Origin of the sequence: Selenomonas sp. oral taxon 136 (genome assembly GCF_001554015.1) — a bacterium.
GTDB lineage: Bacteria > Bacillota > Negativicutes > Selenomonadales > Selenomonadaceae > Centipeda > Centipeda felix.
On record NZ_CP014239.1, the window covers coordinates 1,351,794 to 1,409,112 of the forward strand.

53 protein-coding genes, 2 tRNA genes and 1 pseudogene (2 of these 56 only partly in view) are annotated in these 57,319 nt (G+C 56.9%); 34 read left to right on the top strand and 22 right to left on the bottom strand.

Going from position 1 to position 57,319, the window contains the following annotated elements:
- The 5 genes from AXE86_RS13295 to AXE86_RS06550 all read left to right on the top strand — a co-directional run.
- Window positions 1-122, top strand: partial view of a hypothetical protein gene (locus AXE86_RS13295; protein WP_232294855.1) — the 3' portion only. Its footprint begins 535 nt before the window's first position; the window shows 122 of its 657 coding nt (coding positions 536-657); its start codon lies off the left edge, out of view; its stop codon occupies window positions 120-122.
- A complete protein-coding gene (locus AXE86_RS06535) occupies window positions 40-1,170 on the top strand; it encodes an ATP-binding protein (protein ID WP_232294856.1) in 1,131 nt (376 codons plus the stop codon). Before AXE86_RS13295 ends, AXE86_RS06535 begins: the two co-directional genes overlap by 83 nt.
- 5 nt (window positions 1,171-1,175) lie before the next feature.
- Window positions 1,176-2,759 carry an ATP-binding protein gene (locus tag AXE86_RS06540; protein ID WP_061945741.1) on the top strand — a complete coding sequence of 528 codons (1,584 nt, stop codon included), beginning with the start codon at window positions 1,176-1,178 and terminating at the stop codon, window positions 2,757-2,759.
- On the top strand, window positions 2,756-4,558 hold the full coding sequence (locus AXE86_RS06545) for a hypothetical protein (RefSeq protein WP_061945743.1): 1,803 nt from the start codon (window positions 2,756-2,758) through the stop codon (window positions 4,556-4,558). Before AXE86_RS06540 ends, AXE86_RS06545 begins: the two co-directional genes overlap by 4 nt.
- Before the next feature lie 442 nt (window positions 4,559-5,000).
- Window positions 5,001-5,201, top strand: coding sequence for a hypothetical protein (locus tag AXE86_RS06550; RefSeq protein WP_061945745.1), 201 nt, complete (start codon window positions 5,001-5,003; stop codon window positions 5,199-5,201).
- A 668-nt stretch (window positions 5,202-5,869) separates the two neighbouring features.
- Here the strand turns inward: AXE86_RS06550 and AXE86_RS06560 are convergent.
- From AXE86_RS06560 to AXE86_RS06575, 4 genes are all read right to left on the bottom strand, one after another.
- The gene (locus AXE86_RS06560) at window positions 5,870-6,262 is read right to left on the bottom strand and encodes a hypothetical protein (RefSeq protein WP_061945750.1); all 393 of its coding nucleotides are present in this window, start codon (window positions 6,260-6,262) and stop codon (window positions 5,870-5,872) included.
- Between the two features lie 75 nt (window positions 6,263-6,337).
- Window positions 6,338-7,261 (bottom strand): DUF3829 domain-containing protein, encoded by a 924-nt coding sequence (locus AXE86_RS06565; protein ID WP_061945752.1) that lies wholly within the window; start codon window positions 7,259-7,261, stop codon window positions 6,338-6,340.
- A 189-nt stretch (window positions 7,262-7,450) separates the two neighbouring features.
- Window positions 7,451-8,374 carry a DUF3829 domain-containing protein gene (locus tag AXE86_RS06570; protein ID WP_061945753.1) on the bottom strand — a complete coding sequence of 308 codons (924 nt, stop codon included), beginning with the start codon at window positions 8,372-8,374 and terminating at the stop codon, window positions 7,451-7,453.
- 84 nt (window positions 8,375-8,458) lie between these two features.
- Complete coding sequence (locus AXE86_RS06575) at window positions 8,459-9,478, bottom strand: hypothetical protein (RefSeq protein ID WP_061945755.1); 1,020 nt, start codon at window positions 9,476-9,478, stop codon at window positions 8,459-8,461.
- Between the two features lie 198 nt (window positions 9,479-9,676).
- On the opposite strand from AXE86_RS06575, the gene AXE86_RS06580 reads away from it, so the two are divergent.
- Both AXE86_RS06580 and AXE86_RS06585 read left to right on the top strand, forming a co-directional pair.
- Window positions 9,677-9,752 (top strand) — tRNA-Thr (locus AXE86_RS06580).
- 144 nt (window positions 9,753-9,896) lie between these two features.
- Window positions 9,897-10,769 (top strand): DMT family transporter, encoded by an 873-nt coding sequence (locus AXE86_RS06585; protein ID WP_061945757.1) that lies wholly within the window; start codon window positions 9,897-9,899, stop codon window positions 10,767-10,769.
- Here AXE86_RS06585 and AXE86_RS06590 read toward each other — a convergent pair.
- The 7 genes from AXE86_RS06590 to AXE86_RS06620 all read right to left on the bottom strand — a co-directional run bounded on the left by AXE86_RS06590 (window position 10,729) and on the right by AXE86_RS06620 (window position 18,208).
- Window positions 10,729-11,454, bottom strand: a complete 726-nt coding sequence (locus AXE86_RS06590; RefSeq protein WP_083501169.1) for a hypothetical protein — start codon at window positions 11,452-11,454, stop codon at window positions 10,729-10,731. The two genes, AXE86_RS06585 and AXE86_RS06590, sit on opposite strands and share 41 nt — an antisense overlap.
- Window positions 11,455-11,499: 45 nt before the next feature.
- Entirely contained in the window at window positions 11,500-12,234 is a 735-nt protein-coding gene (locus AXE86_RS06595; RefSeq protein WP_061945759.1) for an NAD-dependent protein deacylase, read from the bottom strand.
- A 364-nt stretch (window positions 12,235-12,598) separates the two neighbouring features.
- Window positions 12,599-14,518, bottom strand: coding sequence for a TonB-dependent receptor plug domain-containing protein (locus tag AXE86_RS06600; protein WP_061945761.1), 1,920 nt, complete (start codon window positions 14,516-14,518; stop codon window positions 12,599-12,601).
- A gap of 4 nt (window positions 14,519-14,522) precedes the next feature.
- Window positions 14,523-15,563, bottom strand: coding sequence for an ABC transporter substrate-binding protein (locus AXE86_RS06605; protein WP_061945763.1), 1,041 nt, complete (start codon window positions 15,561-15,563; stop codon window positions 14,523-14,525).
- On the bottom strand, window positions 15,560-16,333 hold the full coding sequence (locus AXE86_RS06610; protein ID WP_061945765.1) for an ABC transporter ATP-binding protein: 774 nt from the start codon (window positions 16,331-16,333) through the stop codon (window positions 15,560-15,562). The genes AXE86_RS06605 and AXE86_RS06610 overlap by 4 nt, the downstream gene beginning before the upstream one ends.
- Window positions 16,330-17,361 carry a FecCD family ABC transporter permease gene (locus AXE86_RS06615; RefSeq protein ID WP_442983609.1) on the bottom strand — a complete coding sequence of 344 codons (1,032 nt, stop codon included), beginning with the start codon at window positions 17,359-17,361 and terminating at the stop codon, window positions 16,330-16,332. The genes AXE86_RS06610 and AXE86_RS06615 overlap by 4 nt, the downstream gene beginning before the upstream one ends.
- Window positions 17,362-17,575: 214 nt before the next feature.
- On the bottom strand, window positions 17,576-18,208 hold the full coding sequence (locus AXE86_RS06620) for a PdaC/SigV domain-containing protein (protein WP_061945767.1): 633 nt from the start codon (window positions 18,206-18,208) through the stop codon (window positions 17,576-17,578).
- Window positions 18,209-18,472: 264 nt separating this feature from the next.
- Between AXE86_RS06620 and AXE86_RS06625 the strand changes: the two genes are divergently transcribed.
- On the top strand, window positions 18,473-19,900 hold the full coding sequence (locus tag AXE86_RS06625; RefSeq protein ID WP_061945769.1) for an aldehyde dehydrogenase family protein: 1,428 nt from the start codon (window positions 18,473-18,475) through the stop codon (window positions 19,898-19,900).
- Between the two features lie 53 nt (window positions 19,901-19,953).
- Here AXE86_RS06625 and AXE86_RS06630 read toward each other — a convergent pair whose 3' ends face one another.
- The 4 genes from AXE86_RS06630 to AXE86_RS06645 form a co-directional block, all read right to left on the bottom strand.
- A complete protein-coding gene (locus AXE86_RS06630) occupies window positions 19,954-20,442 on the bottom strand; it encodes a pyridoxamine 5'-phosphate oxidase family protein (protein WP_061945771.1) in 489 nt (162 codons plus the stop codon).
- Window positions 20,443-20,500: 58 nt separating this feature from the next.
- Window positions 20,501-20,576, bottom strand: a tRNA-Ala gene (locus tag AXE86_RS06635).
- A 372-nt stretch (window positions 20,577-20,948) separates the two neighbouring features.
- Entirely contained in the window at window positions 20,949-22,709 is a 1,761-nt protein-coding gene (locus tag AXE86_RS06640) for a 1-deoxy-D-xylulose-5-phosphate synthase (RefSeq protein WP_061945773.1), read from the bottom strand.
- Between the two features lie 210 nt (window positions 22,710-22,919).
- Window positions 22,920-23,807, bottom strand: a complete 888-nt coding sequence (locus AXE86_RS06645) for a fructose bisphosphate aldolase (RefSeq protein WP_061945775.1) — start codon at window positions 23,805-23,807, stop codon at window positions 22,920-22,922.
- 255 nt (window positions 23,808-24,062) lie between these two features.
- Here AXE86_RS06645 and AXE86_RS06650 point away from each other — a divergent pair, with 255 nt between their 5' ends.
- From AXE86_RS06650 to AXE86_RS06710, 13 genes are all read left to right on the top strand, one after another.
- Window positions 24,063-24,419, top strand: coding sequence for a type II toxin-antitoxin system RelB/DinJ family antitoxin (locus AXE86_RS06650; protein ID WP_061945776.1), 357 nt, complete (start codon window positions 24,063-24,065; stop codon window positions 24,417-24,419).
- A gap of 120 nt (window positions 24,420-24,539) precedes the next feature.
- Window positions 24,540-25,589, top strand: a complete 1,050-nt coding sequence (locus AXE86_RS06655; protein WP_198145244.1) for an efflux RND transporter periplasmic adaptor subunit — start codon at window positions 24,540-24,542, stop codon at window positions 25,587-25,589.
- On the top strand, window positions 25,586-28,615 hold the full coding sequence (locus tag AXE86_RS06660; protein ID WP_061945779.1) for an efflux RND transporter permease subunit: 3,030 nt from the start codon (window positions 25,586-25,588) through the stop codon (window positions 28,613-28,615). The genes AXE86_RS06655 and AXE86_RS06660 overlap by 4 nt, the downstream gene beginning before the upstream one ends.
- Before the next feature lie 262 nt (window positions 28,616-28,877).
- Window positions 28,878-29,321 (top strand): gamma-glutamylcyclotransferase, encoded by a 444-nt coding sequence (locus AXE86_RS06665; RefSeq protein WP_061945781.1) that lies wholly within the window; start codon window positions 28,878-28,880, stop codon window positions 29,319-29,321.
- 109 nt (window positions 29,322-29,430) lie between these two features.
- Window positions 29,431-30,114: a DUF969 domain-containing protein gene (locus AXE86_RS06670; RefSeq protein ID WP_061945783.1), complete on the top strand. Its 684-nt coding sequence runs from the start codon at window positions 29,431-29,433 to the stop codon at window positions 30,112-30,114.
- Window positions 30,115-30,128: 14 nt separating this feature from the next.
- Window positions 30,129-31,046: a DUF979 domain-containing protein gene (locus tag AXE86_RS06675; RefSeq protein ID WP_061945785.1), complete on the top strand. Its 918-nt coding sequence runs from the start codon at window positions 30,129-30,131 to the stop codon at window positions 31,044-31,046.
- 45 nt (window positions 31,047-31,091) lie between these two features.
- The gene (pcp, locus tag AXE86_RS06680; protein WP_061945787.1) at window positions 31,092-31,712 is read left to right on the top strand and encodes a pyroglutamyl-peptidase I; all 621 of its coding nucleotides are present in this window, start codon (window positions 31,092-31,094) and stop codon (window positions 31,710-31,712) included.
- A gap of 221 nt (window positions 31,713-31,933) precedes the next feature.
- Entirely contained in the window at window positions 31,934-33,322 is a 1,389-nt protein-coding gene (locus tag AXE86_RS06685) for an aspartate ammonia-lyase (protein ID WP_061945789.1), read from the top strand.
- Window positions 33,323-33,446: 124 nt separating this feature from the next.
- Window positions 33,447-34,727 carry a C4-dicarboxylate transporter DcuC gene (gene dcuC, locus AXE86_RS06690; protein ID WP_061945790.1) on the top strand — a complete coding sequence of 427 codons (1,281 nt, stop codon included), beginning with the start codon at window positions 33,447-33,449 and terminating at the stop codon, window positions 34,725-34,727.
- Between the two features lie 7 nt (window positions 34,728-34,734).
- Window positions 34,735-35,859, top strand: coding sequence for a M20/M25/M40 family metallo-hydrolase (locus tag AXE86_RS06695; protein WP_061945792.1), 1,125 nt, complete (start codon window positions 34,735-34,737; stop codon window positions 35,857-35,859).
- Between the two features lie 112 nt (window positions 35,860-35,971).
- Entirely contained in the window at window positions 35,972-36,790 is an 819-nt protein-coding gene (locus tag AXE86_RS06700) for a DUF6630 family protein (RefSeq protein ID WP_061945794.1), read from the top strand.
- Window positions 36,791-37,103: 313 nt separating this feature from the next.
- Window positions 37,104-37,418, top strand: a complete 315-nt coding sequence (locus tag AXE86_RS06705) for a type II toxin-antitoxin system RelB/DinJ family antitoxin (RefSeq protein ID WP_009753631.1) — start codon at window positions 37,104-37,106, stop codon at window positions 37,416-37,418.
- Window positions 37,402-37,719 (top strand): type II toxin-antitoxin system RelE/ParE family toxin, encoded by a 318-nt coding sequence (locus AXE86_RS06710; RefSeq protein WP_009753632.1) that lies wholly within the window; start codon window positions 37,402-37,404, stop codon window positions 37,717-37,719. The genes AXE86_RS06705 and AXE86_RS06710 overlap by 17 nt, the downstream gene beginning before the upstream one ends.
- Before the next feature lie 58 nt (window positions 37,720-37,777).
- Here the strand turns inward: AXE86_RS06710 and AXE86_RS06715 are convergent.
- Window positions 37,778-38,272, bottom strand: a pseudogene (locus tag AXE86_RS06715) (succinate--CoA ligase subunit alpha); the annotation flags it as partial.
- On the opposite strand from AXE86_RS06715, the gene AXE86_RS06720 reads away from it, so the two are divergent.
- Both AXE86_RS06720 and AXE86_RS06725 read left to right on the top strand, forming a co-directional pair.
- Window positions 38,253-41,243: a beta strand repeat-containing protein gene (locus AXE86_RS06720; RefSeq protein WP_198145245.1), complete on the top strand. Its 2,991-nt coding sequence runs from the start codon at window positions 38,253-38,255 to the stop codon at window positions 41,241-41,243. The pseudogene AXE86_RS06715 and the gene AXE86_RS06720 sit on opposite strands and share 20 nt — an antisense overlap.
- A 126-nt stretch (window positions 41,244-41,369) precedes the next feature.
- The gene (locus AXE86_RS06725; RefSeq protein WP_061945797.1) at window positions 41,370-41,924 is read left to right on the top strand and encodes an autotransporter outer membrane beta-barrel domain-containing protein; all 555 of its coding nucleotides are present in this window, start codon (window positions 41,370-41,372) and stop codon (window positions 41,922-41,924) included.
- Window positions 41,925-42,026: 102 nt separating this feature from the next.
- Here AXE86_RS06725 and AXE86_RS13585 read toward each other — a convergent pair whose 3' ends face one another.
- On the bottom strand, window positions 42,027-42,170 hold the full coding sequence (locus tag AXE86_RS13585; protein WP_157064427.1) for an IS3 family transposase: 144 nt from the start codon (window positions 42,168-42,170) through the stop codon (window positions 42,027-42,029).
- A gap of 520 nt (window positions 42,171-42,690) precedes the next feature.
- On the opposite strand from AXE86_RS13585, the gene AXE86_RS06730 reads away from it, so the two are divergent.
- The 10 genes from AXE86_RS06730 to rbsK all read left to right on the top strand — a co-directional run bounded on the left by AXE86_RS06730 (window position 42,691) and on the right by rbsK (window position 51,644).
- On the top strand, window positions 42,691-43,272 hold the full coding sequence (locus AXE86_RS06730; protein WP_061945798.1) for a hypothetical protein: 582 nt from the start codon (window positions 42,691-42,693) through the stop codon (window positions 43,270-43,272).
- 112 nt (window positions 43,273-43,384) lie between these two features.
- On the top strand, window positions 43,385-43,966 hold the full coding sequence (locus AXE86_RS06735; protein ID WP_009441481.1) for a hypothetical protein: 582 nt from the start codon (window positions 43,385-43,387) through the stop codon (window positions 43,964-43,966).
- 57 nt (window positions 43,967-44,023) lie between these two features.
- A complete protein-coding gene (locus AXE86_RS06740) occupies window positions 44,024-44,839 on the top strand; it encodes an energy-coupling factor transporter transmembrane component T (RefSeq protein WP_232294857.1) in 816 nt (271 codons plus the stop codon).
- Window positions 44,827-45,675: an energy-coupling factor ABC transporter ATP-binding protein gene (locus tag AXE86_RS06745; protein WP_061945799.1), complete on the top strand. Its 849-nt coding sequence runs from the start codon at window positions 44,827-44,829 to the stop codon at window positions 45,673-45,675. The genes AXE86_RS06740 and AXE86_RS06745 overlap by 13 nt, the downstream gene beginning before the upstream one ends.
- Window positions 45,675-46,496: an energy-coupling factor ABC transporter ATP-binding protein gene (locus AXE86_RS06750; RefSeq protein ID WP_009441478.1), complete on the top strand. Its 822-nt coding sequence runs from the start codon at window positions 45,675-45,677 to the stop codon at window positions 46,494-46,496. The genes AXE86_RS06745 and AXE86_RS06750 overlap by 1 nt, the downstream gene beginning before the upstream one ends.
- Window positions 46,489-47,751: a M20 family metallopeptidase gene (locus tag AXE86_RS06755; protein WP_061945801.1), complete on the top strand. Its 1,263-nt coding sequence runs from the start codon at window positions 46,489-46,491 to the stop codon at window positions 47,749-47,751. Before AXE86_RS06750 ends, AXE86_RS06755 begins: the two co-directional genes overlap by 8 nt.
- A 12-nt stretch (window positions 47,752-47,763) precedes the next feature.
- Entirely contained in the window at window positions 47,764-48,510 is a 747-nt protein-coding gene (locus AXE86_RS06760; protein ID WP_061945803.1) for a glutamine amidotransferase, read from the top strand.
- Between the two features lie 14 nt (window positions 48,511-48,524).
- Window positions 48,525-49,670: a M20 family metallopeptidase gene (locus tag AXE86_RS06765; RefSeq protein ID WP_061945805.1), complete on the top strand. Its 1,146-nt coding sequence runs from the start codon at window positions 48,525-48,527 to the stop codon at window positions 49,668-49,670.
- Window positions 49,671-49,680: 10 nt separating this feature from the next.
- A complete protein-coding gene (locus AXE86_RS06770) occupies window positions 49,681-50,715 on the top strand; it encodes a LacI family DNA-binding transcriptional regulator (RefSeq protein WP_061945807.1) in 1,035 nt (344 codons plus the stop codon).
- Window positions 50,712-51,644 (top strand): ribokinase, encoded by a 933-nt coding sequence (gene rbsK, locus AXE86_RS06775; protein WP_061945808.1) that lies wholly within the window; start codon window positions 50,712-50,714, stop codon window positions 51,642-51,644. Before AXE86_RS06770 ends, rbsK begins: the two co-directional genes overlap by 4 nt.
- 132 nt (window positions 51,645-51,776) lie before the next feature.
- Here the strand turns inward: rbsK and AXE86_RS06780 are convergent, their stop codons facing one another.
- Entirely contained in the window at window positions 51,777-52,664 is an 888-nt protein-coding gene (locus AXE86_RS06780) for a fructose bisphosphate aldolase (protein ID WP_061945810.1), read from the bottom strand.
- Between the two features lie 151 nt (window positions 52,665-52,815).
- Here AXE86_RS06780 and AXE86_RS06785 point away from each other — a divergent pair, with 151 nt between their 5' ends.
- Complete coding sequence (locus AXE86_RS06785; RefSeq protein ID WP_071884706.1) at window positions 52,816-53,631, top strand: DUF6630 family protein; 816 nt, start codon at window positions 52,816-52,818, stop codon at window positions 53,629-53,631.
- Between the two features lie 193 nt (window positions 53,632-53,824).
- Here the strand turns inward: AXE86_RS06785 and sucD are convergent, their stop codons facing one another.
- The 4 genes from sucD to AXE86_RS06805 all read right to left on the bottom strand — a co-directional run.
- Window positions 53,825-54,730 (bottom strand): succinate--CoA ligase subunit alpha, encoded by a 906-nt coding sequence (gene sucD, locus AXE86_RS06790; RefSeq protein WP_061945812.1) that lies wholly within the window; start codon window positions 54,728-54,730, stop codon window positions 53,825-53,827.
- Window positions 54,731-54,748: 18 nt separating this feature from the next.
- A complete protein-coding gene (gene sucC, locus AXE86_RS06795; protein WP_061945814.1) occupies window positions 54,749-55,939 on the bottom strand; it encodes an ADP-forming succinate--CoA ligase subunit beta in 1,191 nt (396 codons plus the stop codon).
- 196 nt (window positions 55,940-56,135) lie between these two features.
- The gene (locus tag AXE86_RS06800; protein ID WP_061945816.1) at window positions 56,136-57,209 is read right to left on the bottom strand and encodes an aldose epimerase family protein; all 1,074 of its coding nucleotides are present in this window, start codon (window positions 57,207-57,209) and stop codon (window positions 56,136-56,138) included.
- A gap of 46 nt (window positions 57,210-57,255) precedes the next feature.
- A protein-coding gene (locus AXE86_RS06805; RefSeq protein ID WP_061945818.1) for a ferredoxin crosses the window boundary here: on the bottom strand, window positions 57,256-57,319 show its final stretch. The gene runs 143 nt beyond the window's last position; only the last 64 of its 207 coding nucleotides appear in the window; the start codon falls outside the window, past its right edge; its stop codon occupies window positions 57,256-57,258.

Consider the following 57,319-nt stretch of genomic DNA (forward strand, 5'->3'; position numbering starts at 1 on the left):
TACGCCATGTTCCTTATGAAAGCGGCGCAGGAGCGGTATATGAAAGAAGAGGAGGAATCCGTCGCTTACGTTATCTTCAATGTGAAGGGGAAGGATCTGCTTGCCATTCACGAGGAAAATGATTTCAGTGAGGAGAATGACCCCGCGGCAGAGCGTGCTCGTGTGATGGCAGAGTATCGTGCGATGGGGCTTACAGGAAAGCCGTTTGAGCAGGTCAGATACTATATTCCCTATGCGCAGCAGGGCAAGTCGCGGCAGAGTACCTATCTCGGGAAAACGGAGCAGACGGAATACGAACGCGAAGGCATTCTCAAGAAGTTCAAATACACGTATGCGGACGACAAGGAGAGCGTTGAAATGCTCTTTTCCGATATTGACGACCCACAGCAGACGATGGATGCCATCATTAACAAGATCATCGATGCGACGGATGCGGACTTTTCGGGACTGTCTACATGGGATGCCTTTCGGGAGAAGGTCGATGAACTGTCGCAGAAAAACACAAAGGACGACAAGAAGAAATCAAATGAAATCTCCGTCCTGAGCTGGCGCAAGTTCAAGCGCATCATCAACAAGGCAATTCGTAATGACGATATGTTTGCAAACCGTGCCGTTGCTGAACACGGCGAATGTCGACTGACGGATGAGATTCGCCGTATACAGAAGAATGATGTTTATGTGATCGATATTGCGAAGTTGTCTGAAGATAAGCAGGCGTTTGTATTTGGCGATGCAATTCGCGCCATCTATAACTTGAAGTTGGGTGAGTATGACGATGAGCTTGACGGGCATAAGCCGCCCACGCGCATTGTGGTTTTTATCGATGAGCTGAACAAATACGCATCGAAGGATACGCCAAAATCCTCGGCAATCCTGCGCGAAATCCTCGATGTTACGGAGCGCGGGCGTTCGCTCGGCGTCGTCCTCTTTGGTGCGGAGCAGTTCCGTTCGAATATTCATCCGCGCGTGACGGGCAACTGCTCGACGCACGCATACGGGCGGACGAATACGATCGAGACGGAGACGAAGGATTACAAGAGCCTCCCGCCCGTCTACAAGAATATGCTCACGCGTCTTGCGCAGGGGGACTACCTCATCCAGAACCCGATGTTCCGCTCTCTGCTGAAGATCCAATTCCCAAAGCCGGTTTACAAGCAATTTAAGGGGTGAGGACGATGGCACAGCCGGGGGCTGTCTTTGGCGCGAGTATACTCGAAACGCTGACGACGGGGATGTATAAAGATCCCATCATTATCTATCGCGAATACATTCAGAATGCGTGTGATGCCATCGATCAGGCAGTGCGTGAAGGTCTGTATGAGGAGCAGAGGCAGGGCAGTGTGCATTTGTTTGTTGACTGCGACAGACGTTATGTAGCCATTGAGGACAACGGTGCAGGCGTCCCTGCGGCGAAGTTTCGCCGTACAGTTGGAGATATTGCCAACTCGTCTAAGGAAGCGAACAAGGACAAGGGCTTTCGAGGCATTGGCCGCCTCGCAGGGCTTGCCTTTACGACACGGGCGGCGGGGGAATCGGTTGTCTCCCGTCTGGAATGTGATGCGGTCCGCTTCTGTGCGATGGTGAATGAAAAGGGACACACCGCCGCCGAAGTGCTTGACGCGGCGTTTTCCTTCTCTGCGGAGGATGCGAAAAAGAAGGATGCTGCGCATTTCTTTCGCGTGGAACTTTACAATGTGAAGCATGAGGCGGATGCCCTGCTCGACAAGGATCGGATTCGGAGCTATCTCTCCTTTGTCGCACCGGCAGCATATGAGAACAGCTTTTATCAGAGTGGTTTGATTACAGGGTATGCCGCAAAGAATGGTTTTCCGCTGGATGAATACCGTATTGTATTAAATTCGCAGCCAATTTTCAAGGCGTATCGGACGAATTATCACTACAAAGAAGGCAAGCAGGACGCTATACAGGATCTCACGTTCAAGGAGCTGAAAGGTGCAGATGGTACGGTTCTTGCATGGCTCTGGTACGCACGTACGGGATTCTACGGTGCTCTTGCGGGAAAAGATCGCGCACTTGCCGGCATTCGTGTACGTGTCGGAAATATCCAGATTGGCGATGAAGATACCCTGCGTCCGTTTTATCCCGAAGCTCGCTTTGCCGGCTATGTGCTGGGCGAGCTGCACGTCCTGCCGTCGGCGGGACTGCGCCCGAATGCACGCAGGGACTACTTTAATGCCGACCCACAACTCACGCAGCTCGAGGCGACTTTTCGTGAGGTCGCGAAAGAGATTGGAAAGCTCTGTCGCTCAGGTTCTGAAATGAACACCTATCTGAGTGACATCCGCAAGCACGAAAAGGAAAAAGATGAGTTCGAGAAAAAGTCCGAGGAAAATCACTTCTTAGATGCAGAGGCACGGCAAAAAGCGGAGGATAGTCTCAAAACCTTGGAAAAAGCCGCGAAGAGTGCGGAACAAAAATTGAAGCTCCTCGCAGAGATGGGGACGCAGGAAGGTGCTTCGGATTTTGACGCAGGGCTTGCACGTATCGCAACCGCTCGACTGAATGCGCACAAAGAGGAGCGGAAACAACAGCCGAAGCTGTCTGCACCGAAGGAGAAGGCTCAGTGTCCGAAGAAGACACAAGACGACAATGTGCGTCGTACGGACAATCTCTCAAAACTAAGCAAAAAGGAAAAGAAAATGGTCGATAAAATATATCGTATTGTTACAAAAACGCTCGTGGACGACCCCGCTGCCGCCGAGCGTGTGATTACAGCAATCGAGGACGCCCTGCGGTGAGCCGCAAGGTTCTCCTCCTCGAGCCGGATTATAAGAACAAATACCCGCCGATGCCCCTTATGAAGCTGGCGACCTATTTCCGCAGACGCGGTGATGATGTGCGTTTCTTCAAGGGAGATCTGCGGGATTTTGCTGCGCAGTTGCTCGCCGAAGAACTCTATCACGAACTGAATAATCCAGATCTCGCTCGACACTTTGATGCCCTCAAACGCTATGTGCGGCGTGGAACAATATCAATTTTGGAGGATGTGCGGGAGCTGTCGGACGATCTCGCGGCACAGGAACTGGCACATGCCTACTACCTGCGGCATAAGCGGCGGGACTATCCTCAGTTCGACCTTGTGGCAGTGACGACGCTCTTTACGTTCTACTGGGCAAAGACCATTGATACGATCAACGATGCCAAGAGCTTCCTAACGGACGATGGACGACTGCTTGTCGGAGGAATTGCAGCGACCATTCTGCCTGAGCACATTGAAGCGGAGACAGGGATCAAACCGATCACAGGACTTCTGGATCGTCCCCATATGATTGATACGGACGATGCCGCCATCATCGATGCAATGCCGCTCGATTACTCTATCTTAGAGGAGATTGACTACACTTACCCCGCACATGATGCCTACTTTGGATACATGACGCGCGGCTGTATTCGTAACTGTCCGTTTTGTGCAGTTAAGACACTCGAACCGCACTATAAGGAATATCTCAGCATCGGCGGGCAGCTTCGCACAATCGAAGAGCAGTTCGGTGCGCAGCGGGATCTCTTGCTTATGGACAACAACGTCTTTGCATCCTCACGTTTTTTTGACATCATCGAGGAGATTAAGGCGCAGGGGTTTCAAAAGGGGGCGACCTATGTGCCGTCCAGTCCGTACGAGGTCGCGATTTCCAACCTGCAGCGCGGGCATAATGTGCGTGGGTATCTCAAAAAGTTGCTTGCTCTTTATGAGGTGATCGCGGGGCGGCTGAACGAGGCAGAAGCGGGTGCTTTTTACCTCGCACGCGAGCGTGCAGGACTGCTCTATCTCCCTTCGGCAGAGCGGGAGAATGCGCTCACATTTGATGCTGTTGCACGTCCGCTCTATGAAAAATATTTCAAACAGGGAAAGCGCAAGCGTGCGTTGGATTTTAACCAGGGGCTTGATGCGCGGCTCGTGACACCCGAGAAAATGGAAAAACTCGCGGAGACGGCGATCAGTCCTCTTCGCATTGCCTTTGACCACTACGATGCAAAGGATGTCTATGTCCGTGCGATTCGGATGGCGGCGGCGGGCATCGACCACCTATCGAACTATTTGCTCTACAACTACGAGGATCATCCCGAGGAGCTATATCTGCGTGTGAAGATCAACGTGGATCTTTGTGACGAACTGGGTGTAGCAATCTATTCGTTTCCGATGAAGTATCACCCGATTCGTGACCCGAAGTATTTCCGCAATCGGGACTTTATTGGGGTACATTGGAACCGCAAGTTCATCCGTGCGGTGCAGGCAGTTCTGAACGCGACGAAGGGAAAGATCGGACGAGGCAAGTCGTTTTTTTCAGAGGCGTTCGGACAGGATATCGACGGATTCTTTGATATACTCTGGATGCCGGAGACGTTCATCATCGAGCGGATGAAGTTCAAAGAGAATTTGACGAAGGAGTGGCGTGCGGCATTTCTTGCGCTGGACGGGGCACTGCGGGAAGAAGCCCGTGCGCTCATTGCGGCAAACAATTTTTCGGAGGATATTATCTCTCGGGTGCACAGCGCAGAGGTGCGTGAGTTGTTGCGTTATTATCAGATACGGAAATAGATCGTATCGGTCGTTGTTAGAGATTTTTGAACGTCGCACAAAAAAACTGAGGTTTGGTCCCTCGGTGGGTTGAATGGATAAGAAGCTCTCCAAAGGAAGGTTTTGCTGCGTCTTTTTCATCTATGGGCTAGGGAAGTACGGATAAATTCAGCAATACCATCTTGGCGCATCTTTTTTGCCCATACTTCGTCGGAAAATCCTCCACAGAGCTTTGGCTATGCGTCTGGTTTACATCCTCAATCGGACGAAAAAATCTACGCCAATCTGACGGCCTTCATTCTATCAGCGATTCCCTAGACTTCTTATTTGTTCACAAGGGCAGAGTTCGGACGTGCTGATGTGTTCCTGATAACAGATGCAAAGTTGATTCGTGCTTGCCGAAATACGGTGCTCCGTATGCGTGTGATGAATCCTGTATCCTACTTGGCAGAGGTGATTGAAGATGATGGATATTAATGTGAACAACCCCGGAGATGTGAGGGCAGCGGGGCTGCAGGTGCTGGCTGCTGCACTGGGACCAGTTGGGTTCACGAGATTCCTCCAGCAGTTCGAGAACGGGTGGGGGAACTATACACTGGAAAAGTATGAGCAGCCTGCGCTGACCTTTGACATGATGGATGAGATGCTTCGCGCCTACTCTTAGACAAACATGGATGATAAGAAAATGCCGATGAAATAAGGGGAACCGAGATGGCAGAGAGTTTTATTCATGCCTGCACATCGGTACAATATGTGAAAGGCTGAATTAGAACAAGAAACCTTGGGCAGCGAGTTGATGGATCGTATATAAAATGTGAAACCACCTCTGTACAATAATGTGCAGAGGTGGTCTTTGGGCTCGGCGTATAGGTGCAGGAATCAGCGAGAAGATGGATGGCGTGAATGCCCCATCGAGGCAGTTGATTGTGCAATTCGACGTGGGAAAGATCGCCCGCATCCGTCTATGCTGGGAGAGGAATGCTGTTGCTCGGATGTGTGAATTATGTTATTCTGAGCATGTCAAAGAATGGATGAGCAAGGGTCAGCTCCACTTTCCCTACTCGTTTTTGCAGTGATGCATAATGGCTGTGCCGCCAACAATAGTGGAGCCTCTCGCGAGTTGTGCGGACGGCCGTTTTCTTTGATGCGCTCGTGCGCGTGATGGGAGGCATTCATTGTGGAGGTCTTGTATGTCTGCGTATGCGTGCCCTTGTCCCCGTCCTGAAATGAGGGGACAGGGCGACCCATCACAAAACTGAATGTCGGCACCTACTGTTATGGTAGGTGCTTTTTTACTGGTTCGTATTTGCTGTGTCGTATATCGTGTTTATCTCATGACGATCTTCCCTCTTGCCCCTTTGTGTGCGGCGCGTTGCACTCATCCGGCGGGATGCGTGCGCTGTCATGTCCGTTCGGGCGGGCGCGGTCCTTTGGCAGCCAGAAGCCCCACACGTTGTTGGAGAATTCACCGGCGGCGAAGCGGTGAACGCTGCCGTCCACGGTGATTTCGTATACGTTCATGGTGTAGGGCTGCCCGTAGAGCGGATCATGGACACGGATGCATTTGCGTGTGTCCGTCCATTCGTGGGCAAATACGTCCACGCCGAAGAGGAAGCATTCCTCGCCGATGGCGGTGGTTGCGTACTCAAAGTCCGATGATTTCTCCACGCGGTATTTCTTGCCGATGGCGGTTGTTATATACTCCTGGTCTGCTGCTTTGGTCATGGTGTCACGTCTCGTTCCTGTTGAAAATCCCCCGCAGAGCATCTGTGCGGGATCCGTGTTTCGGAAGTATTTCCTTTACTTCTTCTTTCCGTCGAGTTCGTTGATGTCGACGTTGCTGCTGGTGGAGGAGAGGCGGTTAAACTCCTCGATGACGTTGTTGAACTTCTTCGGGTCGGGGCTTCCGGAGGTGTACTCACGCACCTGACCAATGAAGCTGTTGACTTTGCTCTTGTAGGAGGCGAGGAAGCCGGTGCCGGATGGGAGCTTTTCGAGGAGGGCGCTGATTTCGCCGATCTTCGCCTCGGCGGCGTTCTTGTCGACCTGCTCGCCGCTGATCATCTCGACGAGTTCTCGTGTCTTGCCGTTCAGCTCGAGGAAGGAGGCTGCGTTCTCCTTGCCCTCGCTGCGCAGAGCATCGATCTGGGCGAGGCGGAGTTCCTTGTAGCGGTCAGTGACGACGGCGTCGAATTTGTCGTAGGCGGCGTCGAATTTGTCATAGAGCGGGAAGAACTGTGCGACCATCTCGTCTGACTGCGCGTAGTTGTCGGTCATGTAGGTCTTGGCGGAGTAGTAGCCCTTCAGCTTTGTGGCGAGCGGCTCGAGATCCTTCAGGATGGCGAGCAGGTCATCTGCCGCTGCATCGATGTCGGGGTAGACACCTGCGACTTTCGGGTCGGAACGTGCCGCCTCAAGGGCGGTTTTCAGATTTTCAAAATTCGGCAGGGAGATGTGTTCCTTGTGCTCTCCCTTGCGGAGGCTGTCGAGGGACGGGGCGATGGAAAAGTCAAAGGTGACGATGTTGTGGTTGTAGTCGTTCGTTGCCTCGAGGTAGGGATTGAGCGCCGCCTCGCGCGACGGTGCGTTGCTTGCCGTGGTCTGCTGTGATGCGGCACTGTCGCTATTGCTGCTGCCGCAGCCAGTGAGGAGTGCGGCAGGGGCGGCGAGCAGACTGCACGCGGTGAGGATGGAGAGGGCACGCCGAATCGATGGATGGGTCATGGAAATCCTCCTTGCTGAAAGCATCTGAATATGAATATAAGATGAGTATTGCAATGAGTATAACGCGGGTGAGAATTTCTGTCAAACTTTATGCGACGTGATGCACCTTGTTTGACCGTGTATGGGAGGTGCGGCGCAGCGCAAAAAAGTCCCTCCTGCGATGAAGCAGGAGGGCGGGGGTGATCAGTGCTATTTTTTCGCGTCGAGCGCGTTGACGTCGACGTTGTTGCCCGTGGCGGCGAGGCGATTGAACTCCTCGACGACGTTGCCGAGTTTGTTCGGGTCGGGAGGTCCCGCATTATACGCGCGGACTGCCGCGACGAGGCTGTTGATGCCGTTCTTGTAGGTCACGAGGTAGCCGGTGCCGGCGGGGAGTTTCTCGATGAGGGTGTTGATCTCGCGGATTTTCGCCTCGGTGGCTTCCGGATCGTGTCCACCGCTGCGCAGCATGCGGACGAGCTCGCGTGCCTTCGTGCGCAGCTCGAGGAAGGTGGCGGCGTTCTCTCTGCCGTCGCTGTGCATCGCGTCGATCTGGGCGAGCCGCATCTCCTTGTAGTGGTCGGTGACGACGGCATCCAGCCGGTCGTAGGCTGAGATGAATCGGTCATAGAGCGGGAGAAACTCTGCCGTCATTTCGTCTGCCTGCGCGCAGCCGTCCGTCGTGTACGCTCCGGCGGCGTAGTAGTTCTCCATTTGGTCGGCGAGCGGGGCGAGCTCCTCCAGCGTGCTGCGCAGTTCCTCTGTCGCCGCATCGACGTCGGGATAGACGCCCGTGCCGCCGGGCGCAGCGTGCGCCGCGTCGAGCTCACGGCGGAGCTTTGAGAGCGGCGGGAGGATGATGCTCGTCAGGTGTTTTCCCTGCCGCAGGTCGCTGACGGTGGTGGAGACGGCGAGGCTCAGGGAAAGCATCGTGCTGTTGTAGGCGGTCGTTGCCTCCATATACGAGCCGAGTGCCGCGCTGCGCTCCTCTATGCTGCGTGCAGGCGTCTGCTGCGTCGGGAGGGGGGATTCCGCGCTGCGTCCACCGCAGCCCGTGAGCAGTACGGCCGGCGCGGTGAGCACGATGCAGAGGGCGAGGGCAGCGCATACGCGTCGCAAAAATGGGTGCAGCATGGGAATCCCCCTTTACATAAAACCTTCATTATAAAAAGTATATGATAGATGAAAGTCTCTGTCAAGAAAGATTACGGTGCACTGTTACTCTGTTGTACGTTCCTGCTGCATTGCGCCGCGGATGACCTCGGTGATGACGCGCGTCCAGTCGACGCCGCCCCGCGCGCCGCCGTCACCGCGCTCGGCGTGGCGTGCCTCCTGCTCCGCCTTGTGCTCGGCACGGCGCAGTTTCATCCAGAGCTCGTCGTCTGTCTTGTCGGAGGCGTCCCACGCCGTGCGCAGTTCATCTGCCGCATCGTCGTAGCGTCCCATGTCAAAGTAGATCTGTCCGCGGTAGCGGTGCAGCTGCCAGATGGGGTAGGGCGTGTTCGTGTGCGGTGTGCGGTCGGCCGCGTCGAAGTCATTGAGTGCGAGACGGTCGCTGCGGAGCTCGTAGTAGGCGCGCCCGCGCAGGTAGAACGCATACGCACGCGCATTCCCTGTGACGGCGGGATCCTCGATGAGGAGGGAGAGGTCGGCGATGGCGTGCTGCTCGTCACCGCGCTGGATCATGGATGCCGTGTCGTCAAAGATGCGGCCAAGCTTGTAGCTCTCCTCGAGCTGTGCGCCGATCTCCGCCTTCTCTGTGCCGCGTGCCTGCTCGTAGCGTGCGAGGAGCTCGTCGTTCTGCCGCTTCAGCTCGTCGCGTTCCTTCTGGAGGCGTGCCAGCTCCGCCTTGTTCTGGGCGAGGGCGGCGAGATCGACCTTGGACGTGTCGACCTCGCAGACGAGATGCACGCGGTAACGCCACACGTCGCCGACGAGCTCGGGCGTTACGTCTTCATGCAGGACGCGCAGCACCGTGCCCGCGACCATGCGCACCTCGTCCTTGGTGAGGGTGAGGTTCTGCGTCTCCGTGTAGCTCTCAACGTAGACGCCCGCCTGCTCCGTCGCGGAGCGCATCGCCTCCTGCCGTGCGGCGTCGCGGGCGATCTTTGGCGAGTCGTTGTCACCGACGGTGTAGACGCCCTCCGCCTCGATGGTCTGCGGGGCGGCGAGTGCCGTACTCGCTACGGTGAGGAGAAACAGCGCGCAGCAGAGGGCGCGCAGAATATGTCCGATCATGCAGTTCACTCCTTGATGGGCATGAGATGCCCCGAGATGCTGTCCATAAACTACCTCGTATTGTTCCAAATAATCCTTAAAGTGAAGTGAAACGGGGATTAGCCGCAGATGATTCCCACTGTGAAAAAAATATTTGCTGCGGGGTTGACAGGAGCGTGCGGCTCGGGTATAATTCCACTATCGCCTGTGAGGCGGTATGCTGATTTAGCTCAGTTGGTAGAGCAGCTCATTCGTAATGAGCAGGTCGTAGGTTCAAGTCCTATAATCAGCTCCATTTGAAATGCAGAGGCTTCCGAGAGATCGGAAGCTTTTTTTCTTGTCTGTGAGAAGTTCACATATTTTGTCATAATAGAAGAAGGGATGAAAGGAGCAGAGGGAGAAGTAGGAAAGCACAGATTACGTACATAAAGGAGCAGTGATGATGCAGGGGCGTGTCTATTTCTATGCCGTCAGCGCAGTCCTCATGTGGTCGACGACGGCGGCACTGGTGAAGAGCCTCCTCACGGCGATCCCGACGTATGAGGCACTCTTTGTGAGCAGTCTCGCGGGCTGTCTCTTTCTCATCGTCATGCAGCTCGTGCGTGACGGCGGACGCGTGTTCCGCGCCTATGATGTGCGCGGCTATGCGGCGATGGCGGGGCTGGGCTTTCTCGGGATCTTCCTCTACTCGGGGCTCTACTACTACGGGCTTTCGCAGCTCACCTCGCAGGAGGCGTGCATCCTCAATTTCCTCTGGCCGATGATGATCGTCCTCTTTGCGGCGTTTCTCCTCGGGGAGCGGATCACCGTCCGCACCGCCGCCGCCCTCCTCCTCTCGTTCTCGGGGGTCGTGGTGCTCACGCTCGGCGGGGAAGGCAGCGTCGAGGGAAATGGAATGCTCGGCGCCGCCGCCTGCATACTTGGGGCACTTTGTTACGGCCTGTTCTGCGTGCTGAACAAGCGGCGAAACATCGATCAGACCGTGATGATGGTCGTGGCGTGGGGCGTGACGGCACTGTGCTCGCTGCCCGTGACGCTCATCATGGAGGAGTGGGTCACGCTCTCGTGGACGCAGTGGGGCGGGCTTCTCTGGCTCGGGATTTTCATCGATGCCGTGGGCTATCTCTGGTGGGCGATGGCGCTCCAGCAGGCAACGAACTCTGCCGCCGTCGCGAATCTCGCCTACGCCGTGCCGTTGCTCTCGCTCGTCGTCTCCGCCATTACCCTCGGCGAGCGCATGACGGGGGCGGTACTCCTCGCCCTCGTGCTCATCATGGGTGGGATATTGCTCCAGAATGTGCGGCGGAGGTAGGGGGCTCTTTTATATCGGTGCTGATTTTTGCAGAGGCTAGGAGGTCATCTGCGTGATCGGCAATCGTATTGTCGTGCGCGTCATAGACCAACTGGACGAGCCAGATATTGTCTTTATCCGAGAGAAAAAGTCCGTCTGCGATTACGTCTCGTCCGTTTTTCCGCATATACATGCTGAACCGATGTGCCGGATTGCCGCTTTGTATCAGCGATTCGTCACGGCGCACCTCCCAGACACGCGCCTTTTCCGGAGCTGTCACACTGTCCCTAAAGCCTGCAATTGTTGCGTTAAATCGCTGTTCGATGGTGGCTTCCCGTTCTGCAGAAGATGGCAGGAAATGGGAGACCATTACAACGAGCAGCAGGAGAGCACCGTCATTTTGAAAGGAAGGGTTGATAAAAGTAGTGGGTCCTGTGTAGCTGGGATGGTAGGAGAATGGCTGCGTGTATTGCGGAAGATTCATCGTTAGGACAGCGTCGTTGTGGTGAAATTTTGTTTCTTTTACACGGAGCAGAGAACGTAACGCAGCACCATCTTCTGCTGATGTTGCTAATAATATGGAGTCCGTATCCTGCTCTATCCGTAATTCTGCTGTATCCATATCAGGCTTCATTTCTGCCGAGACGGTCGGCATGAACAGGAGTACGGCGCAGATGGTCAGCGCATAGATTGTTTTGATGGACATGGGTGCACCTCGCTTCGTGTCTCTATTGCTGTGTGCAGGGGCGGATCAGCGCGGTTCGGGCAGCGCCGCATGCAGCACATCACCGATCGGTGCGCGGATGACGAGCTCGGCACGGCGGTCGGCACGCGTCTCGCTCTTATTGATGAGCACGAGATGTTCGCCGCGGAAGTAGTCGATCAGTCCCGCTGCGGGATAGACAATGAGCGACGTGCCGCCGATGATGAGCGTGTCCGCCGCGCGGATCGCTGCGACAGCCCCTTCGATCGTTGCGGGATCGAGACTTTCCTCATAGAGCACGACGTCGGGGCGGACGATGCCGCCGCAGCTGCAGTGCGGGATGGGGCGATGGTGGAGGATGTAGTCGAGCGTGTAGTGTGCGCCGCAGTCCATGCAGTGTGCGCGTCGGATCGAGCCGTGCAGCTCGTAGACCGTCCGCGAGCCTGCCGCCTGATGGAGCCCGTCGATGTTCTGCGTTACGATCGCCGCGAGATGTCCGCGCCGCTCGAGCTCTGCGAGCGCGGTGTGACCCGCGTTCGGCGCAGCATCGAGATAGACGAAGCGCCGCCGATAGAAGTCGAAGAACTCAGCGGAATGTGCCATGAGAAAGCTGTGCGATGCCATCTGCTCGGGACTGAACTCCTGATGCAGCGTCTCACTGTATATCCCGCCCGCACTGCGAAAGTCGGGGATCCCCGACTCCGTGGACATGCCCGCCCCGCCGAAGAAGACCGCACGACGGCTGGCACTGAGGATCGCTCTGAGCGTTTCGATCTCCGTCATCGTGAACCTCCTTGCTTGACAATTTTTTGGTGAATCGATATAATGAGAATACAAAAGGGCGACTGGTGATTGGATCCGCCGGTCTCTCCGCAGAATTTTAAGTTCTTGAAAGAGGAGCCGACGTGAACCGCACGTACGGTTCTTTTTTCTGCTGCTTAGTAATCAGAAATATGATGTTGACTACGAGCGTTGTCGCCGCAATCAGAAGCGACAGCTTTTCAAAAAGCGTCACGCACATCACCCCCACAAAGGGAGTAAACCGACATTCACCAGTCGCTGGATTCATTATAGCACATAGATTCGTTATAGGGAAGCAAAAACGGAGCAGACGATTGCCTGCTCCGTTTTTGTGTGTGATCCCAAATCAGAAGTTGTACGTTCCGCCGAGGATGAAGTGGCGGCTCGGCATGGCGTAAGCACCCATAGGTGTCCATATGGACGGCGTTACGCCGATGGATTCATAGCTCTCGTCCGTGAGGTTCATGCCCTTCAGATAGACCTTGAAATCCTTCGTGACGTGATAGTTCACGCCGAGGTCGAGGGTCAGATAGCGCGCATCTGTAAAGCGCTCCGTGCTGCGACCCGTCACATAGTTGAGGTCAAGATCCGCATCCCACTTGCCCTGCGTGTAGGAGATGCCAAGATTGTAGCCGTTTGGGCGCGTGTTCGTGGAGAGATAGCCCTTTGCGGCATCCGTGGAGTCAATATGAGCGTAACTGTATGCCGCGCGGATTGTCCAGCGGTCGTCGGCGCGATAGCGCGTAGAGAGCTCGAGACCGCGGCGATCTTCTGTGTCGACGTTTTGATAGTAGCCACGTGGGCTTGCCAAAACCCAGTTGAGCGCATTCTTTACCTTGCTCCAGTATAGACTGCCCGATACGTTCCATTTGCGCGTGACCTGGCTGTCTGCGCCGATGGTGAAGGTGTGCGAGCGCTCCTGCTTGAGGTCGGGATTCCCAATCCAGAAGGGCGTGTTTGCATAGCGCATTTTGAGCGTCGGATTGTTGACGGCCTGCCCGAAGGAGATATAGGCATGAGTTTTTCGATCAAACTTCTTGTTGAGGCTGATGTGCGATGTGACATCCGTACCAAAGTCGCTGTGGTGTTCGAGACGTGAGCCAAGCTTGAGGGAAAATCCTCGCCCGAGCTGCCAGTCGTCCTCAAGGAAGAGTGCCTTTGTCACGGCAGAGGCATCCATCGGGACATAGCCGCTCATTTCGTGGATCTTTTCCTGCGACCAGAGGAAGCCGCCGATCAGCATGTTCTTGTTGCCGAGCATCCATAGCTTCTGCCCCTCGAAGGCGTTGCGGCGCAGGTTGTGGTCGTACTGTGAATTAAAGCCGCCGTCTGTTGTGGATTCGTTCCGATAGAAGCGCAGGAACGTACCCTCGCCCTCCTTCTCTGAGCCGAACATATACGTTGCGCCGTAGCTTGTATCGGCGCTGTTCGTGCGCCCCTGATACTGAGAGGCGCCTGTTCTCGGATTGCTGAGGTGAACCCCATAGCCGTCATCCGCCTCATGGCGGCTGAATTCGAGGCGCAGACGGTCGTTGCCGAGGATGCGGTCAAAGCCGACGTTGTACTCCGTGTGGCGGATGTCGCTGTTCTCGAAGGTGCGCTTTTCGCCATAGGCGTTCTTGTACTGGAAATCGCCGCGACGCTCATGCGACACGCCGACCTTGATGCTGTTCTTCCCATCGCCGCCGCTGGCATTGACGCTCGCGCGCTTCTCGCCCCATGAGCCGAGCTGCATGTTGACGGATCCGGAGGGCTTTCCTGCCGTCGGGCGTTTCGTGATGATGTTGATGACGCCCGAGACGGCGCGCTCACCGTAGAGCGAGGAGTTTGGCCCACGCACGATCTCGATGCGCTCCACATCACCGATTGCCACCTGATCGACGTTGACGGCATTCGTGTCCCCACTGACGACGAGGTGATCCCAGTTGACCTTCTTGCCGTCGACCATGACGAGGACGCGCGAGTCGCCGTTGATGACGGGGTAGGCGGCAAAGCCCTTCTGTACGACGTTGATGTTCGCGCCCTTCAGTGCGTCGGAGACGCTTTTATAGTTGCCGCGCTCGATCTGCTCCCCCGAGATTAGCGTGACATCCGCCGGCACATCGCTGATCGCGGTATCGCTGCGGCTTGCCGTGACCACGATCGCCTCGGTCTCATAGGTCTGCGTGCTGTCGTCTGCTGCCTCTGCGGCGCTCACAGGGAGAGCATAGCCCGTTCCGACGGTCAGTGCAGTCGCGACGAGTCCGCTCAAAATCCTTTTCTTCATCCCATTACCCTTTCTTTTCATCCATGAGGGCATCCAGTCCCTCAGCTATATCCTCAAGCGCCGTGATACAGCGCCCGTTTCCATTGTTCACGTCGGAGAAATTCACGATGATGATGCGATTTTCCCGTACGGCTTTCATATTTTGGAGGTTTGAATCGCCTCGCAGTTCCGCGCGTGCCTCCTCCTCCGTGCGATCCTTCGGATTCACATAGATGATGACCTCGGGGGCAAAGCCAAGCACACGCTCGGGACCAACGGCGCGCATCTGCCGTGTGACGATGTTGTCCGCGCCTGCTTTGCGCGCGATGTCGTCGATGATGTAGGCGGGACCGTACATACTGTAAAGGCTGTTTCCATGTGACTGCAGGATCATCGCGGAGATGCGTCTGCCGCGCGCAGCGGTGCGGTCTTCGACGGCGGCGGCGCGTGTTTTTAACGCATCGATATAGTCCGCAGCACGTTCCTCTGTGCCGAAGATATGCCCCATGTCGCTGATAAACGGGTAGACTGTCTCTTCGAGCGTCGGCGCTCCTCTGCGTATGGTGGCAGGTACAATGTATGCGCCGACGCCGCGATCAAAGTACGAATACACATCGCCGAGAGCCTCGGGCGTGAAGTGGTGCGACCAGCCGATGATGAGATCGGGACGGAGCCTGATGACCTCCTCGCGGCTTGGCACATAGGGTGCAGCGAGAATCGGCAGGGACGCATAGGTGTCCGCATATGCGGGCGGCTCCGCGCCATAGGGCGCGATCGTACCGATGATACGATCCGAGAGACCGAGGTCGATCAGGAGCTCGGTTGCGCCAGGATAGGAGATGAGCACACGTGCGGGCGTATGGGAAAGAGTGAACGCCGCAGGGCGCCCCTCACTGTCCGCTGTCGTATAGGAAATTCCGTCGGCAGGTGTTGCCATCGCCTGCGTTCCGCGCCCGTCGGTGAGAGAAAGCCAGAGAACCAGCGCCGCGACCACAAGGAGGGGGAGGAGGCCCAGCATGTTGGTGATACGGCGGAGCATCCTGCCGCTTGCCTGTGCGAGCCTCATGGCAGCTGCTCCGTGCGGTAGTCGACGAGCGGCAGTCCCGCTGCGTCGTACGCAACGTTTGCGCGTACACCGTAGACGCTCTCGAGCATGTTCTCCGTGATGATTTCCTGCGGCGTACCGATGTGCTCGATGCGCCCATTCTTCATGACGACGAGGAGGTCGGCGTACATCGCCGCAAGGTTGAGATCGTGCAGCGCCGCGATTACGCCGATGCCAAGCCCCTTGACCAGCGCCAGGATATGCAGCTGGTACTTGATGTCGAGATGATTCGTCGGCTCGTCGAGGATGAGGAGCCGCGGCTCCTGCACGAGGCAGCGTGCGAGCATGACGCGCTGCTGCTCACCACCCGAGAGCTCGTTGAAACTGCGCTTGGCAGCGTCCGCCATACCGACGCGTTCGAGTGCGGCGCGGACGAGCGCACGGTCTGCCGCCGTGTCGTCCTCAAAGCTCTCCTTATAGGGGGCACGTCCCATGAGGGCGATCTCTTCGACCGTGAAGTCGAAATCAACACTGTGGAACTGCCCCATGACACCGATCTCCTGTGCCGCCGCACGCAGCGGAATCTCAGCGATGGGCGTGCCGTCCATCAGGATCTGTCCTTCCTGCACCCGGTGGACGCGGTAGAGATGTTTCAGCAGAGTGGACTTGCCGCAGCCGTTCGGACCGAGCAGCGCGACGAAGCGGTCGGCGGGGAGGTCCGCGGTGATGCCGTGGAGGATTTCTTTTGCACCAATGCGGAAATGCAGGTTCTCAATACGGATCTCCTTCATCGCGAACCTCCGAAATTCCCGCTGCTGCCGAAGAGCAGCTTCATGAAGAGCGGCGCGCCGATGAGCGCCGTGATGATGCCGATCGGCAGATCGCCCGCGGGCAGCAGCGTGCGGGCAAGGAGATCGGCGATGACGAGAAAGATCGCCCCGACGAGGAGCGCCGCCGGCAGCAGACGACGATGTGAGGCGCCCGTAAACGAGCGCACGAGATGCGGCACAACGAGCCCAACGAAGCCGATGATGCCGCAGGTCGCGACGAGGACGCCTGTCAGCAGCGCGAGGAGTCCCATGTAGAGGCGGCGCTTCGCGCTCGCGTCGATGCCGAGCGTGATCGCGAGATCTTCGCCGAGCAGCAGCACGTCGAGCGTGCGCATCTGTGAGAGGAAGTAGACGGCGAGTGCAGTGACGACGAGGACGGGGAGGAAGAGGCTGTGCCATTTCGCATCCGCAAGAGAGCCCATCGTCCAGAATGCAGCCGACTGCATACCCTCCGCGTCCGCCGCCATGTAGACGATGAAGTTCGTTGCCGCAGTGCACAGTGCGCTGATCGCCGCGCCTGCGAGTACGAGCTTCACCGTTGAGACGCGTTGGTGAATCCCCGCGAGCAGGAGCACGGCGAGTGTCGCGAGGATCGCGCCGACAAAGGCGCAGCCCGGCACACCGAACGGGATCGCCGCCGAGCCGATAAGGATCGCGAGCGTTGCGCCGACGGATGCGCCAGAGGCGATGCCGAGGATGAACGGCTCTGCGAGCGGGTTCTGTACGCTCGCCTGCATGACGACACCTGCGAGCGCAAGTCCCGCCCCTGCGGTCATCGCGAGCAGGACGCGCGGCACGCGCAGCGACCAGATGATGTCCGTGACAGCGGGATCGACGGCGGGGACATTGCCCGTCAGTTTCGCCGTGATGATGGCAAGCGTATCGCCCGCAGGGACTGAGACGCTGCCCGCCGATACCGCACAGACAGCGATGAGGGCGAGCAGTGCGGCGAGTACGGGCGGTGATGTGAACAGTTGTCGGATCGGCAAGACGTTTCCCCTTCTGTGAGTACACTGTGCAGCACTTTGAAGCGAATGATATTCATGTTCATAGAATAAGTGATTTCATAATCGCTGTCAACGAAAATATGTCGCAGTGCATAGAATAGATATGTTCTTGCAGATTAAAGGCATTCCGGCGCACAAAAAAACGCCTGCACCGCGTGGGTGCAGACGGGAAGGGGAGGCTGGGGCAATGTTGATGTTATGCGTCGAGATCGATGTCGAGGATGCCCGCTGCGTAGGAAGCCGCCTCATAGCGCTGAATGAGTACATGGATGTGTCCGTTGGCATCCATATAGATGTCCTTGGGCGCGGTTTCGAGCTTTTTGAAGTCCTTGGCCGCGCCGTTTTTCAGCTCAGCGAGGCGCTTGTTCAGTGACTCCAGCGTGTAGCGTTCGGCCTGTTTCTTTCGATCCGGCAGCTGCTGCACGTCGGCGAGGGTGAGTGCCTTGCCGTCGGACAGACGGAAGATATAGCCGTGAGCATAGGACATCGGATGTGCCGCTCCCTCCTCGGATATGAGTTGGTTCGTCTTCAGGCTGAGCAGTTCATCGCTGCTCTTTGTGATCTCGTAGCTCATCTTTGCCGCAGGCGGCTTGCCCGCAACGCGTGCGGCGTCAATCTCCTGCATGAATGCCTTCACATCGTCCTCGATCACCGTATTGATGCGCTGCTGTGCCTCAGGCGCATCGGCCTTTACGACGGGATAGGTGAGCGTCGCACCGTCGCTGGTCTCCTGTCCGTCCGTGACGGTTGCCATCGCAAATGCCGCGCCGGAAAGCATCGTCGTCATCGCCGCGGTAAGCGCCGCAGCGCGCAGAGTTTTCTTCATCATGGTTCCTCCATTTGTTCTTCTGTTGATTGCTGACGGATGATAGTGTAGCAAAAGTAATGGGGAACGGCATAAGGAGGGGATTATATGTTGGTAAAAATCTGCGGATGCATGATTTCTTGATTTTTGGAAGAGGCGTGTCTATAATGAAAAACAGCTGACATGAGCCGCGCGGGGGTCTATCGAAAGCGCGGATGATGAACCTTCTGGACGATTTTCTGCGGGGCGGCGCGGTTCCTGTGCCGTCTGCGGAGGGAGGACGATGAAATGAAGACGGTCGAGATGCTCATTGACGGTGTACGTGTCGCAGGCGAGGGGGCGCTCCCCGTCTATCACAAGGCGACCGGCGAGGTGATTGCGGAGATCTGCACGGCAGGGGAAAAGGAGGTGCGCGCGGCGGTGGATGCGGCGGAGCGCGCCTTCCACACGGTGGAGCTCAGCCCGTACGAACGCTACGAGATCATCATGCGCGCGGCAAATCTCATGCGCGAACGGCGTGAGGAGTTCGCAGAGGCACTCTCGGCCGAGGCGGGCAAGCCCATCCGCGACGCACGCGGTGAGATCGACCGCTCCTATCAGACCCTTATCCTCTCTGCCGAGGAGGCAAAGCGTCTGCGCGGGCAGACGGTGCCGCTCGCGGGGGCGCCCGGCTGCGGCAATCGGATGGCGTTCACCATTCGCCGTCCGCTCGGCGTGGTCTGTGCCATCACGCCGTTCAACTTCCCTGTCAATCTCGCCGCGCACAAGATCGGTCCGGCACTCGCGGCGGGCAATACGGTTGTCTGCAAGCCTGCCTCGGCAACGCCCCTCACGGCGTCGCTCCTCTGTGACGTATTTGTCAAGGCGGGACTGCCTGCGGGCTGCCTCAACCTCGTCTACGGCGCGGGCAGTGCGGTCGGACGGCTGCTCACGGCGGACGAGCGTATCCGCATGTTTTCCTTTACAGGGAGCGTCCCCGTCGGCAAGGTGCTCCACGAGGCGGTCGGGTTTCGCCGCATCTCGCTCGAACTCGGCTCGAACTCGGCGAACATCGTCCACGAGGATGTTGACGATGTGGCATGGGTTGCGGAGCACTGCGCGCGGCATGCGTTCGTCAACGCGGGGCAGGTCTGTATCTCCTGCCAGCGCGTCTATGTCGCACGCAGCATCTATGAGGCGTTCTGCCGCGCGGCGGTCACGGCGGCGGAGGATTTCCGCAGCGGCGACCTCATGGACGTGCACACGCAGATCGGCCCGATGATCTCTGTGCGCGAGGCGGAGCGCATCGAGGCATGGGTGCGCGAGGCGGAGGCGGCAGGTGCACGCGTCCTCACGGGCGGCACACGGCGCGGTGCGTTCTATGCGCCAACCGTGCTCACGGATGTCACCCCAGGGATGAAGGTCGTCTCCGAGGAGACATTTGCCCCTGTGTTCAGCATCATCCCCTACGACACGATCGAGGAGGCCGTACGCATGGCGAACGACACGCGCTACGGCCTGCAGGCGGGTGTCTTTACGCGCTCGCTCGCCGTCGCGAACTACTGCGCCGAGAACCTCGAGGTCGGCGGCGTCATCATCGGCGACGGTGCGACCTTCCGCATGGACAACATGCCCTACGGCGGCGTCAAGGACAGCGGCGTCGGCCGCGAGGGTCCCGCCTATGCCATCCGCGAGCTGACGGAGGAAAAGCTCATCGTGCTGAACGTCGAGGGATAAAGTTTCTCATAGAAAAAGAGCAGCCGTTGTGCGGCTGCTCTTTTTGCTGTCCGTTATTCTTTTCCGACGAGCTCCTTGCCCTGTTTGCCCGTGATATGGACGATGGTCATTTCGAGCATGTGGAATCGTTTCCATGCGCCGTCGATTTCGCGCGTATGCTGCTCCTCCGTGTTGTGCGGAGCATATTTGAGGGCGAGCTTGCGCGCGGTCGCCCGCTTTTCCGCATCATCCTCGACGATGCGGATGCGTCCAAACACGACAACACTGCGGTATGCCGTGGTGTATTTTTCGGGGATGATCTCATCGCGGTCGATGACGGCGAAGGAGACATTTGGGTTCTGCTGGAGGGCATCGACCTTGTGTCCCGTTACCGCCGTGTGAAAGTAGATGTGCGTGCCGTCGTAGACGTAGCTGATGGGGACGGCGTACGGGAACTCCTCATCACCCGCGAGGGCGAGAATGCCCGCTGTATTGCGGTGCAGGATTTCCTCGGTCATTTCCTTTGTGAGCTCTTGGCGTTTGCGGCGCATCGGTCGGAACATATTTTTACTCCTTGTACAAAAAGGAGGTATCCATGTGGATACCTCTTTGTCATCGAGATGGTGGAGACGAAGAGGATTGAACTCTCGACCCCCAGATTGCGAACCTGGTGCTCTCCCAGCTGAGCTACGTCCCCATGACTGACAAGGGCTATTATAACCCGCGCGGGAGGAAAATGCAAGCGAATTTTTTGCACTAGGATAGGATAGACACTATGTTCGCCACCGTGCTATACTGAATACGTTGCCGCCTCCAATACCGGCACCGAAAGGAGGTGTGCTGATGGAGCAGTGTACGTCATTTTACTTTCCGTTATGGCGGGCATAGTCACCCACTATGTCTGCAAATGGCTGGACGGAGAGTAACGGCAATCAGCCTGAGGTTTCTTGAACTCTTTCCTCGTGTCAAATAAGAGAGCCCCCGCAACGGCAATTGCGGGGGCTTTTTCTGTGCAGATGGATGTACGTCATTTCTGCGTACCCTTATTATACCACAAACAGCGGCAGAATCAAGATCTTAGCCTCACGCGCACGTCCGCCGTGATCTGCGGGCCGGTGAGATGATGCGCGCGTGCGAGAGCGGCTGGGTCGTAGCGGTTGAAGAAGGCCTTCGGCAGGCCGTAGCTCTTCACCTCGACGTCCCTGTCCACCCCATAGAACGCCGCGACCTTTTCCCCAAAACCGCCGTCCAGGATGCCGTCCTCGACGGTGACGATGAGACGGTGCTTTTCCTTGAGACGTGTGAGGAGCGCCTCGTCCAGTCCCGAGAGGTAGAGCGGGTTCACGACGGTGGCGTGGATGCCGTCGCGCGCGAGTTCCTCTGCCGCCGCCGTAGCGAGCGCGGCAAAGTTCCCCACGCCGATGAGTGCGACCTCCGCGCCCTCCGTGACGACGATGGAGCGATGGAGCGCGCTGTAGTCCGCGCGGACGGGATAGGGGCTCTCCGCATAGCCGCCGAGCGGCGTGCGGATCATGACGGGATGCTCCGTCTGCGCGATGGCCCAGCGCAGGACAGCGAGGTGCTCTTCGATGCTCGTCGGTGCGAGAAAGACGAGGTTCGGAACATGGGAGAAAATCGAGATGTCATAGAACCCGAGATGCGTCACATCGGTCGAGCGATAGAGCGACGCCCCCGTCACGAGAAAGACCGCAGGGCTGCGGTTGATGCAGACGTCCTGCGCCATCTGGTCATAGACACGCTGATAGAACGTGCTGTATGTGCCGAAGACGGGACGCGCCCCGCCGCGCGCGAGGCCTGCCGCCATTGCGACGGCATGCTCCTCGGCGATGCCCACATCGACGTACTGCGCACCGAGTTCCGCACGCTCGGCAGGTGTGAGCCCGATGCCGCCGACGATGCCCGCCGAGAGATAGACAAAGTTCGGATTCCGCTTTGCCTCGGCTAGGACGAAATCGACCGTTGCAGCAAGACACGGATCGGGAGCAGACGGATGTTTGACCGCGCCGCTCTCCGTATGGAACGGTGCATGACGATGCCAGCCCTCGGGATCGTCCTCGGCAAAGGAGAGCCCCTTGCCCTTCTGCGTGTGGATGTGGATGACGACGGGCTTTTGGCTGTCCTTTACCGCAGCGAATGCCGCGATCAGTGCCTCGGTATCGTTTCCATCCGCGACGTAGCGGTAGGCGAGGCCCATCGCGCGGAAGAGATTGTCCGCTGCCGTGCCATTTGTCTCGCGCAGACGGCGGAGCATAGCGTACATGCCGCCGTGGTTCTCGGAGATCGACCAGTCGTTGTCGTTGAGGACGATGATGAGGTTTGATCGCATCTCGCCTGCGACGTTCAGCCCCTCAAGTGCCTCGCCGCCCGAGAGTGCACCGTCACCGATGAAGGCGACGACATTCTCCCTGCGCCCCGCGAGATCGCGTGCCTTCGCGAGCCCCGTCGCGAGGCTGATCGAGGTCGATGTGTGCCCAATGTTAAAGTGGTCGTGCGGGCTCTCCTCCGTATTCGTAAAGCCCGACACCTCGCCGTAGTGCGCGGGATCGAGGTAGGCGGCGGCACGCCCCGTCAGCATCTTGTGCGGATAGCACTGATGCGACACATCGTAGATGATCTTGTCCGTCGGCGCATCAAACACCGTGTGCAGGGCGATGGTCGCCTCAATCACGCCGAGGTTTGGCCCGATATGCCCACCGACACTGCTGGCTCGCGTGATGAGCGCCGCGCGCATCTCCGCTGCGAGCGCACGCCGCTGCGCGGGGGTATAGCCCTTGATGTCCGATGGGCTGTGGATCTGTTCAAGATACAAGGGGAAAGCCCTCCTAGAGAACGTGCGGCGACATCCGCACGCCTGATCATGAAATACACTCCTATCATTATATCATATATTCTAATAACTTGTTGGAAAAAATATTGCTTACGGGAAATACGATGAAAAAACAGGACACACGGGATCCATTGGCCGGAAAAGCCCATGGATGCCGTATGTCCCGCTTATTTTGTCGTGGATCGTACGCTATCAGGCAATCGACGCGGCGTAAATTCCGTCGACTGCCTTTTCCAGTACGGCGTTGAACTCCGCGTCGCTCTGGCTCACGCGCAGATCCTGCGCGAGTGCACGCGAGAAGCTGGCGATGAGGCCGTGATTGCGTGCGAGCTTCTCATTCGCCTCGCTCTGGGAGTAGCCGCCGCTGAGCGCGACGATGCGGACGACGTGCGGATCCTTCATGATCTCTGAGTAGAGATTGTCGACGCTCGGGATGGTGAACTTGAACATGAGCTTTGCACCAGAGGAGAGCTTGGTGAGATTCTCCTTGATGATGCCGAGCATGATATCCTCTGCCATTGCCTTATCGGGGCAGTGGATATCGACCTCAGGCTCGAGGATGGGGACGAGCCCCTTTGCGATGATATCCTCACCGAACGCAAACTGTTGGTCGATGATGGAGCGGATGCCGCCGGGATTTGCCTCCTTGATGACGGAGCGCATCTTCGTCCCGAATATGTGACGTTCATTTGCACGGTCGAGGAGTGCGCCGAGCCCCGGGATGGGCTTCATGAGCTGAACGCCGTCCGCCTCAGGCGCGAGCCCCTTGTCGACCTTCAGGATGGGGATGATGCCCTTCTTCTCCCAGAGATAGTCGGCCGTGTAGAGTCCGTCGATCTTGCGGTCCATCGTGTTCTCAAAGAGAATGGCGGCAAGGATCTTGCTCTTGTCGAATGCGGGACTCTTGATGATGCGCGTGCGCATCTCGTGAACTCGCGTAAACATCTCCTCGTCGCCGTGGTAGGCGCTCTCGTCGATGCCGTATGCCTTCAGAGCCTTTGGCGTCGAGCCGCCGCTCTGATCGAGTGCGGCGATAAAGCCCTTATCGTGCTCCATGCGGGTGAGCTGTTGCTGATTCATCGTGGATTCCTCCTTGTCGTATCCGTGGGGCAGACAGCCCGCACACAGATCCATTCGGCTCCATGTTCTTCCGGACTGCACCCCGATCGAAATCCTTACGCGTCCTATTATACCGCAATGAGATAAAAAAGGCAATGAATATGAAAGTACCTATCAGAGACACTGCACTTTCAAGCTTGCACATATCTTAAAATCATGTTGCAATTTTATATTATCGATGGTGATCCATGCTTCCTGAAAAAAGGAGGGGAGTTCATGGCAGAGACGAAATCAATGCAGATTCGCGTTGACGCCGCCGTCCGGGCGGAGGTCGATGAGATCTGCCATGCACTTGGGCTCTCGACGAACGAGGCGATCAATCTGTTCTTTCACCAGATCCTCCTGCACGACAGCATCCCATTTCCCATGCAGAAACCGCGCCCCGACGGAGGCGTGTTCGCCGCGCTGGACGACGCCGACGCGGTCGCGTGCGGTGTCCTGCATACAAAGTCTTGCGCGAACGCCTCCCAGGCACGCGGACGGAGTTTCATGCTGACGATCAAACAGATGTCAGAGGATAAAAAGGGGAACGATACCCCACGGCTCTCCTGCGTCGTTGACGTGCACGCATAGAACTGCCTCACGGGCGCAAAGCCCGCGCGGCAGTTCTTTTCCTGCGCATATTTCTTTCTTTACTCTCTGCCCCTAAAATGGTAAAATTTGAGCAGAATGGGATTCGAAAGGGAGATCGTCATGCAGAAGCAATATACCGCCCTCGTGTTCGCGGCATCACTTATGCTGCTCACCGGCTGCGGCAGCGATACAGCCAAAGAGCCGCCGCCCCCCGTCGTGCGCACGATGGCGCTCAGCGCAGCAGGTGCATTGGAGGCAGACTACAGCGGGATCGTCCGCGCACGCTATGAGACGAAGCTCGCCTTTCAGGTCGGCGGGCAGATCCTCTCGCGCAATGTGAGCTTGGGTGCGCACGTCCATGCAGGTGAGGTGCTCATGGTCATCAACGCACGCGACATACAGCAGCAGGCGAATGCGGCAGGTGCAGGCGTCGCCTCCGCGCGCGCACAGCTCGACCTCGCCCGCGCCAACCGCGCGCGCTACGAGGAGCTCTACGCCGCGCAGGCAGTCTCCGCCGCCATGCTCGACCAGTACCGTACGAACGAGAACGCCGCCGAGGCCGCCTACCGTCAGGCACTCGCGCAGAACGCGCAGAGCAGCAACGCGCTCGGCTATACGAACCTCATCGCGGGCGCGGACGGCGTGATCTCGGGCATCGCCGCCGAGGAGGGACAGGTCGTCGCTGCAGGGCAGACCGTCATGACTCTCACACAGGATGGAGAACGTGAAATTGAGATCGCCGTCCCCGAGAGCCGCCTCGCCGAGGTCTCCATCGGCATGCCCGCCGCCGTCTCCCTCTGGGCAAACCACGCGGCACTCACGGGCACGGTACGTGAGATCGCGCCCGTCGCTGATGCCGCAGGCGGTACATACGCTGTACGCATTGCCCTCGCGGATGCCCCCGCCGACCTCCCGCTCGGCATGACGGCACACGTGCGTCTCGGTGCATCGGACGAGGCCGGTGTTGTCCTCCCGCTCTCCGCCATCTATCAGACGGGTGACACGGCAGAGGTTTTTGTCGTGGAGGACGGCATCGTACACCTGCGCCCTGTCACCGTGACTGCATTCCGCGACAACGACGTCGTCGTCGCAGGGCTTCCGCAGGATGCCGTCGTTGTGACGGCAGGCATTCACCGTCTCCATGACGGAGAGGCGGTGCGCACGAAATGAGGAACCTCACCGAACTCTCCCTGCGCCACCGCGCCCTTGTCTGGTACTTTATCATCGTCTTTGCCGTCGGCGGCATCTTTGCCTATACGTCCCTCGGCCGCATGGAGGACCCTGCCTTTACCATCCGCCAGATGGTCGTCTCCGCCGCATGGCCGGGCGCGACGGCAGAGGAGATGCAGGATCAGGTCACGGATAAACTTGAGCGGCGTTTTCAGGACACGCCGGGACTCAAGGAGATCACAAGCGAGACGCGCGCAGGTCAGACCATCATCTACGTCAGACTGCGCGACGACGTAGATACGGACCTCATCCGCCCGACATGGCGCGACGTCCGCAACTTCGGCGAGGACGTCAAGGGAGACCTGCCGAACGGCGTTCTCGGTCCGTTCTACAACGATCGCTTTGACGACGTATTCGGCTCGATCTATGCCGTTACAGGCGAGGATTACTCCTATGAGGAGCTGCGTGCCATCGCGGAGGACGTGCGCCGCCGTATCCTCACCGTGCCAAGCGTGCAAAAAGTCGAGCTGATCGGCGTCCAGCGCGAACGCGTCTACGTCGAGGTCAGCCGCGACCGCCTCGCCTCCCTCGGCATCGCCCCGACGGCGATCACGGACGCCCTGCGCACGCAGGACACCGTCCTCCCGGGTGGCTCGATTGAGACCGTGGATGGCAGTGTGAACCTGCGCGTCTCGGGTGTCTTTGACAGCCTCGACGACATCCGCGCCCTCCCCATCGCGGCGGACGGACGCGTATTCCGCCTCGGCGACATCGCGGACATCACGCGCCGCCCGATCGACCCGGCCGACCCCAAAATGATGTATAACGGCGCACCTGCCATCGGCATCGCCGTCTCCATGGAGAATGGCGGCAACATCCTCGCCCTCGGCAAAGATCTCGATGCGCTCACCGCGCAGATTCGGCAGGATCTCCCGCTCGGCACGGAACTGAGCGAGGTGTCGAACCAGCCTGCCGTCGTTCAGCACTCCATCCATGACTTTGTGGAGACGCTCGCCATCGCCATCGTCATTGTCCTCGCGGTCAGCTTCCTCTCGCTCGGTCTGCGCACCGGACTTGTTGTCGCATGCTGCATCCCGCTCGTCCTCGCGGGCACATTCGTCTGTATGTACGCCCTTGGCATCGACCTGCACAAGGTCTCTCTCGGCGCACTCATCATTGCACTCGGGCTTCTCGTCGACGATGCCATCATCGCCGTCGAGATGATGAGCGTCCAGCTTGAGCGCGGCAAGGATCGCTTCGACGCCGCGTGCTACGCTTTTACCCAGACGGCAAAGCCCATGCTCACGGGCACGCTCATCACCTGCGCGGGCTTTATTCCTGTTGCCTTCTCCAAAGGCATGGCGAGCGAGTTCTGCGCCGCCCTCTTCCCCGTGATCGGCATTGCCCTCCTCCTCAGCTGGATCGTCTCTGTCATGGTCGCACCGCTCTTCGGCTGCCATCTGATCCGCGTCAAGCAGAGGGCGGGCGGCACACACGATCCGTACGCAACGCCCTTCTACCGTCTCTTTCGCCGCGTGCTCACCCTCTTCCTTGCGCACCGCGCCATCGTCCTCATCGGCACCGTACTCCTTTTCGCCATGAGCCTTGTCGCCTTCCCGCACATCAAGCAAACCTTCTTTCCGCCCTCCCTGCGCCCTGAGCTGCTCGTCCGTCTCACCCTGCCGCAGGGGGCATCCTTGAAGGCGACGCAGACAGAGGCGGATCGTCTCACGGCCATCCTTGACGCGAACAGCGAGAAGGTGTCCAACTATGCCGCCTATATCGGGCGGTCCACGCCGCGCTTCGTCCTCACCGTTGAGCCGAAGGCGGACGCCGCGAACGAAGCACAGTTCGTCATCACGGCAAAGGATACAGAGCAGCGCGAGGCACTCGCCGCCATCATCCGCAGCGCCGCCAACGATGAGCTATCGGGCGTGCGCGTCACGACGCAGTACATTCAGACGGGGCCGCCTGCGAGCCACCCCGTCATGCTGCGCGTCTCTGCACCGACAACCGATGCCGTGCGCCGCGTCGCCGAGCAGGTCGCCGCCATCGCCGCCGCCGACCCTGTGACCGACAACGTCCATCTCGACTGGACAGAAAAGGCAAAAGGCATCCGCATCGACCTCGACAAGGACAAACTGAAACGTTATGGACTCAGTGCCAAGGATGTCAAGCAGATGCTCTACACCGAAATCTCAGGCGCACAGGCGGCGGAGTTCTACACGGGCGACCGCACCCTCGGCATCGTCCTGCGTCTCACGGAAGAGGACCGCACGAACCTCGGGCAGCTCGGCGCCCTCCCCATCCCTACGCGCGGCGGCACGATCCCGCTGGATCAGATTGCCCGTCTCTCCTACGAGGCGGAGGACGGCCTGATCAAGCGGCATAACCTCCTCCCATCCATCATGGTCGAGGCGGATATCAAGGACGGGGAGGGCAACGATGCCGCTCTGCGCATCTACGACGCGACGAAGGAGCTGCGTGAAAACCTCCCCGCCGGCACCACCATTGTCCCGTCGGGCGCACTTGAGAACGCGGACGACTCCATGAACTACCTCGTAAAGCCCGTCCCCGCAATGATCTTCATCATCATGACGCTGCTCATGTTCCAGGTCGGCACCATGGGCAAGATGGCGCTCACCATCCTCGTCGCACCGCTCGGGCTCATCGGCGTCGTCCTCGCCATGCTCCTCACGGACTCTGCCATGGGCTTCGTCGCCTACCTCGGCGTACTCGCCCTCTTCGGCATGATCATCCGCAACTCCGTCATCCTCATCGACCAGATCAAGAAACATGAGGAGGCAGGCGAGAAGCCCATGGACGCTATCATCGACTCTGCCGTTCTGCGTTTTCGCCCCATCATGCTCACCGCGGCTGCTGCCATCCTCGGCATGCTCCCCCTCATGCGCAGCATCTTCTGGGGGCCCATGGCCGTCGCCATCGCAGGCGGCCTCATCGTCGCCACCGTCCTGACCCTCCTTGTCCTCCCCGTCATGTACGCCGCGGCGTATCGGATCAAGTAAAGGAATCACTGATAAAATGAGGTATGCCAATTCGGTATACCTCATTTTATCAGTGGCTCCCTAGGCTATGAAACTCCTCAGAACCGTTTCGATGCCGCCTTAGAAACTCTTCGCTCATCGGTTTTGATTCTGTTGCGTGTTGCCGTTCGATTTGATATTGCAATTTAGGGGGAAAATTTCCACAGAACCTTGTAAAAATTATATTTTACGCCCTTAGTTTGTGATATACTGTATACAATTAATCAAAATCCAGGAGGCTAATATGAAACGACTCTATGCCGCCTATGGCAGCAATCTGAACATCAAAGCCATGCAAAAGCGTTGCCCGAACGCCACAATCGTCGGTACGGCACAGCTTGACGATACAGATCTAGTGTATCGCGGCAAACCGCCGCGTGTCTATCTCACACTTGTAACGAAAAAAGGCGTATCCACACCGCTCGGGATTTGGTCGGTAACAGAGAGCGATGAGGCGGCTCTCGACAACTACGAGATTTTCCCGACACTCTACCACAAGGAAGTACGCCGCGTGCAGATACGGGAGCGGGATACAGGGCACACGAGGGACGCGGATGTCTTTCTCTATACGATGGTAGACGGGATGCCGCTCGGCACGCCGGATGCCGACTATGTTGATGCTTGCCGCACAGGATTTGCGGATTTCGGCTTTGATACGGAACGCCTCGATCACGCACGGCAAGGATAAATGAAGCGCTAATAAATTCAGCGGCGCATCCTATATTCATTCCCACACAGGAAACAACACCTCAGCGTCTGCGGGGTGTTTTCCGAGACTCTTTGAGGAGGTCTTATCTATGCTTGTTCTATCGGGTATCTTGGTCATGGTGCTGGGGCTCGCACTGCGTTTCAATGCGCTGCTCGTTGTCATCGTCGCCGGCTTTGTCACAGGACTCGCCGCAGGGATGTCACTGCAGGAAATTGTCACAGTCATTGGTGAAGCATTCATCAAGAACCGCTATATGTCGCTCTTCATCCTCGTCCTTCCCGTCATCGGCCTGTCGGAGCGGTTTGGTCTTCGTGAACGTGCGGAATTCCTTATCTCGAAAATCTCTGCAGCGACGGCAGGGCGTATCTTTATGCTCTATATGCTCGTACGCCAGATCATGGAGGCACTCGGAGTTAAAGTCAGTGGTCACCCGACGTTCATTCGCCCGCTGATTGCCCCGATGGGCGAGGCTGCGGCGCTCAAAGGGCGCAAGGCATCACCCGCGATCCTCGACAAGATCCGTGGGTATGCGGCGACAGCCGAAAATGCCGGCAATTTCTTTGCGCAGAATGTCTTTATCGCAGCAGGCGGACTGCTCCTCATCAAGGGCGTGCTGGAGGAACACGGCTACGAAGCGGATCTCGTCACGATGGCAGTCTACTGTATCCCTACCGCCGTGGTTGCGTTTCTCTTCACAGCGGTTCGCTTCCATCTCTTTGACCGGCGAATTGAGCGGGAGATTCAGGCATTCAATGAAGTGAAGAAAGACTGAAGAGGGAGGTATCTATGTTGACACTCGACCATGTCTATCTCCTGTGCGGGATCTATCTTGTCCTCTTTGGGCTGCTCTCATTCGGCGACAGCAAGAATCTCAAACGATTCGGCACGGGGCTGTTCTGGCTCATCTATGGTATCACATTCCTCGGCGGATCGGCGCTCGGCAGCGAGAATGCGGGCTGGATGGTGATCCTGATGGCGATCATCGTTGCCGCAAAACAGATGGGACACGGAGACTACCACGAAACCTCAAAGGAGGAAAAGACCGCATCTGCACAGCAGCTCGGCAATAAGCTGCTCATCCCGGTTCTTGCGGTGGGCATCATTACACTTATTCTTGCGGCGGCGACCAAACTCGGAGCACTCGTCTCCTTCGGCATTGCCTCTGTCATTGCTCTTGTGATTGCACTCGCCATTACACGGGGCACACCGCTCCAAACCTTCCACGAAGGCCGCCGTTTGATCGATGCCATCGGTTGGGCAGCGATTCTTTCGCAGCTTCTCGCAGCGCTAGGCTCACTTTTTGCGAAGGCTGGCATTGGCAATATTGTCTCGGACATTGTGTCAAGCGCTATTCCGACGGACAGTGCACTTGCGGTTGTCATTGCCTACTGCCTTGGCATGGCGGTCTTTACCATCATCATGGGCAATGCGTTTGCTGCATTTGCGGTCATCACAAGCGGCATTGGCATCCCGCTTGTGATCGTTGGACATGGTGCGAACCCGCTCGTTGTCGCACCGATCGCCATGCTTGCGGGGTACTGTGGTACTCTCATGACGCCGATGGCAGCGAACTTCAACATTGTTCCTGCTGCATTGCTTGAAATGAAGAGCAAATACGGTGTTATTCGCGCACAGATTCCGCTGGCAGTTTCCCTCCTTGCGGCAAACATTCTGCTCATGTATTTTCTTGGCTTCCGTCAGTGATAAATGAAAGGAGGAAGCGGCGGTGCCTCCGCCGCACAACATTCTATGAAAAAGCTATTGATTACGGGATTTCAGCCCTTTGACGGTGAGACGGTCAACCCTGCACTTGAACTGGTCAAGCAGCTCGACGGCAAGGTGGTCAACAACTACGAGATTGCCGCACGCGAAATCCCCGTCGTACGTTATGAATCGCTTGACGCCGTACAGCGTGCTGTCGATGAGGTCTGCCCTGACGCAATCATCATCGTCGGACAGGCAGGCGGTCGTTACGATATCACCGTCGAACGCATCGGCATCAACGTCGATGACTTCCGCATCCCGGACAACAAGGGCAATCAGCCCATCGACGCCCCCATCGCCAAGGATGGCCCCATTGCCTATTGGGCAACGCTTCCGATCAAGAAGATGGTCAGCAATATAAAGGCAGCAGGTATTCCTGCGAGTATTTCCAACTCAGCGGGCACGTTCGTCTGCAACCATCTTCTCTACGGAGTCCTCCACCTGCTTGCCAAAGAGGGAAAGTCCCATATTCCTGCGGGATTCGTCCACATTCCCTATCTGCCGGAACAGATGTCCGTACGTGTAGGACTCGACAGTCAGCATCCGACAATGTCCGTAGACACTCTCGTCAAAGGCTTTACAGCTATGATCAAAGCATTGGGATGACGTCAGAAGCATGATGCAAGGATGGATCCATGGAAGCTCCGTGTATCCGTCCTTTTTCGTATATCCATCCCCGCGCCCTCCGAAGATGCTCAGAATGATGCAGTCACAGATCAAGGAATAAACAACATTTATTTTTTCCAAAGTATTCCCTATGGTACATTTTATATGGTATACTGTATACAATTGTTGATAAAACGTGTAGGGGCAAAGGAGAGATCACGATGCGAAAAGAACACGATTTTCTTGGTGATTTAGAGGTGCCGGATGAGGTTTACTACGGTGTACAGACGATGCGCGCAGTGGAGAACTTCAACATCACGGGGCAGAAGCTCGACCCCGATTTCATCATTGCTCTTGCGAAGGTGAAAAAGGCGGCGGCTCTCGCGAATATGGATACGGGACGTCTGCCGCACGAGATCGGCGATGTGCTCGTGCAGGCGGCAGATGAGATCATCGCAGGCGGACTGATCGACCAGTTCCCCGTTGACCCGATTCAGGGCGGCGCGGGCACATCGATCAATATGAATATGAACGAGGTGCTCTGCAACCGCGCGCTGGAGCTGCGCGGTGAGGCGAAGGGACGCTACGACATCATCTCGCCGAACAACCATGCGAACATGGCGCAGTCGACAAACGATTCCTTCCCTACAGGCATCAAGGTTTGTCTCTCAAAGAAGGGGGATGATTTCCTCGCCGCGCTCGAGCGGCTCGCGACGGAGCTCGAGAAAAAGGCGACGGCCTACCGCGGCATTCTCAAGATGGGGCGCACGCATCTGCAGGACGCTGTCCCCATCACGCTCGGTCAGGAGATGGGCGCATACGCCTCCGCCGTGCGCCGCTGCATGAAGCGCACGCGCATTGTCCAGCGCGCGATCCATACGATCAACATGGGCGGCACCGCCGTCGGCACGGGGCTGAACGCGGAACCCGCGTACATCAAGGCGGTCGCCAAGCGCCTCTCGGAGATCACGGGGGAGACATATCGTACGTCGCAGAACATCATCGACGCGACGAACAACACGGATGCGTTCGCCGATTTCTCCTCAGCACTCAAGAACGCCGCGCTCGTCCTCATCAAGATGGCGAACGACTTCCGTCTCATGGCATCGGGACCACGCTGCGGGCTGAACGAGCTGCATCTGCCGATGCGCCAGCCCGGCTCCTCGATCATGCCCGGCAAGGTCAACCCCGTCATTGCCGAGGTTCTCGATCAGGCGTGCTATCAGGTCATCGCAGGCGATCTCGCCGTAACGTTCGGTGTAGAGAACGGCCAGTTCGAGCTGAACGTGATGGAGCCGGTCATGGCGTTCAATATGTTTAACTCGCTGAACTACATTACACGCGCCGTCGATACGTTTGTCGACAAGCTCCTTATCGGTCTCGAGCCGAACATCGAGCAGTGCCAGAAATGGCTCGACAACAGCGTCGGCATCGTCACCGCACTCCTGCCGCACATCGGCTATGAGAAATCTGCCGAGCTCGCGAAGGAGGCGTATACGACAGGCAAGCCCATCCGTGAGATCATCCTCGATCGCGGCATTCTCACGAAGAAGGAGCTCTCGCACATCCTCTCACCGCGCCAAATGACACGGCCGGGCATCGCGGAATAGCGATTCCTTAACTTTGATTTAATTAGGGAAAGCAGAGGTTTTTCTATTATTTCGGCGAAATTACTATAGATAGTAATTTTTTTTATGGTAGTTTTTTGCTGTCTTATCGAAGGAGGTTTTCTTATTGGCTATTGCCGGAGGGATTATCGTTATTCTCGCGTTTGCCGCCATTATCAAAAAGTACGAGACGCGCATGGTGCTGCTTGCCGCAGGCTTTCTTATGTGCTTTATCGGCGGCGTTATGGGAAATGCCGTGACGACGTTCAGCAAGACGATGGTGCACGGCTCGCTCGTCCCCGTCATCTGTACGGTGATGGGGTTCTCGTTCGTCATGAAGATCACGACCTGTGACCGACATCTCGTCGAGTCCATCTCGGGGGTCATCACGCGGAGCAAGTTGATCCTGATCCCGCTCGCGACCCTGCTCACGTGGTGGATCAATATCGCCATCCCGAGCGCGGCGGGCTGCTCGGCGGCGGTCGGCAGCATCCTCATCCCAACGCTCATGGCGGCGGGGGTCCACCCCGCGATGGCGGCGGCCGCAGTTCTCGCAGGGACGTGGGGCAGTGCAATCAGCCCGGGGCAGGCGCACAATATCTTCGTCGCCGATCTCGCACAGACCGACCTCATGACGGTCATCATGGCGCAGGTGCCGGCGGCGATCATCGCCTCCATCGTCGCCGTCGTGACCCTGACGGCGATTGCGGTTCTGCGCGGGGAAGGCCCCGACGACGCGCGCCGCGGAGCATACCATCTCCGCCTCGAGCGGGAGGAGGGTGGCAAGAATTTTAAGGTCAATCCGATCTACGCACTCGTGCCGCTCGTACCGCTCGTCCTGCTCGTGCTCGGCAGCAAGCAGATCGCCGTCCTGCCGCTCACTGATGTGCCGACGGCCATGATCGTCGGCACGGTGCTCGCCCTCGTCGTCACGCGTGCCAATCCGCAGGAGATCACGCGGAAGTTCTTCGACGGCATGGGGGAGGCGTATGGCGGTGTGATCGGTCTCATCGTCTCCGCCGCCGTCTTTACCGCCGGCATGACCGCCATGGGGCTGACGGACGCCCTGATCGAGGCGATGAAGGGCTCTGAGTCCGTCGCAAAGATCGCGGGGGCGTCCGGTCCCTTCATCATTGCGGTGATCTCCGGCTCGGGCGACGCGGCGGCACTTGCGTTCAACGGTGCAATTACCCCGCATGCGGAGACGTTCGGCATGACGATCATCGATCTCGGCTCGCTCACCCAGATGGCCGGCTCGATCGGACGCTCCATGTCGCCGGTGGCAGGCGCGGCACTCGTCTGCGCAGGCCTTGCAAAGGTCAGCCCGATGGAGCTGTCAAAGCGCAACGCGCTCCCGATGCTGCTCGCGACCATCACCTTTATGATTGTGCTCTTCCTCGGAAAGTAGGCATCTCATGATCGATCAACAAAGAGTCTTGGACGATTTCCTGCATCTCGTCTCCATCCGCTGCTCGACGCTCGATGAGCGCGAGATTGGCGATCTCCTAACGGCGCGCCTGCGTGAGCTCGGCGCGGCGGAGATTCACGAGGATGCTGCGGGGAAGTTCCTTGGCGGCAGCTGCGGCAATATCGTCGCGAATTTTAAGGGAACGGTGACGGATGCGCCGACCGTGATGCTCACGGCGCACATGGACTGTGTGGAGCCGTGTGCCAATATAAAGCCGATCGTCGAGGACGGCGTGATCCGCTCCGACGGCACGACCATTCTCGGTGCGGACGACAAGGCAGGCGTCGCTGCCATTCTCGAGACACTGCGCTGTCTCAAGGAGCAGAATCTCCCGCACGGCGACCTGCAGATCGTCTTTACCGTCGCCGAGGAGGGCGGGGTCAACGGGTCGCGCTGTCTCGATACGGCGTTGCTCCACGCGGATTTTGGCTATACGCTCGATACCCACGGGCACGCGGGGACGGCGGCGTTTAAGGCACCGGGCAAGAACCAGCTGGCGGTGCGCATCATCGGCAAGGCGGCGCACGCCGGGATCGACCCCGAGGCGGGAGAGAACGCGATCACGGCGGCGGGACGTGTGCTCACGGCCGTCCCACAGGGGCGCATCGATGCGGAGACGACCTGCAACGTTGGCAAGATCGCGGGCGGTACGGCGACGAATGTCGTCGCAGAGTTCTGCACGCTGGATTTCGAGACGCGCAGCCGCGACAAGGGGAAGCTCGACGCCCTCACACAGCGCATGGTGGACGCCATCCACGGCGCGCTTGAGGGGACAGGCTGCCGCGCCGAGATCGAGATCAAGAAGGACTATGATCCGTACGAGCTGCCCGCCGATGCACTGCCCATCCGCTACCTGCGGCGCGCGGCGGAGAAGTGCAATTTTCCCGTCGTGCTCGAGGAGGAGGGCGGCGGCTCGGATGCGAACCACTTCAACGCCTACGGCGTGCCGACCACCGTCCTTGGCGTCGGCATGACGGACTGCCACACGAAGGCGGAGAGTATCCTCGTACAGGATCTCTATGATGCGGCAGAGCTCACTCTCGCGATCGTACAGGAGATCGCGCGGGGCTGATATGAGAATACACGAAAAGACACGGATGCGTTATCTGTGTCTTTTCGTGCATTTGTGCACTTACGATTGGGGCACCGAGGAACATCCATTATGGTGCAACAGGAGATATGCCATGGGACTTTATCAGTGGATGCAGGAAAAAATCTTTCATACTTACGAGACGTGGCGGCTGAAGAGCAGTATATACAACAGATCCGGATTCCATATTGTTGCCATCGAAAATCATCTCGCGGCGATGCGGGACGGTGTCAATATGTACGTGGAGTTATACCCGCCGCAGGCGATTGAGGGATGTACACGCATGAAGGCGACGCGCGGGCGTGTGCACGGTACGGTGAATCTCTCTCTCTCGATCGACGGAAAAACCTACGGGATCCCTGATCTGCGTGACGAGGAAGCCGCCGCGATCATGCGGGCGTTTGTGCAGCGCAGGGTACTGCCGCCCAAAGAGCGATATCAAGAGGTGCACGCGACGAGCGGCGCAGAGCAAAAGACGGCGTTCACGGCACTGGCGGAGATGTTGCTCGGAGCGGAACACGCGGAGGCGTTCTGCCGCCGCGTGGAGCTGCCGACGCATACCGAGGAGAGCGACGCGTGGAATGATGCGTGGTATGAGCTCTCGGAGGAGATGATCTCCTGCGGGCGGGCTGTCGTACTGGCTACGAGAACGGCGAAGGAGGACTTCGTCGCGGCACTGGAGGAGCTCGTCGCGGGACGGGCGCTCTCACTGCCGGCGTCACTCCACGCAGAATACGGCGTCCCCGCGTGGTGTGAGGAGGTAAACGCACAGTGGACGGATACGCTGCTCGCGGGGATGGACAACGGCACGGATGACTACGTGCTGCTCATTCTGTCCATGGAGGAGTTTCGCCGTGCGCAGGAATACGCAGAGACACTTCTGCAGCGCATCGCACGCGCGGAGGAGATGTGAGGCGTGAAAAAAGCCTGAAATCATCGTTTCATTTGCATTTACATAGCAAGGTGTGGGCATTTGCCTGCGCCTTTTTCTATCTCGTGAGAAATCGCGCTTTTTGTGCGACGCCCGCCCCCGCTCGCCTGCGACAGCACAGGGGGGGCGCGAGACCTTCGCATCACTCGGGGCAATGATCATGGAGTTTTCCTCGATGGGGGTTGTTCCACCAATATGGTCGCAGAAGATTGGGCGACATCTTTTGAAAAATTGTTTACGTTGTACCGCAAAAACGATATAATAGGCCTATCGAATGTAAAAAGGAGGTGATCCTATGGCAACCGTATCCGCACAGATCCGTATTGATGCTGATGTCAAGGCACAGTCGATGGCACTCTTCCAGAATCTCGGGCTCGATCTCTCCACCGCCGTCAATGTATTCCTGCGTCAGTGCCTCATCCATCGTGGGCTGCCGTTCTCTGTGAAGGAACAGGAGGCAACACGGCCGCTCCATCGTGCCGATCTCAGTGAGGCAGAGCTCGAGTGCGAACTGAAAAAGGGCTTAGAAGACCTTGCGGCAGGCAGAGTCCGTCCAGCGGAGGAAGTGTTTGCGGAGATGATGGAGGGACATCATGCAGTATCGGGTTGATGTTTCATCTCAGGCGGCGGCAGATCTTAGAAATCTCTTTCGATATATTTCGGATACTTTGCGAGCACCGGAGAACGCATATACACAGCTTGCGCGGATCAGAAAACAGATTCTCAGTCTTGCAGAGCTGCCGATGCGATTTCGCGCATACCCGAAACACTTTGCGGGATATCCGCAAGTCCGCATCATGCCCGTGGATCATTTCGAGGTGTTCTACACGGTAGACACAGCGCAGGAAAAAGTTACCATCCTTCGCGTCATCTATGGTGGCAGAGATATAGATCGTGCGTTTATGCCATAGACTGCACGCAAAAATCCCCCGCACATCGTGTGCGGGGGATTCGCTGCTTTTCTGCTGCTTAGCAGGTGTGGCACTTGTCGTAGAGGCCTTTTTCCTTGAGGAGTGCGACCATGGTCTCGCCGATGTGGGCGACGGTGTCCGCGACGGGGATGCCTGCCGCGTTGAGCGCTGCGACTTTGTCCGCCGCCGTGCCCTTGCCGCCGGAGATGATGGCGCCGGCGTGACCCATGCGCTTGCCCGGAGGCGCCTGACGTCCTGCGATGAAGGCGGAGACGGGCTTGTTCGGCATGTTCTCCTTGATCCACTTCGCCGCGTCCTCCTCGGCCGTGCCGCCGATCTCACCGATGATGAGGACGGCGTAGGTGTCGGGGTCGTCCTTAAAGAGCTGGAGCGCGTCGATGAAGTCCGTGCCCTTGACGGGGTCGCCGCCGATGCCGACGGTGGTCGTCTGGCCGATGCCCGCGTTCGTGAGCTGGAATGCCGCCTCGTAGGTGAGGGTGCCGGAGCGCGAGATGAGTCCGACGTGGCCGGGCTTGCTGACGGTGAAGGGCGTGCATGGTGCGGACGATCCGAAGTATGCCTACGGCGGCAGGAACGAGGGCACGACGGGCGATGTCACGGCGAACACGGTCACCAGCGATATGGCAAATGCCGCAGATCTCGTGGAGGAGGTCTACGGCGGCATGGCGAGTGCCGAGGATAACACGGGTGCAGTCGATCACAACACCGCCAACATGAAGAACGGCACGACGCATCTGCTCTATGGCGGATATACCTTTGGCAAGGGTGCGGTTACGAACAACAAGGTGCAGTTCGACGACGGCACATCGACGGGGTATGTCGCGGGCGGCTATCTTGACAACACGGACAGTACAGTGGAGATGACAGGAAATAAAGTCGTCTTCACCAATGGTACGGCGGCAGAGCTTGCCGGTGCAGACAGCAACGGCAAGGGAAAGCTGAGCGGAAATACCGTCGACTTTGGCGGTGCGGCCAGCACGGCAGAGATCCTGCGCGGTGCACTCGCTGAGAATGAGGCAGCGGTCGAGGGAAATGGCGTCACCATGACGGCCGGCACGACGGAAAGTGTCTACGGCGGCGCAACCTACATGACTGACCCGAGCAATAATCTTGTCGGCGGCAATGGCCGTGCGGAGAAAAATACCGTTGCCATCACGGGCGGCACCATCGGCACGACGATGCAGGCGGCGAACGTCTACGGCGGCAAGACGACAGAGGGCCCCGGCAGCGGGACAACGGACAATGTTGTGAACCCCGGCGCGGAGGACGGCACGTATGCGGCTGACCTCACGAATGCGCAGGTACACGGCGACAACAGCACGGACAGTACCGCCAACAATAACGTGCTGAACGTGCGCGGCAAGGACATTACCGTTAAGAGCGTCGACAATTTTGACAAATACAATTTCAAGCTGAAGGGCAATATCGGCGGCGGCGACACCATGCTGACGCTCAAAAACGGCGGCTTTGGCAGAGAAATCGACTGGAACAACGTCAGCGTGGATACGAGGGGACAGACGGGCAATCCGAACGGTGAGGTTACACTCATTAAGGCAGATACGGCGAACGCGCTCAAGTTCAAGAACTACGATGTGCGCGACCTTGTCAATGACCCGAACGCCGACTATGAGGCAATCCTGCGTACCGATACGGACAAGGGGGCAGGATCGGTGCATTCTGCAACCACGGTCAAGCTCAGCACCAGCCGTTTCCGTAAGAGCAGCTGGACGTATGACGGCACGAACCCCGTGACGAACGGCGAAGTCGCGGGCGGCGTCTCACGCAGGGACGGTCACACGGCGGAGGGAAATACTCTCACCATTGCGAGCACTGCGACGACGGGACTGAATGCCGCCTATGGCGGCAAGGCAGAGGCCGCGTCGGATGTTCGGGACAACTGGGTTGTCGTCGAGGGCACGGGCAGCGGAACGATTGCGAATGCCATTGGCGGTGCAACTGTAAAGGCGGGCGGCGTTGCGGAAAAGAACCATGTCCTCATCAAGGGCGGCACGGTCACGAACGCAATGGGCGGATCCGTTTCGGGGGCGAACGCCTTGGCGACGGGCAATGAGGTCACGGTCGAGGGCGGCACGGTCACGGGACAGATCGTCGGCGGGTATACGCACGAACTGACGAGCAGCTCGAACGGCAATACCGTCACACTCGGCGGCGGTACGCTCACGGGGGCAGAGGTCTGGGGCACGAGCTACGTCAACACGAGCAATCAGGCATCCGTTCTTGGCAGCAGCGATGCACAGATCGCGGGCAATACGCTGAACGTAACGGCAAAGAATCTCGAGGTCAAGAAGGTGCGCAACTTTGAAAAATACACCTTCACACCGACCAATGCCGTCCAGAACGGTGACACCATGCTCACGCTGTCCGCAGCGGGCGGCGGCGGCGGCCTCGTTTATGGCGGCAAATCGGATGGGACGAGTGCCGTCAAAGGAAACGGCGTCCTCATGGACGGTGCGGCTGCGCCGGTGGACACACTGACGGGCGGCTACGGCGCGAGTGCAGAGAGCAACCGTGTCGAACTGAAAGACGGCACGGCGCATGTAGTCTATGGTGGTGATGCGACGACAGGCGATGCGATAAAGAACATCGTTACCATCACGGGCGGCACGGTCACGGACAACATCTACGGCGGACAATCCCGCACCGGTGCAGCAAGCGAGAACATTGTCGACATCGGTGCGGTGCACATCCAGAACGGCATCGCAAACAAGGCCGTCGTGGGCGGCTATGCTGCTGCTGTCACTGACCACAATACGATTCATCTGCGCGGCACGGAGATCGACGGCATTGTCCTCGGCGGTGCCATCGAGGATACCGCTTCGCCGCTTGGTATGAAGGCGAACCCGGACGGCAAGGATAACACCCTCGCCATCCACGCGGCAGGGACGAAGATTGCCGACTTCGCAGGCGTACAGAACCTGCATTTCTATGTTCCTGAGGAGCGCACAGCGGCGGATACCATCCCGATGCTCACCCTGACAGCGAATGCCGACAAAGATATCCGTGGAGTGAAAGTCGGTATCGGCATCGCGGGTGACCACAGCGTTCTCGCGAAGGGCGACACCATCAGCCTCCTGAAGATTGCGGACGGCAAGACACTCACTACGGACGCGGAACTCAAGAATGAGACGACGGGTATGCAGGGCGTCAGCATGAGATATCGCTTTAACCTTGCAAGACAGGGGGACAACGAACTCATCGCCACCGTCAGCGACACCGACCTCAACCCGCAGACAAAATCGCTTGTTGAGACCCGTGCCGCCTCTGCCGCACTCATTAACAGCGGTGCAGATCTTCTCGCGGGCGGCGGCATGAACGCCGCTGTGAACGCCGCCGACGCGGGGACAGGAGCGGGTGCACAGAGCACGGCAAATGACCAGACCTATCATCTCTTGGCGGCACAAAGCGGCTCTGCCGTCCGCCTCGATACCGGTTCCCATGTCGACGCGAAGGGCTGGAACCTCAATCTCGGCTTTGCCCGGTAGAAGGCATCGGAGCGCAACACGCTCACGTACGGTCCCTTTGTCGAGTACGGGCACGGAAATTACGACTCCTATCTGGATGACGGCACGTACGGCGACGGTACGGCGAGCTACATCGGCGCGGGCGTTATGGCGAAGTCAGCCGCAGAGAACGGCCCCTATATTGAGGGCAGCGTGCGTGTCGGCCGCGCGAAGAGCGACTACACGGGAGACATCGCAGGCCGTCATGCGGGCTACGATATGAGCAGCACCTACTACGCCGCGCACATCGGCATCGGGCAGGAGAAGAAACTCGGAAACGGGACCATCGAGACCTATGCGAAGTACTTCTACACGCACCAGAACGGAGGCAGTGAGCGGCTGACCTCAGGTGATCTCTACGACTTTGATGACGTAGACTCCCAGCGCCTGCGCGTCGGTGCACGTTATACGAAGCAGAATGGCACAGGCGGATCATTCTATACGGGACTCGCCTACGAGTACGAGTTTGATGGAGATGCGCGTGCCTCCTATGCAGGGTACAGCACTCCGACACCGACGCTGAAGGGCGGCACGGGCATCCTCGAACTCGGCTACCGCTTCGCCCGCCCGGGCAGCAACGTCAGCTATGGACTCAACCTCATGGGCATGACGGGCAAACGCCGCGGCATCACAGGCGGTCTGCAGGTGAACTGGGCACTGTAAGAGAGTTACACACGCATCATGAAAAACGGGACAGCACAATTTTGTAGTGACCCCAAAAAGTTAGACATGAAAGCGTAGGAAAGCAAAATCCTGCGCTTTTTGCTATGCGGCGAGATGTTTGCGGCGATACTGTGCAGGACTGAGCCAACCGAGAGATTCCTTGATGCGGCGGTGGTCGCTATGGTAGACGATATATTCCGCAATTGCTGGTCTTGAGTTCCTCGTAGCTATGGGTAAGTACAACAATAGTAAATCGCTTGCTAAGAGCCCCGGAGAAGTTTTCCATCACTGTTATCTAGACGGTTTCCCTTCTGTGCAACAGTCCTTTCCTATTTCCATTGTTTCATATACGACTTTATCTGAATGTCCTTCTCTAATTAATGTACGCCGATAGGGTGTAAATCCACTACACTGTCTTGTGATTGATTGTGTGCCCAAAGAAGGGATACCTGTAATCTTTATGTTTTTCCTGAATGACAAGCATGAGTCGTGTCTTGTATTTTCATATCAATCAAATGAGCATGATCGAGAGAAGAGATGCATATATCGGAGAATGAGATTGTCCAGTTGTCGGTGGTTCCTTTACAATGAATATGGCACCAAGATATAGAAAAATCTTAAAATTATGATTTACAAAATTCTTCGGATGTGCTATTATTCTTTTAGATAAAACGATTTATCAAATAAGAGCACATGGAAAATGATTGAGATAGGTTGTTTTATCGGCATGCAGAGCAACGTTTTATCAAGATGGGAGTGATGCACTGTGAAAGGCATTGGAAAACTGACTGTCTTTTTGATTCCGGTAGGAATCGCAGTCAATATTGTCGGAGGGCAGATCGCTATCCTACTGAAGTTGCCGATTTGGCTGGATGGGATCGGAACCATTCTGATTGGAGGTATTTGTGGCCTCGTACCGGGATTGATTGTTGCAGCGATTACACAGATTATCAATGCTATTTCCCTTCCGACGGTTTTGCCCTACATGATCGTCGGATTCGCAATGGCCGCAATGGGGGCATATTTTTCGAAGAAAGGCTTTTTTCTTTCCTTCCGAAAGTCTGTATTGCTGGGTGTCCTTGTAGCGATTGTTACGACAGCGATGGCTGTTCCGATGGATGTTATTATCTTTGGCGGCTTTATTGGGACTGGCAACAGCATCGTTGCGGCGGGGTTGATGAGTCTTGGCTTGTCGATTCCTGTTGCGGTGACGATCAGTTCGTTTTCATTCGGCCTTGTGGATAAGACCTTGAGCGTGCTGGCTTGTTACTTCATTATCAAGAGTATGCCGCTGAATTTCTTGTCCAAACTGCCGATGAGTGAGTATATTCTTCCGCGCAAACAGTAAGGAAAAGATGGTGCATATATTTAGATAAAACGATTTATCAAATATATGCACCTGTTTTGTAAGAGGCCATGAAAGAAAACAGTTCGGTTTAGCTTGAAATAGGGGGTACCACATGAAAGGCGTTGGAAAGCTGACGGCGTTTTTGATTCCAGTGGGAATTGCCGTCAATGTTGTCGGCGGGCAGATTGCTCTTCTGCTGAAGCTGCCGATTTGGCTGGATGGGATTGGAACCATCCTGATCGGAGGTATTTGTGGGCTTGTGCCGGGACTGATTGTTGCGGCGATCACACAGATCATCAATGCCATTTCGCTTCCGACAGTTTTGCCCTATATGATTGTCGGTTTTGCAATGGCGTTGATGGGGACATATTTTTCAAAGAGGGGATTCTTCCTTTCCTTCCAGAAAGCCGTCATTCTCGGCATTCTCGTAGCGATCGTTACGACCGTAATGGCTGTGCCAATTGATGTTATCCTGTTTGGCGGGTTCATGGGAGACGGCAACAGCCTTCTGGCGGCCGGGCTAATGACAATGGGTCTGTCGATTCCAGTTGCCGTGGCGGTTAGTTCCTTTACGTTCGGACTGGTAGATAAGACGCTGAGCGTTCTGGTCTGCTACTTTATCATTAAGAGCATGCCCTTGAACTTCCTGGCAAAGCTGCCAATGAGCGACTATATTCTCCCGTCGAAGAAGTGAGCGCGCCGCTGCAGCGTCAAATAAAGCGTTCGACGGTGCTGAGGAGCTGATCTTAGCGTGAGAGAGGAGATGAACCGCTTGGACTGGTCGTTTACAGATACCTTTCTGCGCCCTCGTATCAAGGGAAATGTGCTGCTCGATATGAATCCGATGAGTAAGGCCAACATTTTAGCGTCACTTACGGTATCGGCATTCATTCTGTTTGACATTGTGTACGCATTTATCCTTTCCGGGGTGATGGTATTGCTTGCCGCGTGCGCAGGCCGGTTGAGATCTTTTGTTTCGGTATATTGGAAAATTGTCGTGTTCTTCGCGTCCTTGTTGTTTCTCGTGCGCGCGGCTTTTACGAACGGTTCTGAGGTGCTCTTTCAACTGGGAGGGATTCATGTGACCCCCGAGGGCATTCATCTGGGACTTATATCGGCTGGCCTCGTGATGGCGTTCAGTGGTGCTTTCATCCTTTTCATCAAGACGACGGAGATGGAGGAACTCGTCTGGGTGCTTGAGCAAAAAGGCATGTCGCATACATTCTCCTACATCGTGCTGTCGGCATTTCAGACGATAATTGATCTGGGCAAATCCGCGCAGACGATTATGGACTCGCAGAAATGCAGGGGCATCGAGACGGAGGGTGGCATGATGACGAGGGCGAAGGCCTTTATCCCGATTCTCGGCCCACTGGTTCTCGGTGCGATTTCCAATGCTGAGGAAAAGACGATCGCAATGGACGCGCGAGCGTTCTCGTCGCCGACAAAGCATACGAGTCTGATGTTGCTGAAGGAGCCGCCGCTCGCCGAAAAGCTCGTCGTTTGGACGTTTGATCTGGCTCTGTTGGCCCTCATAGCTTGGAGGATTTACACATGGATCGGATAGAACTGCAGCATGTGTCGTTTTCCTATGCCCTGTCGAATAAGAAGGCACTGAACGATGTGTCCTTTACGTTTGAGAAAGGCCGTTTTTACGGTGTGATCGGTGAGAATGGCGGCGGTAAGACCTCCCTATGTAGTCTGATTCGCGGTCTGATTCCTCATTTCTACAAAGGGGAATTTTCGGGACACGTTCTATATGACGGGATGGATATGTCCGAGATGGATGTTGATGCACTTTCTGTGGACATTGGATATGTCTTTCAGAACCCCTTTACGCAGATCAGTGGAGTCAAAAAGACGGTGTTTGAAGAGGTCGCACTGGGGCTGGAAAATTTGGGCATTCCGCCGAAGGAGATTGTTGAGCGGGTCGTTGCGGTATTGGAGCTGCTCGATATCGGTCATCTTGCACAGAACAATCCGACGGAACTTTCCGGCGGTCAGCGGCAGCGTGTCGCATTTGCCTCAATCATCGTGATGGATCCCGATATTCTCGTCATTGACGAGCCAACGTCGCAGCTGGATCCAGAAGGCTCACAGCAGATCTTTCGGATCATTGAGCAGCTGAAGAAACGAGATAAGACGATTATTCTCGTGGAGCACAAAATCGATATGATTGCGGCCTACTGTGATGAGGTTCTTGTTGTTAAAGACGGCAGTATCCTAAAATGCGGGACAACTCAGGAAGTTCTGTCTGATGTTGGGCTTCCTGCACTCGGCGTGAAGCTGCCGGAGGCTGCGCAGCTGGCATACGAATTGGCAGAGGCTGGGATTCCGTTGCCCTCTATTCCGATTACAGATGAGGAATGCTGTCGCATGATCCGCGAAGGGTGGGGATTCTAATGGAAGGTATTGAACTGAAGGATGTTTCGTTCTCCTATCCGAACGGATTCTTGGCAAATGAGCAGCTGAACCTTACCGTGCGGCCCGGCGAGCGCGTCGCCATTGTTGGACAGAACGGTGCAGGAAAGACGACAGCTGTCAAGATGATGAATGGGCTCAACCGACCGACACAGGGAGATGTTCTGGTGGACGGCATCAATACCAAGGATCGGACGACTGCCCAAGTTGCGAGAATGGTGGGGTATGTCTTTCAGAATCCGGATGAGCAGATTTTCAACAGTACAGTAGTGAAAGAGATCGAGTATATGCCGCGCTATTTTCACATGGAGGAGGATGAGATCGGGCGGCGCACGGAAGAAGTTCTGCGCCTCACAGGGCTCGAAGAGTGCAGAGATATGAACCCCTTTGATATTTCCTACTCCACTAGAAAATTTGTAACGATCGCGGCGGTACTTGCGACAAAGCCGCGCTATACGATCTGGGATGAGCCCACTGCAGGACAGGATTGCTGGCATATTGCGATCCTGTGCGATATTTTGGACCATCTGCAGCGAGAGAATACGGCGGTCGTTGTCATAACGCACGATATGGAGTTCGTTGTCAGTGCGTTTGAGCGTGTTGTTGTCATGGCGAATAAGCATATTATCGCGGACGGGCGGCCGGAGGATATATTCAGCCGCGATGACATTATCAAAGAGGCACGAATTACGCGACCACAGATTGGAGCGATTGCCCATAAGATCGGGTTAGAGAAAACAATCCTTCATCGCTCGGAATTTGTGTCCTATCTACAGGAGAGGAGATGTGTCCCGCATGGATAAACTGATGAAATTCATTGATGCACACGCAGATGAGTATGTGAAGTATCTCGTGGAGTTGGTGAAGATCGATACGCACGATATAGAGCACGGCATCGGCGGCGGACGTGAAAAAGAGGGACAGCTGTATATGAAGCAGCTGTTTTCCTCCATGGGAGCTTCTCGTATCGTTGAGGATCCTCTGACGGAGGATGTCATCCTAGCGTGTCGGGAAAAATATCATGAGGGAAATCTCGGTCATGCTTATGATGATCGGTTCAATGTCTATGCGGAATTTACCGGCTGCGGATCGAAGAGCATTCTCTTCAACGGTCATATTGATACGATGCCCGTCGGCGATCCAGAGAAATGGGAATACGATCCCTATGGCGGCATCATCACGGGCGGACGACTCTATGGCGTCGGTGCCTGTGATATGAAAGCAGGGCTCATGGGAGCGGTCATGGCAGTCAAGGCGATACAGGATGCGGGGCTTGAGCTGCCTGGTACGGTCAAATTTGCCTCGGTTTGTGATGAGGAGGGCGGGGGCAACGGCTCTCTCGTTGCGGCGATGCATGGGCAAAAGGCAGATGCCGTCGTTGTATGTGAACCTACGGACTATGAACTGGTTGCCGCCCATATGGGATGGGTCTTTTTCAAAATCGAGACAGAGGGTGTTGCCGTCCACTCGGGTTTGAAGATCGGTGGCGTGAATGCCATCGATAAGACTGTCAAGATTATGCGCGCTCTGGAGGAACTGGAACATCGCTGGCTCCTGACACATAAACATATTCTGCTTCCGCCTCCATCGGGGAATGTCGGTGTTATTCAGGGCGGTGAAGCGGGGTCTACGGTTCCGAACTACTGCTGCATACAGCTTTGTGTGCACTATCTTCCTGGCATGACGCACGATGAGGTCGTCAAGGACTATACGGATACCGTAATGCGCTGTGCAGACGGCGATGAGTGGCTCAGGGAGCATCGACCGAAGATCAGTATTTATCAGACGGGGAATCCGTTCGAGATGGATTTAGCACATCCTTTTGTCGATGCATTCAAGACTTCCTATGAGCGGGCGATGGGCAAACCTGTCCGTATTGTCGGCTCTCCTGCCGGGTGCGATTCTCGGACGTGGCGCAATATCGCGGGGTGTCCGACGCTTCAATACGGTCCCGGACGGCTTGCACAGTGCCATGCAGTGAATGAGTATGTGGAGATCAAGCAATACCTTGATGCCATAAAGATATATGCGAATTTGATCATGAATTATTGCGCGTAAGGAGGAGTTATCATGGAAATGAAGAAAATATTGGTAGCGGGGGAATCGTGGACGAGTTTTACCACCCATGTGAAGGGCTTTGACACTTTTGTGACAAGTGTGTATGAAGAGGGGATTGAGTTCCTAGCGAAGGCGATTGATAAGGCCGGCTATGAACTCGTCTATCTCCCAGGACAGTATGTTGCGGAACGCTTTCCCCGTACAGCGGAGGAACTTTCTGAATACGCATGCGTTGTGCTCTCCGATATCGGCTCGAATACACTGTTGCTTTCGGATGATACTTTTAAGCGCGGTGTCAAAGCTCCGAACCGCTGCCAGTCGATTGCGGAATATGTTCAAGGGGGCGGCTCCTTCCTCATGGTAGGCGGTTATATGTCGTTCTCCGGTATTGATGGGAAAGCGCGTTACGGAGAGACCGCAGTTCAGGACATTCTCCCCATTGTTTGTATTCCCGGTGACGACCGCGCAGAGCATCCGGAGGGCATCACTCCGCAGGTTGTGGCTCCGCATCCGGCATTGGCTTCCCTGCCAAATCCGTGGCCGCATTTCCTTGGGTACAACAAGGTCCTTCCGCGTGAGGGATGTGATGTTCCCATTACGATCGGTGGAGACCCTCTGGTCGCATTCGGACAGTTCGGGAAGGGGAAGACGGCTGTCTTTACCTCGGACTGCGCACCGCACTGGGGGCCGCAGGAATTCCTTGCATGGGAAGGCTATAATGTGCTCTGGAAGGGAATCTTTGACTATCTGACAAATTGAGAGAGGAAAAAACGATGGATCGTGATGAGGCACTGTCCGTCCTAAAGATGCTTGTCGAAACCAATACGACAAATCCACCGGGCAATGAACAACGGCTCGCTGAAAAAATCAAGGGACTTTTGGACGGCAGTGCTGCTGAGAGTTATATCGTACCCTGCGGAGAGGACAGAGCCAGTCTTGTTTCCAGGATTGTTGGTACGGGGAAGGAACCTCCCTTGATTCTCTGCGGTCATATGGATACAGTTCCGTTCGGTGATCCGGAGCGTTGGTCATTCCCGCCCGATCAGCTCACGCAGAAGGGAGATCTCCTGTACGGTCGCGGAACGAGCGATATGAAGAGCGGTCTCGCAGCAATGCTCTGCGCATTTCGCACCGCTGCACAGCGGGAAGAGTTGCCCAGAGGAGATATCTACCTCGCATTGACGGCGGATGAAGAGTCGTCAGGACTCGGAGCTGAGACGATTGCGGCGGAGCTCCCGCTCCAAGGCGGTATTCTATATATTGCAGAGCCGACGGATAATGCGATCGGTATATGCTCCAAGGGGACGCTGTGGGTCAGACTCAATGTACAGGGCCAGACGGCACATGGTGCCTATCCTGAGAAAGGCGTCAATGCTGTTGATGCTGCTTATGAAGCGTACACAAATATACGCAAATATGTTGAGGGGTTTCATCATGCACTGCTCGGGCACGCGACCTGCACGCTTTCGGGAATTTCCGGCGGTGTAAAGGAGAATATGGTAGCGGATCGGTGTACGATGACACTTGATATTCGAACGACGCCGAATCTGTCGAACCAAGATGCTCTGCAGCAGATAAAGCGCATCTGCTGCGAGGTCTGTGGGGGGCACACAGGTGCTGTTATAAGCCTTGATGTCCTGAACGATCGGAGTCCCGTGTCGATCGACCCAGAGGCATCTGCCGTCCAATCCCTCCGGAAAATAGTGCATAAATGCACGGGGGTGATGCCTATGCATAAGGGAATTAAGTTTTTTTCGGATGCATCGATCTTCATTCGTCACTGCTCGAAACTTCAATGCATTCAGTTCGGCCCTGGACGGGATGATTGCGCACACATTGCGGATGAATTCGTTGAGACGAACAAATATCTTGCTGCCGTTGTTTGCTATGATGAACTGCTGCGTGCGTATTTTGACTAAGGATTGGAAGATGGCTACAACGCTGAAGGATGTTGCGAAGGCGACTGGGCTCTCGACGACCACTGTTTCTTTGGTCCTTAATGGGAAACCCCACCGTATTTCTGAGGAAAAATGCAAACTGGTCGAGGATACAGCCAAGAAAATGGACTATCACCCGAATAAATTTGCCGTCGGTTTGGTAAAAAACATTACGAAGACCATCGGTCTCATTATTCCGGATATCACGAATGTATTCTTCTCGGAGATTGTAAAGGGGCTTGAAGACAAGCTCCATGAAAATGAGTACAACCTGATGCTCGGCAACTCCAATGACAAGCACCGTTTGGAACTGTCTTCCGTCAATATGATGAATACTCAGATGGTTGACGGTTTGGTTATGATCATGTCATCGGAAACCTTGGGGGAGAAAGAGAGACAGACGCTCTCGGCACTCAGAAAGATGAATCGGCCGGTCGTTCTCATCGATTGCTTTAACGAACCTGGCGGGTTCAGCACTGTTTCGATCGACAACTACAAAGCTTCTTATATGGCCGTGGAATACTTGCTCTCACTAGGACATCATCGGATTGCATGTATTTGTGGTCCGTTGGGGCTCAAGACGAATGACGATCGTCTGCGCGGCTACACGACAGCGCTGGAACAGCATGGGGTTTCCTATGACCCGGCGCTGATTGTTGAAGGGGATTTTCGTTACCGTAGCGGTTATGCCTCCATACCTGTTCTTCTCCCCAAGGCTCCCACTGCGATTCTCTGTTTGAATGACATGATGGCATACGGTGCGATCAATGCCTTGAAGGATCAGGGAATTGAAGTTCCGGATGATATCTCCGTTATGGGGTTTGACGATATCTTTTTCTCACAGATTATCGCCGTTCCGCTGACCTCTATCCGTCAGCCGGCATATACCATGGGAAATAAAGCAGGGGATCTCATCCTGCAGGAGATTTCTCGTCACACAAAACCTCGGCGTGTGATTCTTGATCCCACCATCGAGATTCGAAAAAGCACACAAAAACTTAGAGAAGCGGGAGGAAAGCCGGAATGATTGCCGTGATTGGTTCCAACAACATGGATTTAATCTCCTATGTACAGCGAATGCCAGAGCCGGGCGAGACGCTTGCAATGAAGGATTTTTCGATCGCGTATGGCGGGAAAGGTGCCAACCAAGCTGTGGCTGCTGCACGCATGGGAGCGGATATTCTGATGCTGACTGCTGTCGGCACAGATGTTTTCGGACAGGATATCGATGTACATCTGCGTGCAGAGGGAATCCGAGGAGATTACATAAAGCACGTTGATGCTCCCAATGGAACCGCCAGCATCTGGGTGGATGATACGGCACAAAATCGCATTCTGATCCATAAGGGGGCGAATGCCCTGCTCAACGTTCAAGATATTGAGCGTGCAGCAGAGGATTTGCGGAAGTGTTCGATGATTATTCTGCAGTTAGAAGTCGACTACGATGTCGTTTATCATGCTGTTTCCTTTGGGCGGGAGCATGGTGTACCTATTTTGCTTAATCCGGCGCCTGCCAGCACGGAACTGGATATGGCACGTATCTCTTGCTGTGATTTTTTCATGCCGAATGAGACGGAGTTGGAGATTCTCACGAACCATGTGGTCGACACGATGGATGCCATCCAGGAGGCGGGAGCAATTCTGCTTGCACAGGGGATGAAAAATGTTATTGTAACACTCGGTTCAAAGGGTGTTCTTTGGCTGCATGCAGGTGGAGCTGAATTGATTCCAGCATTTGTGGTAGAGGCAGTGGATACGACCGGTGCGGGAGATTCCTTTATTGGATGCTTTGCTGCCGTGTATGAACGGGAGAAAAATGTCAGAGATGCACTTCGGTGGGCGAATGCGTTTGCTGCATTGGGGGTACAGAAGCGAGGTGCGCAGTCATCATATCCAACCCGCGGAGATGTGGAGCGATTTATCACGGGAGGCGGTACGGAGTCTCTCAAAAATTAGGATTGAAGCGCAGGGAAAAGATTCCTTGCGCTTTTATGGTTGTCGAAAGGCACGACACCATCCCCCGCCGGAATGCGGTGGGGGATGGTGTCGTGAGAATATAGGGAGAAGGACAGTACGGACAACCGTGCATCAGGTAATGGACGCCATGTAGATGCTGTCGACGGCCTTTTCCAGCACGGCGTCAAACTCCGCGTCGCTTTGGCTGGCACGCAAGTCCTGCGCGAGGGCGCGGGAGAAGCTGGCGATGAGGCCGTGGTTGCGTGCGAGTTTCTCGTTCGCATCGCTCTGGGAGTAGCCTCCGCTGAGGGCGACGACGCGAACGACATGCGGGTTCTTCATAATCTCGGCGTAGAGATTATCGACACTGGGGATGGTGAACTTGAACATGAGTTTTGCATCGGCAGGGAGCTTGGCGAGGTTCTCCTTGATGACGCCGCACATGATCTCCTCTGCCATCGCCTTGTCGGGGCAGTGGATATCGACCTCTGGCTCGAGGATGGGGACGAGGCCCTTTGCGATGATCTCCTTGCCAAACGTAAACTGTTGGTCGATGATGGCACGGATGCTGTCAGGGTTTGCCTCCTTGATGACAGAGCGCATCTTCGTGCCGAAAATGTGGCGTGCGTTCGCGCGGTCAAGGAGTGTGCTGAGGTCAGGGATGGGCTTCATGAGTTGGACGCCGTCCACCTCGGGCGCAAGCCCCTTGTCGACCTTCAGGATGGGGATGATGCCCTTTTTCTCCCAGAGATAGTCGGCGGTGTAGAGGCCGTCGATCTTGCGGTCCATTGTGTTCTCAAAGAGGATGGCGGCAAGAATTTTGCTCTTGTCGAATGCGGGGCTCTTGATGATGCGCGTGCGCATCTCGTGAACGCGCGTAAACATCTCCTCGTCACCCTGGTAGGCGCTCTCGTCGATGCCGTATGCCTTCAGAGCCTTTGGCGTCGAGCCGCCGCTCTGATCGAGTGCGGCGACAAAGCCCTTGTCGTGCTCCATGCGGGTGAGCTGCTGCTGGTTCATAACAGATTCCTCCTTGTTTGTTTTGCTGCACAAGCAGAAACACAACGAAGATGATATTTTTTATCAAAAAACAGAAAGCGGCGAATTGAGCCGATGCGGTGAATATGATAGAATATTCAGCAGATGTGTGTATGGAATAAGAAGATACGCCATGAGTCTTTATGATTGGATGCAGGAAAAAGTCTTTCATACCTACGAGACATGGCGGCTGAAAAACAGCATATACAATAGGACTGGATTTCACATTGTCGCCATCGAAAAGCAGCTTGGGGCGATGCGGGACGGTGTCAATATGTACGTGGAGCTGTATCCGCCGCACGCGATACAGGGCTGTACGTGTATGAAGGCAATGCATGGGCGGCAGCGCGGTCGGGTGAATCTGATGCTCGTGATGGATGGAAAAACGTATGGGATCACCGATCTCAGCAGTGATGATGCCGCTGTGATGATGCGGTCTTTCGTGAAGCATGCGGTACTTCCGCCCGCCGACGCGTATGTGGACATGCACGAGACGGGCAGTGCGGAGAAAAAGGAAGCGTTCACGGCAGTGGCAGAGCTGCTGCTCGGCGATGATGCGCAGACATTCTGCCGACGGGTGAAGCCGCCGAAGTGCACCGAGGAGAGCGATGCGTGGAATGACGCATGGTATGAGCTTGCGGAGGAACTGGTCTCCTGCGGGCGGGCCGTCATGCTGGACACAAAAACTGCGAAGGAGGAATTTTTCGCCGCGCTGTATGAGCTGACAGCGGGACGGACGATCGCCCTTCCTGCGGCGCTCAGCGCGGAATACGGTGTCCCGGCGTGGAGCAAAGAAATTAATGCGCAGTGGACGGATACGCTGCTCGCGGGGATGGACATTGGTACGGACGACTACGTGCTGCTCGTTCTGCCTGTGGAGGTGTTTTACCGCGCGAAAGAACTCGCGCAGACTTTCCTGCAGCGGATTGCGCGCGCGGAGGAGCTGTAAGGTGACGCATTGTTCCTTAACAATTGTTTACCGATTTGAGGTGTTCTACACCGTGGATACCGAAGGTGCAGTAGTGACAGTGCTCCGTGTGATCTATGGCGGGCGGGATATTGATCAGACGTTTCACACATAAAAATGCGGTCGGACGAAGATAGATTTCTTCATCCGACCGTGTTTTACTTTTTATTGCCTTTTAGCAGGTGTGGCACTTGTCGTAGAGACCTTTCTCCTTGAGGAGCTTGACCATGGTCTCGCCGATGTGGGCGACGGTGTCCGCGACGGGAATGCCTGCCGCGTTGAGCGCTGCGACCTTATCCGCCGCCGTGCCCTTGCCGCCGGAGATGATGGCGCCGGCGTGGCCCATGCGCTTGCCCGGAGGCGCCTGACGCCCTGCGATGAAGGCGGAGACGGGCTTGTTCGGCATGTTCTCCTTGATCCACTTTGCCGCGTCCTCCTCGGCCGTGCCGCCGATCTCACCGATGATGAGGACGGCGTAGGTGTCGGGGTCGTCCTTAAAGAGCTGGAGCGCGTCGATGAAGTCTGTGCCCTTGACGGGGTCGCCGCCGATGCCGACGGTGGTCGTCTGGCCGATGCCCGCGTTCGTGAGCTGGAAGGCCGCCTCGTAGGTGAGGGTGCCGGAGCGTGAGATGAGGCCGACGTGGCCGGGCTTGCTGACGGTGCCCGGTGTGATGCCGAGCTTCGACTGCTGGGCGGTGAGGAGGCCGGGGCAGTTCGGCCCGACGAGACGGGTCTTTTTGCCCTGCATATAGCGGCGTACTTTCACCATGTCGAGCACGGGGATGTGCTCGGTGATGCAGACGACGAGGTCGAGCTTTGCGTCAACCGCCTCGAGGATGGAGTCCGCCGCAAAGCGTGCGGGGACGTAGATGACGGATGCCGTTGCGCCCGTTGCCTTGACGGCGTCGGCGACGGTGTTGAAGACGGGGACGCCGTGAACCTCCTGGCCTGCCTTGCCGGGGGTGACGCCTGCGACGATCTTCGTGCCGTAGGCGAGCATCTGTTGCGTATGGAACATTGCTGCCTTGCCCGTGATGCCCTGGACGATGACTTTGGTGTCCTTATCGATCATGACTGACATATCGTATACCTCCCTTTCTCACGCCTTCGCCTGTGCGACGAGTTTCACGATCTGCTCTGCACCGCCCTCCATCGTGGGTGCGGGGAATACGTTGCCGATCGGTGTGTTCTTGAGGAGCTCGCGTCCCTCCTCGACCTTCGTGCCCTCGAGGCGGACGACAACGGGAACCGGGAGGGATTTCCCGTCCTTCGAGATGATCTTTGCCGCCTCGATGATGCCGTTGGCGATGTTGTCACAGCGGTTGATGCCGCCGAAGATGTTGACGAAGATGCCCTTTGCCTGACCGCCCTCAAGCATGATGCTGAATGCTTTGGCGATCTTCTCGGGCTCGGAGTCGCCGCCGACATCGAGGAAGTTCGCGGGCTCGCCGCCGTAGTGCTTGATGATGTCGACGGTTGCCATGGCGAGGCCTGCACCGTTGACCATGCACGCGACGTCGCCGCCGAGGTTGACATAGTTGAGCCCTGCGGCCGCCGCCTCGCGCTCCTTCGGATCCTCCTCGGTCTCGTCGCGCAGCTCCGCGATGTCGGGGTGACGGAAGAGGGCGCTGTCGTCAAAGTTGAGCTTCGCGTCGAGTGCGATCACATCGTCGTCCTCGGTGACGACGAGCGGGTTGATCTCGACCTGCGAGCAGTCCTTGCCGATGAATGCGGCGTAGAGTCCCTGCATGAGCGCCGCTGCCTTGCGGACGGCGGGGCCGGGGATGTTGATGGCGTACGCCATGCGCGTCGCCTGGAACGGAGCAAGCCCGATGACGGGGTCGATATACTCCTTGATGATTTTCTCGGGGGACTCGGCGGCGACCTTCTCGATCTCCACGCCGCCCTCCTCGGAGCCCATCATAACGATGCTCGCCGTCTGGCGGTCAACGACGAAGGAGAGGTAGTATTCCTTTTTGATCTTTGAGCCCTCCTCGATGAGGAGGCGGTTCACGACCTTGCCCTCGGGGCCCGTCTGGTGGGTGACGAGTGTCTTGCCGAGGAGCTCCTGCGCGTAGGCGCGGACCTCGTCCTTGTTCTTCGCGATCTTGACGCCGCCTGCCTTGCCGCGTCCGCCTGCGTGGATCTGCGCCTTGACGACGATGACGGGGGTGCTGAGCTTCTCCGCATTCGCGACCGCCTCATCGACGGTAAACGCCGGCAGTCCGTTCGGGACATTAACGCCAAATTCGCGCAGAACCTGCTTGGATTGGTACTCGTGAATGTTCATTTACAATCCTCCCTTAACTTTTGTGACGAAAGCACAACTCTTGCTCCTATTCTACCGCCCCCGTATGTAAAAGTCTAGCAATTTTGTATAAATAAATGATTGAAAAAACCTCGTGCAGCATAAAGGATTTCTATGAATGCGGATAAAAAACTGCTGCGCAGAAGGTGCGCAGCAGTCTCACGATGAAGTTGTCCGCTCAGATCTCAGTCAGGCGGTAGACGGTCTCTGACGTCCAGACCTCGCCCTCGCGCAGGATGGGCTGTGGGAAATGCGGATTCGCGAATGCGTTCGGGAAGAACTGTGTCTCAAGGCAGAATGCACTGCGCCGTGTGTAGGGGGCGCCGCCCTTACCGACAAGCGGCGATTTGCCGAGGGCATTTGCCGTGTAGAACTGCAGTCCGGGCTGGGTCGTCCAGCAGTCGAGGGCGAGCCCTGTCTGCGCGCTCGTGACGCGCGCCGCCTTTTTGAGATGGGCATAGGGCGCGGGGGCGGGATCGCCGCGCAGCACCCAGTTGTGGTCGTAGCCGCCGGCCATGCGGAGCTCGTCGTAGTCCGCGTCGATGCGCTCGCCGATGCGATGCGGCGCGGTGAAGTCCATCGGCGTGCCCGCGACGGGGAGGATGCGCCCGTCGGGCAGGGACTCGGCGTCCGCCCACGTAAAGTTATCGGCGAAGATCTCCGCCGTGTGCTCCATGACGGAGGGGGCGGTTGTGCCGTCGAGGTTGAAGTAGGCGTGGTTCGTGAGGTTGCAGACGGTGTCCGCGTCGCTCACAGCGCGGTAGGAGAGGATGAGCGCGTCGTCGTCGGTGAGGCGGTAGGTCGCGGTCGCCTCGAGGTTGCCGGGGTAGCCGCCCTCGCCGTCGGGGCTGATCGCCGTGAGCGCCACGCCGTCCGTGACGGGCTCCGCCGTCCAGAGATGGTAGTGCAGGCCGTGCGTTCCGCCGTGGATGTGGTTCTGCTTGTGCGAGCCCGAGTTCTGCTCGAGCTGGTAGGTATGCCCGCCGATCGTGACGCGTCCGTCCGCAATGCGGTTGGCGTGTCGTCCGACAACGCCGCCCATCGACGTTGTGTCGCGCAGGTAGTCCGCGCCGCTCCGATAGCCGAGGACGATGTCGATCGGCGTGCCGTTCACCTCGCGTGCAAACGAGACGAGCCGTGCCCCGTAGGTCGTGACGGCGACGGTCGTTCCGCGTGCGTTCCGCAGTGTATAGAGCTCGATCGCGCGCCCATCCGGCATCGTGCCGAACGGTGATTTCGTTACCTCTGTCATGATATATCCCCCTTTGTTCCTGACACAAAATGATATTCTTATTTTATCACAAAGAGACGGCTTTCGTACAAAAAACTATCGCCCCCGTCGGGCAGTCCTCCGCCGCCTCG

Excerpts from the sequence above, each read along its gene's own strand:
- AXE86_RS06725 (WP_061945797.1), top strand. The coding sequence starts at position 41,370 with ATGGCGAAGTCAGCCGCAGAGAACGGCCCCTATATTGAGGGCAGCGTG.
- AXE86_RS06650 (WP_061945776.1), top strand. The coding sequence starts at position 24,063 with ATGGCAGAGACGAAATCAATGCAGATTCGCGTTGACGCCGCCGTCCGG.
- AXE86_RS06745 (WP_061945799.1), top strand. The coding sequence starts at position 44,827 with ATGGATCGGATAGAACTGCAGCATGTGTCGTTTTCCTATGCCCTGTCG.
- AXE86_RS06695 (WP_061945792.1), top strand. The coding sequence starts at position 34,735 with ATGATCGATCAACAAAGAGTCTTGGACGATTTCCTGCATCTCGTCTCC.
- AXE86_RS06595 (WP_061945759.1), bottom strand. The coding sequence starts at position 12,234 with ATGACGGAGATCGAAACGCTCAGAGCGATCCTCAGTGCCAGCCGTCGT.
- AXE86_RS06565 (WP_061945752.1), bottom strand. The coding sequence starts at position 7,261 with ATGACCCATCCATCGATTCGGCGTGCCCTCTCCATCCTCACCGCGTGC.
- AXE86_RS06670 (WP_061945783.1), top strand. The coding sequence starts at position 29,431 with ATGCTTGTTCTATCGGGTATCTTGGTCATGGTGCTGGGGCTCGCACTG.
- sucC (WP_061945814.1), bottom strand. The coding sequence starts at position 55,939 with ATGAACATTCACGAGTACCAATCCAAGCAGGTTCTGCGCGAATTTGGC.
- AXE86_RS06665 (WP_061945781.1), top strand. The coding sequence starts at position 28,878 with ATGAAACGACTCTATGCCGCCTATGGCAGCAATCTGAACATCAAAGCC.
- AXE86_RS06780 (WP_061945810.1), bottom strand. The coding sequence starts at position 52,664 with ATGAACCAGCAGCAGCTCACCCGCATGGAGCACGACAAGGGCTTTGTC.
- AXE86_RS06625 (WP_061945769.1), top strand. The coding sequence starts at position 18,473 with ATGAAGACGGTCGAGATGCTCATTGACGGTGTACGTGTCGCAGGCGAG.
- AXE86_RS06560 (WP_061945750.1), bottom strand. The coding sequence starts at position 6,262 with ATGACCAAAGCAGCAGACCAGGAGTATATAACAACCGCCATCGGCAAG.
- AXE86_RS06735 (WP_009441481.1), top strand. The coding sequence starts at position 43,385 with ATGAAAGGCGTTGGAAAGCTGACGGCGTTTTTGATTCCAGTGGGAATT.
- AXE86_RS06785 (WP_071884706.1), top strand. The coding sequence starts at position 52,816 with ATGAGTCTTTATGATTGGATGCAGGAAAAAGTCTTTCATACCTACGAG.
- AXE86_RS06770 (WP_061945807.1), top strand. The coding sequence starts at position 49,681 with ATGGCTACAACGCTGAAGGATGTTGCGAAGGCGACTGGGCTCTCGACG.
- AXE86_RS06645 (WP_061945775.1), bottom strand. The coding sequence starts at position 23,807 with ATGAATCAGCAACAGCTCACCCGCATGGAGCACGATAAGGGCTTTATC.
- AXE86_RS06550 (WP_061945745.1), top strand. The coding sequence starts at position 5,001 with ATGATGGATATTAATGTGAACAACCCCGGAGATGTGAGGGCAGCGGGG.
- AXE86_RS06620 (WP_061945767.1), bottom strand. The coding sequence starts at position 18,208 with ATGATGAAGAAAACTCTGCGCGCTGCGGCGCTTACCGCGGCGATGACG.
- AXE86_RS06700 (WP_061945794.1), top strand. The coding sequence starts at position 35,972 with ATGGGACTTTATCAGTGGATGCAGGAAAAAATCTTTCATACTTACGAG.
- AXE86_RS06540 (WP_061945741.1), top strand. The coding sequence starts at position 1,176 with ATGGCACAGCCGGGGGCTGTCTTTGGCGCGAGTATACTCGAAACGCTG.
- AXE86_RS06535 (WP_232294856.1), top strand. The coding sequence starts at position 40 with ATGAAAGAAGAGGAGGAATCCGTCGCTTACGTTATCTTCAATGTGAAG.
- AXE86_RS06685 (WP_061945789.1), top strand. The coding sequence starts at position 31,934 with ATGCGAAAAGAACACGATTTTCTTGGTGATTTAGAGGTGCCGGATGAG.
- AXE86_RS06575 (WP_061945755.1), bottom strand. The coding sequence starts at position 9,478 with ATGATCGGACATATTCTGCGCGCCCTCTGCTGCGCGCTGTTTCTCCTC.
- AXE86_RS06605 (WP_061945763.1), bottom strand. The coding sequence starts at position 15,563 with ATGAGGCTCGCACAGGCAAGCGGCAGGATGCTCCGCCGTATCACCAAC.
- AXE86_RS06710 (WP_009753632.1), top strand. The coding sequence starts at position 37,402 with ATGCAGTATCGGGTTGATGTTTCATCTCAGGCGGCGGCAGATCTTAGA.
- AXE86_RS06585 (WP_061945757.1), top strand. The coding sequence starts at position 9,897 with ATGATGCAGGGGCGTGTCTATTTCTATGCCGTCAGCGCAGTCCTCATG.
- AXE86_RS06755 (WP_061945801.1), top strand. The coding sequence starts at position 46,489 with ATGGATAAACTGATGAAATTCATTGATGCACACGCAGATGAGTATGTG.
- pcp (WP_061945787.1), top strand. The coding sequence starts at position 31,092 with ATGAAAAAGCTATTGATTACGGGATTTCAGCCCTTTGACGGTGAGACG.
- AXE86_RS06570 (WP_061945753.1), bottom strand. The coding sequence starts at position 8,374 with ATGCTGCACCCATTTTTGCGACGCGTATGCGCTGCCCTCGCCCTCTGC.
- AXE86_RS06655 (WP_198145244.1), top strand. The coding sequence starts at position 24,540 with ATGCAGAAGCAATATACCGCCCTCGTGTTCGCGGCATCACTTATGCTG.
- AXE86_RS06800 (WP_061945816.1), bottom strand. The coding sequence starts at position 57,209 with ATGACAGAGGTAACGAAATCACCGTTCGGCACGATGCCGGATGGGCGC.
- AXE86_RS06660 (WP_061945779.1), top strand. The coding sequence starts at position 25,586 with ATGAGGAACCTCACCGAACTCTCCCTGCGCCACCGCGCCCTTGTCTGG.
- sucD (WP_061945812.1), bottom strand. The coding sequence starts at position 54,730 with ATGTCAGTCATGATCGATAAGGACACCAAAGTCATCGTCCAGGGCATC.
- AXE86_RS06600 (WP_061945761.1), bottom strand. The coding sequence starts at position 14,518 with ATGAAGAAAAGGATTTTGAGCGGACTCGTCGCGACTGCACTGACCGTC.
- AXE86_RS06590 (WP_083501169.1), bottom strand. The coding sequence starts at position 11,454 with ATGTCCATCAAAACAATCTATGCGCTGACCATCTGCGCCGTACTCCTG.
- rbsK (WP_061945808.1), top strand. The coding sequence starts at position 50,712 with ATGATTGCCGTGATTGGTTCCAACAACATGGATTTAATCTCCTATGTA.
- AXE86_RS06705 (WP_009753631.1), top strand. The coding sequence starts at position 37,104 with ATGGCAACCGTATCCGCACAGATCCGTATTGATGCTGATGTCAAGGCA.
- AXE86_RS06675 (WP_061945785.1), top strand. The coding sequence starts at position 30,129 with ATGTTGACACTCGACCATGTCTATCTCCTGTGCGGGATCTATCTTGTC.
- AXE86_RS06765 (WP_061945805.1), top strand. The coding sequence starts at position 48,525 with ATGGATCGTGATGAGGCACTGTCCGTCCTAAAGATGCTTGTCGAAACC.
- AXE86_RS06750 (WP_009441478.1), top strand. The coding sequence starts at position 45,675 with ATGGAAGGTATTGAACTGAAGGATGTTTCGTTCTCCTATCCGAACGGA.
- AXE86_RS06610 (WP_061945765.1), bottom strand. The coding sequence starts at position 16,333 with ATGAAGGAGATCCGTATTGAGAACCTGCATTTCCGCATTGGTGCAAAA.
- AXE86_RS06630 (WP_061945771.1), bottom strand. The coding sequence starts at position 20,442 with ATGTTCCGACCGATGCGCCGCAAACGCCAAGAGCTCACAAAGGAAATG.
- AXE86_RS06760 (WP_061945803.1), top strand. The coding sequence starts at position 47,764 with ATGGAAATGAAGAAAATATTGGTAGCGGGGGAATCGTGGACGAGTTTT.